The sequence below is a fragment of the Sphingomonas sp. NPDC019816 genome (assembly GCF_050274375.1).
Lineage (GTDB): Bacteria > Pseudomonadota > Alphaproteobacteria > Sphingomonadales > Sphingomonadaceae > Sphingomonas.
The window spans coordinates 1-42,471 of sequence record NZ_JBNNOB010000016.1; the positions used below are offsets into that span (position 1 = coordinate 1).

Annotated in this window: 53 protein-coding genes; 43 read left to right on the forward strand and 10 right to left on the reverse strand. The window is 53.6% G+C overall.

Annotated features, from left to right (window positions below; genetic code table 11):
- Positions 1–338 (reverse strand): helix-turn-helix domain-containing protein (locus tag ACQKJZ_RS03895; RefSeq protein WP_427730054.1); only part of this gene is annotated, 338 nt, incomplete at its 3' end.
- 108 nt (positions 339–446) lie between these two features.
- On the opposite strand from ACQKJZ_RS03895, the gene ACQKJZ_RS03900 reads away from it, so the two are divergent.
- From ACQKJZ_RS03900 to ACQKJZ_RS04110, 43 genes are all read left to right on the forward strand, one after another.
- Complete coding sequence (locus ACQKJZ_RS03900; RefSeq protein ID WP_356808637.1) at positions 447–674, forward strand: helix-turn-helix transcriptional regulator; 228 nt, start codon at positions 447–449, stop codon at positions 672–674.
- A 54-nt stretch (positions 675–728) separates the two neighbouring features.
- The gene (locus tag ACQKJZ_RS03905) at positions 729–1,196 is read left to right on the forward strand and encodes a toxin YdaT family protein (RefSeq protein ID WP_356808635.1); all 468 of its coding nucleotides are present in this window, start codon (positions 729–731) and stop codon (positions 1,194–1,196) included.
- A gap of 15 nt (positions 1,197–1,211) precedes the next feature.
- The gene (locus ACQKJZ_RS03910; protein WP_403017541.1) at positions 1,212–1,454 is read left to right on the forward strand and encodes a cell envelope biogenesis protein OmpA; all 243 of its coding nucleotides are present in this window, start codon (positions 1,212–1,214) and stop codon (positions 1,452–1,454) included.
- Positions 1,455–1,493: 39 nt separating this feature from the next.
- Positions 1,494–2,384, forward strand: coding sequence for a DnaT-like ssDNA-binding domain-containing protein (locus ACQKJZ_RS03915; protein WP_356808633.1), 891 nt, complete (start codon positions 1,494–1,496; stop codon positions 2,382–2,384).
- A gap of 15 nt (positions 2,385–2,399) precedes the next feature.
- Positions 2,400–3,140 carry an ATP-binding protein gene (locus tag ACQKJZ_RS03920; protein ID WP_197798313.1) on the forward strand — a complete coding sequence of 247 codons (741 nt, stop codon included), beginning with the start codon at positions 2,400–2,402 and terminating at the stop codon, positions 3,138–3,140.
- Positions 3,141–3,155: 15 nt separating this feature from the next.
- Complete coding sequence (locus ACQKJZ_RS03925; protein ID WP_356808631.1) at positions 3,156–3,560, forward strand: hypothetical protein; 405 nt, start codon at positions 3,156–3,158, stop codon at positions 3,558–3,560.
- Positions 3,561–3,692: 132 nt separating this feature from the next.
- A complete protein-coding gene (locus ACQKJZ_RS03930) occupies positions 3,693–3,929 on the forward strand; it encodes a hypothetical protein (protein ID WP_049194167.1) in 237 nt (78 codons plus the stop codon).
- On the forward strand, positions 3,919–4,557 hold the full coding sequence (locus ACQKJZ_RS03935; protein ID WP_201965162.1) for an HNH endonuclease signature motif containing protein: 639 nt from the start codon (positions 3,919–3,921) through the stop codon (positions 4,555–4,557). The genes ACQKJZ_RS03930 and ACQKJZ_RS03935 overlap by 11 nt, the downstream gene beginning before the upstream one ends.
- A gap of 154 nt (positions 4,558–4,711) precedes the next feature.
- Positions 4,712–4,948: a DinI-like family protein gene (locus tag ACQKJZ_RS03940; protein ID WP_351714005.1), complete on the forward strand. Its 237-nt coding sequence runs from the start codon at positions 4,712–4,714 to the stop codon at positions 4,946–4,948.
- Between the two features lie 42 nt (positions 4,949–4,990).
- Positions 4,991–5,230, forward strand: a complete 240-nt coding sequence (locus tag ACQKJZ_RS03945; RefSeq protein WP_162838241.1) for a hypothetical protein — start codon at positions 4,991–4,993, stop codon at positions 5,228–5,230.
- Positions 5,231–5,272: 42 nt separating this feature from the next.
- Entirely contained in the window at positions 5,273–5,869 is a 597-nt protein-coding gene (locus ACQKJZ_RS03950; protein ID WP_047730601.1) for a DUF1367 family protein, read from the forward strand.
- 4 nt (positions 5,870–5,873) lie between these two features.
- On the forward strand, positions 5,874–6,155 hold the full coding sequence (locus ACQKJZ_RS03955) for a DUF1364 family protein (RefSeq protein WP_049194162.1): 282 nt from the start codon (positions 5,874–5,876) through the stop codon (positions 6,153–6,155).
- A complete protein-coding gene (locus ACQKJZ_RS03960; protein ID WP_359573316.1) occupies positions 6,152–6,841 on the forward strand; it encodes a bacteriophage antitermination protein Q in 690 nt (229 codons plus the stop codon). Before ACQKJZ_RS03955 ends, ACQKJZ_RS03960 begins: the two co-directional genes overlap by 4 nt.
- A gap of 116 nt (positions 6,842–6,957) precedes the next feature.
- Positions 6,958–8,340 carry an AAA family ATPase gene (locus ACQKJZ_RS03965; RefSeq protein WP_273865948.1) on the forward strand — a complete coding sequence of 461 codons (1,383 nt, stop codon included), beginning with the start codon at positions 6,958–6,960 and terminating at the stop codon, positions 8,338–8,340.
- A gap of 203 nt (positions 8,341–8,543) precedes the next feature.
- On the forward strand, positions 8,544–9,263 hold the full coding sequence (locus ACQKJZ_RS03970) for a hypothetical protein (protein WP_049194161.1): 720 nt from the start codon (positions 8,544–8,546) through the stop codon (positions 9,261–9,263).
- Between the two features lie 78 nt (positions 9,264–9,341).
- Positions 9,342–9,596 (forward strand): phage holin, encoded by a 255-nt coding sequence (locus ACQKJZ_RS03975; RefSeq protein WP_197798316.1) that lies wholly within the window; start codon positions 9,342–9,344, stop codon positions 9,594–9,596.
- A gap of 32 nt (positions 9,597–9,628) precedes the next feature.
- Positions 9,629–10,126 (forward strand): lysozyme, encoded by a 498-nt coding sequence (locus ACQKJZ_RS03980; protein ID WP_180554888.1) that lies wholly within the window; start codon positions 9,629–9,631, stop codon positions 10,124–10,126.
- The gene (locus ACQKJZ_RS03985) at positions 10,123–10,509 is read left to right on the forward strand and encodes a hypothetical protein (protein WP_359573334.1); all 387 of its coding nucleotides are present in this window, start codon (positions 10,123–10,125) and stop codon (positions 10,507–10,509) included. The genes ACQKJZ_RS03980 and ACQKJZ_RS03985 overlap by 4 nt, the downstream gene beginning before the upstream one ends.
- Positions 10,409–10,663, forward strand: coding sequence for an Rz1-like lysis system protein LysC (gene lysC / locus ACQKJZ_RS03990; protein ID WP_427570245.1), 255 nt, complete (start codon positions 10,409–10,411; stop codon positions 10,661–10,663). The genes ACQKJZ_RS03985 and lysC overlap by 101 nt, the downstream gene beginning before the upstream one ends.
- Positions 10,664–10,947: 284 nt before the next feature.
- The gene (locus tag ACQKJZ_RS03995) at positions 10,948–11,976 is read left to right on the forward strand and encodes a terminase small subunit (RefSeq protein WP_427730055.1); all 1,029 of its coding nucleotides are present in this window, start codon (positions 10,948–10,950) and stop codon (positions 11,974–11,976) included.
- Positions 11,966–13,237: a hypothetical protein gene (locus ACQKJZ_RS04000; RefSeq protein ID WP_048321445.1), complete on the forward strand. Its 1,272-nt coding sequence runs from the start codon at positions 11,966–11,968 to the stop codon at positions 13,235–13,237. The genes ACQKJZ_RS03995 and ACQKJZ_RS04000 overlap by 11 nt, the downstream gene beginning before the upstream one ends.
- Positions 13,238–13,248: 11 nt before the next feature.
- A complete protein-coding gene (locus ACQKJZ_RS04005) occupies positions 13,249–14,670 on the forward strand; it encodes an anti-CBASS protein Acb1 family protein (RefSeq protein ID WP_403017558.1) in 1,422 nt (473 codons plus the stop codon).
- The gene (locus ACQKJZ_RS04010) at positions 14,667–15,488 is read left to right on the forward strand and encodes a hypothetical protein (RefSeq protein ID WP_403017561.1); all 822 of its coding nucleotides are present in this window, start codon (positions 14,667–14,669) and stop codon (positions 15,486–15,488) included. The genes ACQKJZ_RS04005 and ACQKJZ_RS04010 overlap by 4 nt, the downstream gene beginning before the upstream one ends.
- 12 nt (positions 15,489–15,500) lie before the next feature.
- A complete protein-coding gene (locus ACQKJZ_RS04015) occupies positions 15,501–17,120 on the forward strand; it encodes an NUDIX domain-containing protein (RefSeq protein ID WP_048321448.1) in 1,620 nt (539 codons plus the stop codon).
- A 15-nt stretch (positions 17,121–17,135) separates the two neighbouring features.
- Complete coding sequence (locus ACQKJZ_RS04020; protein ID WP_048321449.1) at positions 17,136–17,996, forward strand: hypothetical protein; 861 nt, start codon at positions 17,136–17,138, stop codon at positions 17,994–17,996.
- 16 nt (positions 17,997–18,012) lie between these two features.
- Positions 18,013–19,044 carry a hypothetical protein gene (locus ACQKJZ_RS04025; RefSeq protein ID WP_048321450.1) on the forward strand — a complete coding sequence of 344 codons (1,032 nt, stop codon included), beginning with the start codon at positions 18,013–18,015 and terminating at the stop codon, positions 19,042–19,044.
- Positions 19,045–19,110: 66 nt separating this feature from the next.
- Complete coding sequence (locus ACQKJZ_RS04030) at positions 19,111–19,593, forward strand: hypothetical protein (RefSeq protein ID WP_048321451.1); 483 nt, start codon at positions 19,111–19,113, stop codon at positions 19,591–19,593.
- Positions 19,590–20,018: a hypothetical protein gene (locus ACQKJZ_RS04035; RefSeq protein ID WP_048321452.1), complete on the forward strand. Its 429-nt coding sequence runs from the start codon at positions 19,590–19,592 to the stop codon at positions 20,016–20,018. The genes ACQKJZ_RS04030 and ACQKJZ_RS04035 overlap by 4 nt, the downstream gene beginning before the upstream one ends.
- Positions 20,015–20,449: a hypothetical protein gene (locus ACQKJZ_RS04040; protein ID WP_048321453.1), complete on the forward strand. Its 435-nt coding sequence runs from the start codon at positions 20,015–20,017 to the stop codon at positions 20,447–20,449. Before ACQKJZ_RS04035 ends, ACQKJZ_RS04040 begins: the two co-directional genes overlap by 4 nt.
- A complete protein-coding gene (locus ACQKJZ_RS04045; protein ID WP_048321454.1) occupies positions 20,433–21,371 on the forward strand; it encodes a hypothetical protein in 939 nt (312 codons plus the stop codon). The genes ACQKJZ_RS04040 and ACQKJZ_RS04045 overlap by 17 nt, the downstream gene beginning before the upstream one ends.
- 4 nt (positions 21,372–21,375) lie before the next feature.
- Positions 21,376–22,770 carry a hypothetical protein gene (locus tag ACQKJZ_RS04050; protein ID WP_117187993.1) on the forward strand — a complete coding sequence of 465 codons (1,395 nt, stop codon included), beginning with the start codon at positions 21,376–21,378 and terminating at the stop codon, positions 22,768–22,770.
- Between the two features lie 54 nt (positions 22,771–22,824).
- On the forward strand, positions 22,825–23,211 hold the full coding sequence (locus tag ACQKJZ_RS04055) for a hypothetical protein (protein ID WP_356808676.1): 387 nt from the start codon (positions 22,825–22,827) through the stop codon (positions 23,209–23,211).
- Complete coding sequence (locus ACQKJZ_RS04060) at positions 23,211–23,798, forward strand: hypothetical protein (RefSeq protein ID WP_273865935.1); 588 nt, start codon at positions 23,211–23,213, stop codon at positions 23,796–23,798. Before ACQKJZ_RS04055 ends, ACQKJZ_RS04060 begins: the two co-directional genes overlap by 1 nt.
- Positions 23,799–23,921: 123 nt before the next feature.
- The gene (locus ACQKJZ_RS04065; protein WP_403017571.1) at positions 23,922–25,931 is read left to right on the forward strand and encodes a hypothetical protein; all 2,010 of its coding nucleotides are present in this window, start codon (positions 23,922–23,924) and stop codon (positions 25,929–25,931) included.
- Positions 25,931–26,647 carry a hypothetical protein gene (locus ACQKJZ_RS04070; protein ID WP_049235275.1) on the forward strand — a complete coding sequence of 239 codons (717 nt, stop codon included), beginning with the start codon at positions 25,931–25,933 and terminating at the stop codon, positions 26,645–26,647. Before ACQKJZ_RS04065 ends, ACQKJZ_RS04070 begins: the two co-directional genes overlap by 1 nt.
- A complete protein-coding gene (locus ACQKJZ_RS04075) occupies positions 26,644–26,919 on the forward strand; it encodes a hypothetical protein (protein WP_048321459.1) in 276 nt (91 codons plus the stop codon). The genes ACQKJZ_RS04070 and ACQKJZ_RS04075 overlap by 4 nt, the downstream gene beginning before the upstream one ends.
- Positions 26,880–27,962 (forward strand): hypothetical protein, encoded by a 1,083-nt coding sequence (locus ACQKJZ_RS04080; protein ID WP_427730056.1) that lies wholly within the window; start codon positions 26,880–26,882, stop codon positions 27,960–27,962. Before ACQKJZ_RS04075 ends, ACQKJZ_RS04080 begins: the two co-directional genes overlap by 40 nt.
- On the forward strand, positions 27,959–28,675 hold the full coding sequence (locus tag ACQKJZ_RS04085; RefSeq protein ID WP_351714041.1) for a hypothetical protein: 717 nt from the start codon (positions 27,959–27,961) through the stop codon (positions 28,673–28,675). Before ACQKJZ_RS04080 ends, ACQKJZ_RS04085 begins: the two co-directional genes overlap by 4 nt.
- Positions 28,672–29,004 carry a hypothetical protein gene (locus ACQKJZ_RS04090; RefSeq protein ID WP_359573345.1) on the forward strand — a complete coding sequence of 111 codons (333 nt, stop codon included), beginning with the start codon at positions 28,672–28,674 and terminating at the stop codon, positions 29,002–29,004. Before ACQKJZ_RS04085 ends, ACQKJZ_RS04090 begins: the two co-directional genes overlap by 4 nt.
- Positions 29,001–30,227, forward strand: a complete 1,227-nt coding sequence (locus ACQKJZ_RS04095) for a baseplate J/gp47 family protein (RefSeq protein ID WP_403017576.1) — start codon at positions 29,001–29,003, stop codon at positions 30,225–30,227. Before ACQKJZ_RS04090 ends, ACQKJZ_RS04095 begins: the two co-directional genes overlap by 4 nt.
- Positions 30,211–30,837: a hypothetical protein gene (locus ACQKJZ_RS04100; protein WP_048321463.1), complete on the forward strand. Its 627-nt coding sequence runs from the start codon at positions 30,211–30,213 to the stop codon at positions 30,835–30,837. Before ACQKJZ_RS04095 ends, ACQKJZ_RS04100 begins: the two co-directional genes overlap by 17 nt.
- The gene (locus tag ACQKJZ_RS04105) at positions 30,834–32,831 is read left to right on the forward strand and encodes a hypothetical protein (protein ID WP_356808615.1); all 1,998 of its coding nucleotides are present in this window, start codon (positions 30,834–30,836) and stop codon (positions 32,829–32,831) included. The genes ACQKJZ_RS04100 and ACQKJZ_RS04105 overlap by 4 nt, the downstream gene beginning before the upstream one ends.
- 2 nt (positions 32,832–32,833) lie before the next feature.
- Positions 32,834–33,385, forward strand: a complete 552-nt coding sequence (locus tag ACQKJZ_RS04110) for a tail fiber assembly protein (RefSeq protein ID WP_356808613.1) — start codon at positions 32,834–32,836, stop codon at positions 33,383–33,385.
- Positions 33,386–33,415: 30 nt separating this feature from the next.
- Here the strand turns inward: ACQKJZ_RS04110 and ACQKJZ_RS04115 are convergent, their stop codons facing one another.
- The 9 genes from ACQKJZ_RS04115 to ACQKJZ_RS04155 form a co-directional block, all read right to left on the reverse strand.
- Positions 33,416–34,336 carry a GNAT family N-acetyltransferase gene (locus ACQKJZ_RS04115; protein WP_047730626.1) on the reverse strand — a complete coding sequence of 307 codons (921 nt, stop codon included), beginning with the start codon at positions 34,334–34,336 and terminating at the stop codon, positions 33,416–33,418.
- A gap of 388 nt (positions 34,337–34,724) precedes the next feature.
- The gene (locus ACQKJZ_RS04120; RefSeq protein WP_351714021.1) at positions 34,725–35,981 is read right to left on the reverse strand and encodes an Arm DNA-binding domain-containing protein; all 1,257 of its coding nucleotides are present in this window, start codon (positions 35,979–35,981) and stop codon (positions 34,725–34,727) included.
- Positions 35,981–36,193: an excisionase family protein gene (gene xisR / locus ACQKJZ_RS04125; RefSeq protein WP_047730590.1), complete on the reverse strand. Its 213-nt coding sequence runs from the start codon at positions 36,191–36,193 to the stop codon at positions 35,981–35,983. The genes ACQKJZ_RS04120 and xisR overlap by 1 nt, the downstream gene beginning before the upstream one ends.
- Positions 36,194–36,256: 63 nt before the next feature.
- Positions 36,257–36,442 (reverse strand): hypothetical protein, encoded by a 186-nt coding sequence (locus tag ACQKJZ_RS04130; protein WP_047730591.1) that lies wholly within the window; start codon positions 36,440–36,442, stop codon positions 36,257–36,259.
- A complete protein-coding gene (locus tag ACQKJZ_RS04135) occupies positions 36,436–37,554 on the reverse strand; it encodes a recombinase RecT (protein WP_356808668.1) in 1,119 nt (372 codons plus the stop codon). Before ACQKJZ_RS04135 ends, ACQKJZ_RS04130 begins: the two co-directional genes overlap by 7 nt.
- Positions 37,555–37,565: 11 nt before the next feature.
- On the reverse strand, positions 37,566–40,796 hold the full coding sequence (locus ACQKJZ_RS04140; protein WP_403017535.1) for a PD-(D/E)XK nuclease-like domain-containing protein: 3,231 nt from the start codon (positions 40,794–40,796) through the stop codon (positions 37,566–37,568).
- A gap of 518 nt (positions 40,797–41,314) precedes the next feature.
- Entirely contained in the window at positions 41,315–41,620 is a 306-nt protein-coding gene (locus ACQKJZ_RS04145) for a hypothetical protein (RefSeq protein ID WP_060419475.1), read from the reverse strand.
- Positions 41,621–41,695: 75 nt separating this feature from the next.
- Positions 41,696–41,890, reverse strand: coding sequence for a hypothetical protein (locus ACQKJZ_RS04150; RefSeq protein WP_356808643.1), 195 nt, complete (start codon positions 41,888–41,890; stop codon positions 41,696–41,698).
- 18 nt (positions 41,891–41,908) lie between these two features.
- Positions 41,909–42,070: a DUF1391 family protein gene (locus ACQKJZ_RS04155; RefSeq protein ID WP_356808641.1), complete on the reverse strand. Its 162-nt coding sequence runs from the start codon at positions 42,068–42,070 to the stop codon at positions 41,909–41,911.
- Positions 42,071–42,471 lie beyond the last annotated feature (401 nt).

Here is a 42,471-nt window from a genome sequence, read left to right on the forward strand (position 1 = left end):
TAATCATCAAGTTCTTTCAGGCGTAATTGGAAGAGGTCGATCATTCGCTCTTGCTCTGCTTCTGGCAACTGATTGAAGAGATCCAGCATCTTTTTCTGGTTTTCATTCATCCAATTTTCAGGGGAATCTTCATCACCAAAAACCAGTTCTGCAGGACGTAGGCCCAATACCCGAGAGAGTGTTATCGCATCATCGATCCCTATGTTACGGGAGCCTGATTCATAGTTTCCAATACGCGATTGAGCCCACCCGCACCATTCGGCGAGTGTCTTTTGGGAAATCCCTCGTTTCTCCCTGGCCAGCTTGAGGCGGGCTGCGATCTTCTCATTCGTATTCATGAAACCTTTTTACCACGCTCCGTGTTATTACTCAAAACCCGTATAGTGTTGACATCGAAACACGATATGTGTTTAATTTGCTTCAGCAACACATAACATGAGGTGAAAATGAACAACATTGCAAAAGAGAGGATTGCTCTTGGCTTAACGCAGGAGCAGTTAGCAACGATCTTCGGATGGCGACAGTCTCGTATTTCAAATTATGAAAATGGAACCCGTCAGCCCGGTCTTCCCGAATGCCGGTTGATTGTTGAGACGCTTAACAAGCTCGGCCGTGATTGCACTTTAGACAGCTTATTTCCTCCACAAGAAGAGGCTGGAAAAACAGAAGCATAACAGTGTCATTTTCATTTCATGAGAGTAGCACTGATGCCGCTTAAGGACTGATTTATGGAAATCAACATCAAACACGAGCAGATCCGCGAAGCGCTGCGCGGATGGGCCATCGAAACAACCCAGCGCACGGTAGCCGCTGAGATCACCCGCGCTTATTTTGACCTGCAGTTACAGGCGCCACTGCTGGCGCAGATCGAACGTGCCGACGGCAGCGTTGACGATGCAGCATGGCATAACAACAAACAGCAGATATTTCGCTGGCTCGACGGCGATAGTGTGGCCGCGCGCAGCAAGATTCAACAGCTGCAACCGGCGATCCTCGCCGCGCTGCCAGCAGAGTTACGCGCCCGGCTGATTGCCGGAAACAGCATTGAATATCTGGCAATCCGCGCGCTGAAAGAACACCAAGGGGCGATCGCCGCGGCGCTGCTGAACGCGTTGCCGACCGACTTTGAACGGGAGTGCGAAAAAGCTGAGCGAAGCCTCAACGAGTTGCGGCGCGCATATTCAACCCTGCATTAACCGGAGCATAAACCAATGGCCAATTTTTCAAGAGCACAGATCGAAACGCAGATCCGCGCCCAACTGGTGCGCGAGGGAATTCCAGACGACGTGGCGCGCTCGGCTGCAGGCCGTGGCGCCGATCATTACCTGTCCAGCACGAACGCGACGATCGCCAGCAGTATCGCTATCGCAAAGACGTACGCAAAGCCGCTAAAGCGGGTAAAGGGCAAGCCGGATCGCCCGCATGTACCTGGGCGCCGTATGGGGCGTCGGTGAGCGCAGTAACAAAGCATAGGCAAAAAACAGGTAGTTCAGATGGCTAATTCATGGTTGCGGCTTTGGCACGACATGCCAAACGACCCGAAATGGCGAACGATAGCCAGAAAATCGAAGCAGGGGATCGGCGATGTTATCGCTGTGTACCTGCACGTTCTTGTTAACGCATCAAGTGCCAGTGAAACGACTGGTAACGCAGGTGTAACGCAAGGAAGCGCAACCGAACGCGGGAGGATAAAAAATCTGTGCGCAGACGACATCGCCAGCTCTTTGGATCTCGACATTGAGCAGGTAGAGCAAATTCTTGCAGCAATGCAGGGGAAAGTTCTTGACGGTGATTTTGTTACCGGATGGGCAAAGCGACAACCCAAACGGGAAGACGACTCCGCCGCGCGTGTAAAGGCTTTTCGCGAGAAGAAGCGGGCAGAGAAAGCAACGGCAGAAGGGAAAGAAAGCAGCAAAGAAACGACCGGTAACGCAGGTGTAACGCAGGGTAACGTACCAGATAAAGATCCAGATACAGATCTAAAAGATAAAACCCCACACATAAAACGCGCGGGCGCGATTGCTTCGCCGACGGGGGAATCGGCACCGCCGGAGTTCGTGGATGAATCCTGGCCTGATGATCCTGCTTTGAAGTTTCCGATGACTGCCGGCTGGCAGCCGTCGTCGGATTTCCGTCAGCGTGCCGCATTGTGGGGAAAAGCTCTAAGCGGTCCCGAGCTGGGGTACACGCCGGCCGAGCTGGCGAGCTTCGTTGCCTACTGGCAGCCAGAGGGAAAAGCGTTCCATCAGGCACAGTGGGAACTGAAATTTGCTGACCACCTGAGAAAACAGCCAGCCGCGGCGCCAGCAGGCGGCGGAAGCCGGAGGCGGGGCAGTTTCGAACCGTCGGGCAACTACGACGAAAAACCAGCGGGATTTTCCTGAACCACGAGGTGAACCATGAAAACACCAGAGTCACTGATCAGCAGGCTGCAGCGCATCATGCCGCCAGGCGTCAAGCCGAAGTTCAGCACCGCTGAAGAGTTGCTCGCCTGGCATCGCACCGAAGGGGAAAAGCGCAGTGCCGAGCTGGATAAAGCGAACCAACGCACCCGCGCAGAAAGGATTTTCGGACGCTCGGGGATCTGCGACTTGCACCGCAACTGCACGTTCGCGAATTACCAGGTGAACAACGACGGGCAGCGCCACGCCCTGAGCAAGGCCAAAAGCTATGCGCAAAATTTCGGTATGGGGTTCGGCTGCTTCGTGTTCAGCGGCGGCTGCGGTACCGGCAAAAACCATTTGGCGGCAGCTATCGGCAACCACCTACTGGCGAAAAATAACACGGTACTGGTGGTTACTATTCCAGATCTGATGCTTCGCGTTCGACGCTGCTACGACGGCGGAGAGTCCGAGGCTTCGTTGCTCGACGACTTGTGCAAGGTCGATCTGCTCGTTCTCGACGAAGTGGGCGTACAGCGTGAAACGCGGGGTGAGTGGGTGATTTTGAATCAGGTTATCGATCGCCGGTTGTCGTCGCTAAAACCGGTGGGAGTTTTAACCAATTTGAATGCGAGGGAATTAACCGATGTTTTAGGCGCAAGAGTCATGGACAGATTAACGATGGATGGCGGGATCTGGGTGGACTTCACCTGGGGAAGCTATCGAAAAAATGTAAGCCACCTGCGGGTGATCAAGTAATCGGAGCATAAACCAATGACCAACAGAGTAACCGAAAAGCACAGAGTAACCGCAAAGCAGCTCGTGGATATCATCCTCGGCAAAGAAATGAGCACCACTGAAATTTGGGAGGCGGTCAAAGCCGCGCACCCGGCAAACACGATGACGCGGCAGGAGCTGGCGCTCAGGCTGCGGTCGATGATCAGATCGCCAGACGTAAAAATCACAAAGAAGGGCTGCGGGCCGAGGGCGCTCTACAAGCTGACAAGCGTGTCCGACAAATTTGTTGAGCGCGCCGAGGTTAATTATCGCGCTAATCCCCGTACCGGAACGCCGGATAAAACGCTGTGGCACTTCCACCCCAAAGAGCTGCAGTTCTGCAACGTCCACAAGATGTTTGATCGGGCGCTGGCCAACCTGCGCGGGAGGACATCGGCATGAAAGGAATGAGCAAGCCGCGCCTGGTACGCGGGGTAGAAATCACCACAGAACGCGACATGTGGCAGCAGAGCAAACATTATCGTTTTCGCTCAGGTATGTACTACGGGCGGATCAGATATGCGGAGGTAAATCGTGAAAAATAGCATTCAGGACCTGGTCAATCACCAGTTTGCCATGCTTGAAACAATCAACGATCCCGGTCTGACTGGCGAACGCCTGAAAGAGGAACTCGATCGTGCTGAGGCTGTTGTCGATTTATCGCAAGCACTGGTTTCCACGTATCGGGTGGTGATCGATGCTCAACGCAATATGAACGGTGGGACGTTGCATACTCTCCCTGCTATTTTGGGGGTCACCGATGAGTCGTAAATTATTCACTGATGAACAGTTACTTTTTCTGAAAAATAACGCTGAAGGAATGACAAGCCATGAGCTGACCGCCGCATATAATTTGCAGTTTGGTGAAAATAGGTCGCGCCACACGATTCGTTCAACTCTTTCGCATAACGGGTGGATCGGCAAACTCAGACCAGCAGGGGAGTATACTGATGCCCAGCTCAGCTACCTGTATGCAAATCGAGATAAACCCTATACGCAGCTGGTGGAGTCCTTCAATCATCGTTTCGGCGATAACAGAACTGCCAACGGAATCAAGAACGCTCTGGAGCGGCGCGGATGGCGTTTTAACCATGCAGGCGGAAAAACGCCAAAGAAAAACAAGGCGCAGGTGATCGTGGTTGCTGGAAAGCACGTCCGCCTCGATGTGTACGTGTGGGAGTGCGTGAATGGGCCAGTCCCGTCGGGATATGGGGTGATCCACCTCGACAACGATATGCGCAACAATGCGATCAGCAATTTGGCTGTTGCTCCGCTGATTGTTCGCTCAATGTTTGTGAAAGCCGGCTTCGACAGCGTGCCGGCGGCCTTCTCGCCGGCGCTTTATGCATCGTTGATTCTAAAAACGGCGGTAAAAACCCGGAGACGGAGGGTTTACTGAATATCCTTACACGCAACCCACTAAAATTTAAAGAGATTGGTTGATTATCGACCTGTAGCACACAAAAGCCCCGATAGGGGCTTTTCTTTTCTTGCAAACTCAAATTATTCTAACCATAATTATACTGTATAAATAACCAGTACTACGGAGGCGCATGATGAAAGTTGAATTAGTAATCCAGAAAAACAAAGAGTTACCGGCAGGCGCAGTTGCGGCGATTGAACAGGAGTTTCAGAAACGACTGCTGAAATCGTACCCCGATTGCCGCGTCGCCGTGCGGCTCGGCGCCCAGGATAATCTGTCGGTGCTCGGGGCTGAAAAAGGCGCAAAAGAACGAATAGAGAACATCCTTCAGGAGACCTGGGAAAGCGCGGACGACTGGTTTTATTGATGGCACTCTTTGCCGACAAATCACACAGCAAAGGAGGTTGAGGTGACCGGATTACAAGACACGCCCCCAGGAGGGTACAAAGTCGTGCGCTGCATGGATGATGCGGTGGTTGCCAGATTCAAAAATTTCCCCGTCTGCGAGCGGGCGTTGATGTACCGACGGGGCGATCAGCTCTCCTTCATGCCGCTACAGCCAGAAGACATCGTCGGCACGCCAAAGCTGATAACGCAAATTTTAGAGCGGGCCGGTCTTCGCAAGATAAATTCTGATAGACTCACTTAACGGGCCTGAACACCCCGTGCCTGCTGCGCCACAGGAGAGAACATGGCGCAGTTACAACTCATCAAGCAATCACCAGGAATACTGATCCCGGCCACGCCGGAGACCAGCGAATTTCTGCAATCGAAATGCAAGCTCGGCGCCGTGCTGGTGGCCGATTTCAAACAGGTGCGCAACCCGGCGTTTCACCGTCGGTTTTTCGCGCTTCTCAATCTGGGGTTCGAATACTGGGAACCCACCGGCGGCGCTATCTCCACGAACGAGCGCAAACTGGTTACCGGCTACGCCAGATTCCTGGCTACGTTCGGCGGCAATGAGCCGGCGCTTCTGAATGCGGCAGAGCAGTATCTCGAGCGCATCGCTGATCGGCGTGCCGGCAGCATCAGCGCGTGCAAATCCTTTGACGCCTATCGCGCGTGGGTGACGGTCGAGGCTGGCCACTATGACGCGATCCAACTCCCCGACGGCACTCTACGCAAACATCCCCGCAGCATCGCGTTCGCCAACATGGACGAAACAGAGTTCCATCAGCTGTATCAGGCCGCACTCGATGTTTTATGGCGCTGGATCCTGCACAAGCCGTTTCGCTCCCATGAGGAGGCCGAGAACGCCGCGGCGCAGCTGATGAATTTTGCGGGGTGAGACGATGAAAATTTACCGCAGCAAAAAATGGTTGGCGGCCGTCGGGCAAATCGAACAATGCGTGTTGTGTGGAAACTGGGGAACCCAGGTCGCGCACCGGAACGAGGGGAAGGGTATGGGGCTGAAAACTGACGACTGCGCCACCGCGGCGCTCTGCGTTTGTTGCCACACCGCGATCGATAACGGCAAAGATCTATCACGCGAAGAGCGGCGCCAGATGATGGACCGCGCGATCGTTCTGACGATTATTCAAATAGCCCGCCGCGGGCTGGTGGTGCCACAATGATGAATGCACAGCAATTGGAATATATACGCATCAATCTACGTACTGCCCTAGTGGATTCATCGGGCGGAACGAAGGGGCAGTTAGAGGCATTTGCTGAACATCCGCCAGCAGATAAAGATCGAAATCCACGGAAACCAGTACATGTTGTTCTACTAGATGATGGTCGGGGAGGGATTAGGCAAGTTAGAGCCGAAAATTCAGCTTTGCATGTGCTGGAAACTCGAAGCAGGCGTCGGCCATTCCCACTGATAAACGAGAATGAATTTTCTGCGGCACCTTGGCGCAGGGCTGTAAATTTATTGTCTGAACATGAGCAGGCATGGATACGGTACTGTTATGGGTTGGAGCTGGATTTTGAATATCAAGTAATAGTTTGCGAAAAAATTTGGAATGATTACAAGAGCCGTTTACCTATCGGCCTTTTAAAAAAAACAAAAAAAAGGCTTGTTTCATTAGTTTGGCTGGCCGTCCAGGAAGTTGCAGCTACTCGCCATAACAAAACATATAAGGAATATGCAGGCGCTGCACTTGCGCGGATGATGGATATAAATCGCTCTACTTGGATTCGAGTTTATGCCTATCATTGGTTGGAGCTAAAATTATCCATCCAGCAGCTAGATGAACGGGCACTGCATGGTGTTTTAGATGTAAAACAAGACTTTCAGAAAGGCAAGGAGATGAAATAGGGCGAGTTGTTAGTCGATCTTTCTGCTTCTTACAGGGTGCTGGATTATGTTCTTTACACTTCCCATGCGTAGGGTGATCGATTCATAATGGTGGAAAACAATTAGGGAGTAAGGTCATGCCTTTGTCAGCACTGAGTCGAGATGAGTTTTATGATAGGTTGTATAAAGTTGTAAGGCCATCTCAACCTATTGATACTTCGGAGTTTTTATTTGGTAGGGACAGGCAGTATGAGGCAATGAGGGCCGCGCTTTATGCTCCCGGAAGACATAGTTTCATTTTCGGTAACCGAGGGGTTGGCAAGTCATCTCTTGCTCATTCACTAGCTTACGACCTACAGGTGCAGGCAGAGCCCATCCTGTTGAGCTGCGATGAAGACACAACTATGGAATCAATAGTTGCGGATGCTTTGCGTGAAGCTGGCATGTCTGGGATGAATAAAAGCGAGTGGACTGTATCAGTCACTTTAGCTGTGGGCGGAACCGGCGTTAAATTTGAGAAAAAAGATAGTAGTAACAGCCAAGATATCAAAATTGTTGATACATCTTCAGCCGTGTTTGCATTGGACTACTTGCAAAAAATTCATTCTGACAAACCATTTATTATAATAGATGAATTCGATAGAATTAAATCACAAAAAGAAAGAGAGAAGTTTGGAACGTTACTGAAACAGTTGGGCGATAAACGTTCTGAGGTAAAATTTATATTCACTGGTATAGCCGAAGCATATGAAGAGTTGTTAATGGGGCATGCTTCTAGCTCTCGACAAATCCATGAGCTAAAACTTGAACCATTACATTACTCAGGATGCTTTGCTATTATAGATAGGGCATTTAGTGAGTTTGGGTTGTCTGTACCCGAAGATTTAAGAATTAGAATTGCAGGTATAAGTGATGGCTATCCTCATTACGTTCATCTTATATGTGAAAAAATGCTTGTGTTGGCATATGAGAAAGATTTAGATAGAGTCACTGACTATTTATATTATGATGGTTTAAATGAGGCGGTTTCGTCTGTTGCACAGTCTTTGCGCGGGCCATATGAGAAGGCAACTTATGCAAGAGATTATAATTATTCCTATCTATTATGGGCTATAGCGGATTCTAGAGATTTGCTGAGGACTATTGGAGGAATTCGCCATTCATATCAGGATGTAATGGATCAGGTGTCTCGGAGGAAAAAAGAAACGGTAGAATTATTAACTGAGGCAGGAATTTCTAGGATCATTAGAAAATTTCGATCACCTGATTTCGGTCAAGTGGTTATTCCTGCGTTTAATGGTAAAAGGAAAGGGTGGTATACGTTCAAAGAAAATATGCTTCGTGGTTACATCAGAATGTGTGCCGAGGCTAACAGGATAAAACTTGATTTTGATGTACATTTTTCAACTGAACCAACCGCTCAGGCGAGAGCTACTCCTAGGGTTGGAAAATCAATTTCACAAATTGAAGCAGAAATTGAATATGAGCAACGTACACAAAGTGGCGAAAAAGACGTTTAGTCTTGAACTCGCTCTTGCAAAATGCAACAAAATAGGGCATATTCGACGCTAATTTGATAAATTGCCTAAATTATGTTAACCCGCCCGCGCGCGGGTTTTTTATTTCCCGCTCCAGATGGGCGCCCCGGAAAGTTGCCGCTCTCCGGGGCTGTATGCCCGCGTCAACAGTCACGAGCACACCCGTCTATTGGAGTGCCGAGGCCTTGAAAAATCACGTTAATGCAGTTGTATCACGCGCCAGCGGAAAGCCGGCGCCGATCGTCTATGCTGGCGAAACCGTCGGTTTTGGATGCGACGATCTCCACGTTGCAACGATCCCGGTTTGGCTTGCCCGTCTGGTGATCAGCCATTTTCACTACAGCAAGCGCGTAGTGAACAACTCCTATTTGCACCTGGGTATTTTTGACGGCCGCGAGCTGGTGGGCGTCATGCAGTGGGGCTACGCGATGAACCCGAGCAGCGGGGCGCGCGTCGTGACCGGCACCGGCAACCGCGAATACATGGAGTTAAACCGGCTCTGGGTGCATGACCGGATGCCGCGCAACACCGAATCGCGCGCAATCAGCTATGCGCTGAAAACTATCAAGTTGCTCTATCCCGCTGTGGATTGGGTGCAGACGTTTGCAGACGAGCGGTGCGGCCGGTTCGGCGTCGTGTATCAGGCGAGCAATTTCGATTACGTCGGCAGCCATCAAACGACGTTCTACGAGCTCGACGGAGAGTGGTATCACAAGATCGCCATGACGACGAAAGGGCGCAAGGCTGGCGCCCGTGGAAATTTCTTGCAGGCGAACGCACACCGCGCCACCGCCCACACATTTAATCAGTTCAGGTATATCCGCTTTCTGAACAAGCGGGCGCGCCGGCGGCTAAACACGAAGCTGTTCAGCCCGAAGCCATATCCCAAACCTGAATCACCATAGCGACCGCCTCCCGGCGGTTTTTCGCTTTTATCACCCGATGAACGGGGCATGCCCCGGCGAGGGGGAAGGATGAGATCCATGCCGGAAAAAATCGCAGATAGCGCCACGCATGGCGGCTGGTTGGTTGGCCTGCTGCTCGGGGCAATAAATTATTTTTCGCCCAGTGAGTGGATGGTGATCGGCATTTTTGTCGGCATCCTCAGTTCCGTTATTGGGTGCATCGTGGGTATTTGGTTCAGGTGCCGGCGAGAAAGGTTACTGAAAATGTACCTCATTGACCGCTCAAACAAGAACATTAACGCGCAAGACGTTGATCTGATAGGGGGCGAGTAGTGGCTTCGATAAAGACCAAACTTAGCGCCGCTATGCTGGCGTTGATTGCTGCCGGCGCATCGGCCCCAGTCATGATGTCGCAGTTTCAGGAAGAAAAAGAAGGACAGCGCCTGACTGCATACCAGGACGGAGTCGGCATCTGGACAATTTGCGGCGGCGTGACGATGGTCAACGGCCAGAAGGTTGTGAAGGGTCAGCGCCTGACCGCCGAGCAGTGCAAGCAGATTGACGCAGCAGAGCAGAAAAAGGCGCTCGACTGGGTAGACCGCAACGTCAAGGTAACGCTGACCGAACCGCAAAAAGTCGGGATCGCCTCGTTCTGTCCGTGGAACATCGGCCCCGGAAAGTGCTTCACTTCCACCTTTTACAAAAAGTTGAACGCCGGCGACCGCATTGGCGCCTGCCGCGAAATCCGCCGCTGGATTTACGATGGCGGCCGAGATTGTCGCATCCGCTCGAATAACTGCTACGGGCAGATCGTACGGCGCGATCAGGAAGCCGAACTGGCTTGCTGGGGATTGGACAAATGAGCGGCTGGATCTCAAAACTGGCCGGCGGGGGAATGTTGCTCCTGCTGGTGACGACCATATGCCTGGGTGGTTACAGCTCGCTGTTGTCGCACCGGTTGGAGCTGGCACGCCAGCAGGTTGCAGAGCAGAAAAAGACGCTGGCGCAGCAGGCAGGACTGATCACCACACTGCGCGCGGATGACGCCCGTAATCGCGCAATGATGGCCGAACAGCAACGGAGAGAGCAGCAGCTGCGCCAGCAGGGCGAAAACTACCAGAGGAAGTATCGTGAAGCAATCCAGAATGACGAGTGCGCCCGCCGCACTGCTCCTGGTGCTGTTCTTGGCCTCCTGCGCGGAACGGACACCACCGCCACCGCCGCCGCTCGTGCTGTTTCCCCCTGAATCGGTGTTCACCCCCTGCGAACAACCAAAATTGCAGGGTGATACCTGGGGCGACATTGGCAGTCATGCGCTGGCACTGCAAACAGCGTTATCAATCTGCGCCGGCCAAGTGGCCACGCTGAACCAATGGCGGGAAGCCGCCGGGAGAAAATGAATGAAAGTCGGACAAGGAAATTCATCATGGGAAACAGGAAGTTTTGAGGACGCCGCCAGACCACTCATCAGATGGTTGGCTGAAAACGTACACCCTCATCACACCGCCATTGTTACTAGCACTCGTGCTGAATTGCTAATGGGGGAGTCGGTGGTTAACACCGAAGATTATCTGAAAGATTAGCATTACAGGTGGCATTCACTGAGTGCCATCGATAATGCGCAAGCAAAATAACCAAAGTCGTCTACCTGCACCCACCGCGCACCCAGCGCACCGGCAGGCTGATGGCTTTTTTTATGGAGAATGCTATGTCACAACCGGAAGAAAGCGGCCTCGAGCGCGATTACTGTGCCGGTCAACTTTCTCTCCGCGACTTGGCAGAGATATACGGCATCAGTGAGGGGGCAATCAGGAAGCGCGCCAAAAAGCATGGCTGGATACGCAAGGGAAAGGGCGGTACGCAGAAAGGTACGCAGGTACGCAAAAGCGGTACGCAAAAATCAAAGGTGCGTACCAAGACGGATCCCAAAGTCAGCGCAGAAGAGCTGATATCGGAATCAGGCTTATCACCACAGCAAAGCCTTTTCGTAGCGGAATACCTGATTGATCAGAATGCCACTGCCGCTGCTGAGCGTGCAGGTTACAGCGACCCAAACTACGGCCGTCAGCTTCTGGCGAATCCTAACGTTAAACGTGCCATCGATAGTCAACTGGTTGCGTCGGTATCGCGCACCCTGGCAAACGCTGATGAAGTGCTCGAAAAAATGTGGCAGCTGGCCACGTTCGATGCAAACGAGATTTCGCAGTATCGCCGCGGCGCCTGCCGGCATTGTTGGGGATTTGGCCACCACTACCAGTGGCGGGATTCAATCGAGCATGATGAAAAATGCGAAGAGGCCAAGGCCAGGAACAAGCCGGAACCACCAGACAAGGGCGGCTATGGCTACGACCACAACAGGGAGCCTAACCCAGCTTGCCCGCGGTGCAACGGTGATGGTATTGGGCGGGCGCACTTCCCGGATACACGAACATTATCCGGTGCTGCGCGACTGGCTTACTCCGGCACGAAGGTTGTCAAAGGTGGCATCGAGATCTCTGCGATAAGCCGGGAAAAAATGTTCGAGGCGATCATGCGTCGCATGGGGCTTACCGAATCAGAACTGGCGCAGCGTCTGCTTGAGCTGGAAATCCGAAAACGCACCGCCGAGGCCGACCGCCTGGAGCAAGAGGTTGAACTGAACCGCAAGGGGAAAGGGAAAAACGACGAGCCGACGGTGGTGATCAAATTGGTGAACTCTCCTGATGGCGACTGAACACACGATCACGTTCCTGCCGTTCCACGACGGGCAGAAGAAAATTTATCGCTCGCCGGCCAAAAGGAAAGTGATCCGCGCCGGGCGCCGCTTTGGTAAAACCACCATGCTGGAACAGGCTGGCGGCAATTGGGCGGCAAAACAGATGCGCGTGGGCTGGTTTGCGCCGTCCTATAAAATCCTGCTGCCCTCGTTTAAGGCCATTCGTGATCTGCTCAAGCCGATCACAACCAGTTCCAGCAAGACGGATTCGATAATTGAGACGATCGGCGGTGGTCAGGTTGAATTCTGGACGCTGGACAACCCGGACGCTGGCCGTTCCCGTAAATATCACAAAGTCATCATCGACGAAGGCAGCCTGGTTAAAAAGGGCATGCGTGATATTTGGGAACAGGCGATAGAGCCGACGCTGCTCGATTATGACGGCGACGCTGTGATGGCCGGTACGCCGAAGGGCGTGGACGACGAGAACTTTTTCTATCAGGCCTGCAACGATAAATCGATGGGGTGGGAAGAGCACCACGCACCTACCGCAGCGAACCCGACCATTAACCCTGAGGCGTTGGCACGAATAATCGCCGGCCGTCCACCGATGGTGGTTCAGCAGGAATACAACGCTGATTTCGTCGATTGGCGAGGGCAAAACTTCTTCAAGATGGAATGGCTTTTGGAGAACGGCGTTCCGGTCGATTACCCGGCGAGTTGCGATACCGTCTATGGCGTTGTCGATTGCGCCCAGAAAGGCCAGTTACAGAACGATGGTTCAGCCTGCATCTGGTTCGCACTTAGCAACTTCCCAACGCCCTGCCTGGTCATTCTTGACTGGGACATTATCCAGATTGACGGGTATTTCCTGAAAGACATAGTGCCGCAGTGGGTTGGAAAAGCTAAACACCTCAGCGAAATATGTCTGGCACGTATGGGCACGGCTGGGCTGTTTATCGAGGACAAGGCCACCGGTATCACGCTATTGCAGCAGGGGGCTAACGAGGGATGGAATGTTCACCCAATCGATAGCGAGCTCACATCGCTGCCCAAAGAGTCCCGCGCCATCAATATCTCCGGGTATGTAGCGTCGGGGAAAGTACGCATCTCGAAATACGCCTATGACAAGCTGGTGGAATACAAGCAGTCGAAGAAAAACCACCTTCTGACGCAAGTGCTCCAGTTCATCATTGGCGAAGAAAATCAGGACGATGACCTGTTTGACTGTTTCAACTATGGCGTCGCGCTTGGGTTAGGCAATGGCGACGGCTTCTGACGAGAAAACCAATGAACGAAGATGATTTCGAAATCGGCAGCTGCTCTCATTCAGAGTTGATGGCATTGCTGGACAGCGATGATATTCAGCCAGGATCAACGGCGGGCTATCAGACCTGCAAAACGGTCTACCTCTACCACCCGTTGGGCGGCAAGATGGTGGATCGTCCCATTAAGATGGCGATGAATGAACCGCGCACCGTGCATGTTGCTCAGTCTTATGGCCTTGAGCAGCGCCTGCGCGATGCGTTCGAGCGCGAATGGAAAGCTATGGGAGCTAATCAGCACATTGCCAACGCTGCGCGAATTGCCCGAATTTACGGTGTGTCGGCGGTGGCAATGCTGGTGGATAACCAGGAACCGAATGAATCGCTCGATTACCGCACGCTGTATAAACACAACGTCAGCTTTAATATCCTCGACCCGCTGAACACCGCGGGCAGCATCGTGTTGAATCAGGATCCGAATGCGCAGGACTTTCAGAAAGTCGATGGCATTCGGGTTGCCGGAAAGTTATATCACAAATCGCGCTGTGTCGTCGTGCAAAACGAAGACCCGATCTATTTGGCTTACAACCCGGCGGCATTCGGATTCACCGGGCGTAGCGTCTACCAACGTGCGCTTTATCCGCTGAAATCCTTCATCCAGACCATGCGCACTGATGACATGGTGGCCGTGAAGGGCGGGTTGCTGGTAACAAAAATTCAGGGGCCAAGCTCCGTCGTCAACAACATGATGCAGAAGCTGAGCGGCATTAAGCGCATGATGTTGAAAAGAGGGAAAACGGGAGAAGTTCTGCAAATCGGTGACAAAGATAATATCGAGTCAATCGACCTCAGCAACCTGGAAAAACCTCTCGACTCTGCCCGTAAGCACATTCTGGAGAACGTGGCCGCCGCCGCTGATATGCCGGCGATCATTCTTAACTCTGAGACGTTCGCCCAGGGCTTCGGGGAAGGCACTGAAGATGCGCGCGCCGTTGCTGTGTACATCGACAACATCCGTGAATGGCTTGATCAGCTTTATGCATTCTTTATTCGTGTATGCCAGTACCGGGCATGGAGCATAGAGTTTTTCCAGTCGCTGCGAGCCGACTTCCCGGAACTGAAAAACACCTACAGCGTGTATTTCTCGATGTGGATAAATAACTTCGAATACCGCTGGCCGTCCTCCCTCAAGGAGCCGGAGAGCGAAAAGGTGAAGGTAGACGAAACGCGCTTTAAGGCCATCGTCAGTATGCTGGAATCGATACTGCCGCAACTCACCGCTGACCCCGAGAACCGCGCAACGCTGATCGAGTGGGCGTGTGAAAACGCCAACGCTAACGAGAACCTCTTCCCTCAACGGCTTAACCTCGATTACGACTCGCTAAAAGATAATCCGCCGCCAGAGCCACCGAAGGCTGAAGATCCGGGCGGTGGGATGATGCTATGAGGACATTTACAAGAACGGTTCGTGAGGCGGTGAAGTTCTTTCTTCGCAATGGCTACACGTCTCGCGAGGAGCTGGAGCGCTGGCAGAGCATCATCCGGCAGGCTGCTGAGAGTGACACGGCGGACGACTACATGGCGATGGTCACGCGGAACCTGACTAAATCGTACGATCTGCAGGTTGGTCGCGCTGGCGCGCTGAAACGGCACCAGGGCATATCCCGCTTTACGCTCAACTACCTCGAACCAAAACTGAGGACTGAACTCGACAGGCGGATCCTGTCCAGCGCTGACCTTATCCAGCTCAACCGCAAAAAAGCTATCGACACAACGTTGTCGCGTTTTAGCGGCTGGGCCAGCAGCATACCTTCTGCTGATAGCATCGCGCTGTCTGGCATTCAGGGGACGATGCGGGCAACAGCGGATCATATACAGAAGGCTGCCGAGAAGGTGGACTATGAAGCGCGCCGCGTGATGATCGACCAGAACCGCAAGCTGATAGCCAACATTGATAATGTGATCGCAACGAGTAATAACGCGATTGCGGCGATTTGGCACAGCCATTGGCGCAGGCCCGGTTATGACTTCCGCGAAGACCACAAGGAGCGCGATCAGTTGTACTACCTGATTCGCGGGAACTGGGCGCAAAAAAACGGGTATGTGAAAGCCGGTCCTGCCGGGTATCTCGATGAAATCACTCAGCCTGGTGAAGAGGTTTTCTGCCAGTGCTATGTGACCTACATCTACAACATCCGCAGTATTCCTGAATACATGCTGACCCAGAAGGGTCACAAGTTCATGGAGTCAATGAAAGCAGCATAGGGGCATTAAAACGTGGCTATTTTTGGCAGCGGGATAATGTTCCGTCAGGGTAAGTTCGTCTTCCTGATCCAGCGCTCTGATGATGGAACGTGGTGTCAACCTGGCGGCACGGTCGAACCGGGCGAGCTCGCTATTGATGCTGCGCGCCGCGAAGTGCTGGAGGAAGTGGGGTATCAGTACGATGGCCCGCTGAATCCGCACAGTGTCTACGGTGATTACCTGACATTTCGCGCAGAGGTGCCGGAGCAGTTTGAAGCGAAGCTTAACGACGAATCGCTGGCCGCCGGGTGGTTCCATATTGACGATCTGCCTAAGCCGCTTCATCAGCCTTTTGCTGAGATGCTGGCGCAGCAGGCGCTCAATGAAACCGAAGTGGCCGCACTCATCGCTGATGGGACATTAAGCAGCCCGCAATACTTTATCAACATGTGGATGTTCGCCATCCGGGTGACCGGAACGGGGGTTACCTGGCGCTCTGCAGATCAACAGATGGCATTCCGTAACCCGGATGACTATCTCACTCCTGAGTTTCTCCAGCGCGTTGCCGGTGTACCGCTAATTTGGCTGCACCCGGAGAAAAACAAGCTCGATAGCGATGAATTTGCGAAGCGTGTTATCGGCACCCTGACGAACAGTTGGGTTGCCGATAATGGGGAGGTCTGGGCTATTGCCCGGGTGTATGACGCCGAAGCCGCCGGAATTATGGCGACCAAGCAGTTAAGCACCTCGCCAACCGTCACGTATAGCGAAATGCAGGACTCAATCATCAAAATCGACGGTCAGCCTCTATTGGTGGAAGGTTCCCCGGTATTGCTCGACCACGTTGCAATTTGTGAACAGGGTGTATGGGACAAGCTCCTTGCCCCTACTGGTGTTAAATCTGATTCCATTCCAAATGAGGCTGAAAAGATGGACGAGGAAAAAATCGTAGCGCTTATCAACAAAGCGATCGATGCCCGCATGGCAAAAGCTGATTCTGAGGCGAAAGAGGCCAAGGAAAAAGCGGATGCCGAAGAGGCAGCCAAAAAAGAACAGGCTGATTCTGAGGCGAAAGAAGCAGAAGAAGCCAAAGCCAAAGCCGACGCGGAAGAAGCGGCCGCCAAGGAAAAAGCCGACGCTGAGGCCAAAGAAAAGGCTGATGCTGAAGAGGCCGAACGCATGGCAAAAGAAAAGGCAGATTCTCAACTGCGTCAGGAAATTGCTGATCTGCGCTCCCGCATTCCAACCGAACTCAGCGACGAAGAACGTAACGAGGTTGCTGACGCGCAGGTGAAGGCTGACAGCGTGTTCTCCTGCTTTGGCAAACGCGCGCCGGTCCCGCTGTCTGGCGAAAAGCCGCTGGCATACCGTCGCCGTCTGATGATCCAGTTGCAGGAACACTCGCCGGACTTTAAGGCCGTCGATCTGTCATCAATCGCTGATTCCGCGCTGCTTGGATTTGCTGAAAAGCAGATTTATGCCGATGCGCAAAAATCGGCAAGTCTGTCTGTCGGCCCTGGCACGCTGCGTGAAATCAAACGCGCTGATGCGACCGGCCGCCAGATAAGCACATTCGAAGGCGATCCTGCGGCTACCTGGGCTCCGTTCCAGTCAGGTAAACGTCAGGTCACCAGTTTCAACAACCAGGCTTAACGGGAGCTCTGAAGCATGGCTAATTTATCTCTTAATCCGATGGCAACCACGAATGCGCTGGGTTCCTTCGGCGTGCAGTCCGACGGTTATGTCCAGGGCATTGCTCTGGATGACCCGGCTAACCGCTTTAATCTGGCCGCGGGCACCGTGGCGGCAACGGAAACTAAACCTCTGTGGGGCGGTCTGCCGGTGGCTGAACTTCTGCCAGGCACGCATTCTAGTCCGCGCGGTTCACAAATCCGCCACGCTGCGTCAGTCGCCGAGTTGGAAGGCTTCACCGTGTTCAATCAGGCGCACAATGGGCTGACCACACCACAGTCACCGGTGCCACTGTACGCATCCGGTATGAGCGTGTCGTACTATCGTCTCGGCTCCAACATGCGTGTTCCCCTGAAAGCGTCTGCGCAGGTTGTTGCGCTGGGCACCAGTGGCGCATCCGTGAAGACGGCTCTGGCCTGGGACTTTGTAAACAACCAGCTAACCACCGCAGCAGCGGCGGGTTTTGCCGGTGCTGATATCGCAACCACCGCTGTGACGTATGCTGCTGGTGTGGCAACAGCCGTTACCGAATCAGCCCACGGCCTGAGCGCTGGCCAGTACGTGAAAATCAGCGGCGTGGCGCCAGCTGCATACAACGGCACCGTTGTTGTGGTTTCCGTTCCAAACTCGACCTCCTTCACTTATGCCCCGGCGACTGCACCAAGTGGCGCAGCAACCACGCAGGGCACTTTGGGCGCAGTAACGCTTTCCGACATCACGCTGCCGGTAAAAGTGATCGCCATCGAATCAGGAAACTCAAAGACTGTCAGCTATGACAGCAAGACGGGTTTCCTGACCTGGAATAACACCGACAGCTGCGCGCTGGTCTTACTTTAATCGGGAGCTGAATTAAATGGCTGCAATTACCCCCAGCTACACCATCGTCAATCCGTCGTATATTGCGCCGGAGATGATCCTCGGTTACCAGCAGGCATCAGGTGCGTTTGAAACCATCGCCAGCGGTAACCCGCAAGTTCGGCTCGGCGTTGGCGACCAGTACGTCTACATGCGCCGACTGGATATCCGTACCCAATCCACCTCCAGCCAGTCTGGAAACGGCAACCAGCTTCCAAGCGTGGCGCTGGATGCGAAGATGATTTCTACCCCAACTTATCTGTTCCGCTGCCGTGGTATCTACGATCACCACGACATGGCAGCGGCCGGTAACTGGAATTTTGCTCTGCCGGAGGCCCAGCGCCTCGGTATGCGCCAAGGCATCTTCCAGCAGCTCCGTTCCGCTCTGCTGTACGGTATGAACCCCGCCGGTGGTGAGGGACTACTGAATACCGCTGGTGCCACCACCGAGTCTCTGCCGCCGGACAGCAACAACAACACCACCGTGCTGACTTATGATCACGGCCAGATGGCTGTGTATCTGCTGGGCCATGTTCAGGCCGCTATGACCCGTACCATGCAGTTGGGTCGTCAGCAGCGTGTCGTTATCCTTGGTCCTCAGCGTATTCTCGGCGCAATGGAGATTCAGCAGATCGTGCAGCTGACTTCTTACCAGCGTCCTGGCGGCGGTACTGATACCGTGGGTAACACGGTAAAAGAAGTGCTGAAAGGGGCAAACGTCCAGGTTGACTGGGTGTATGACGACACCTTAATCGGCGCTGGTGCGGGCGGCACTGATGCGGTGGTAATCACCATCCCGGAGGTTGAGGTGCCAATGGTTAACTCGACCGTTAACACCAACGAATTCGCCAAGTTGACCCCGTCTCTTGCTGCGAACGCCCTGATGTTCTGCGACATGGCCGCGCCGCGTGAAATTCCGACACCGATTGCTGGTGGCGCCATTGATGTTCTGTCCGAAATGCGTTCTACCGCTGGCTGGGCGGTCCGCCCGGAAGCCATCACTATCCTGTCGATGGCCTACAGCGCCTGATCCATTCTTGTAGTGGTTAAGCCTCTGCCGGGGAAACTCTGCAGGGGCTTTTTTATGAGGTAACCCATGAAACTTTTTATCGCTAACACCACCAAACAACGCCAAATTTTTGCTTACCGCAAATTGGAGACCGGTCGGCTTGTCCAGATCCCGATTAACCACGGCGATCAGATGATGGTGCTGGACGGCTCCACTGAAGAGGTGGAATCAGTTATTCAGCATCACCAGATGTATGGGCTGATCGACTCAACGAGAATCGACCAAAGCCAGGCATTTGTTGGCTTGTGCTACAGCCTTAACAAGCCCGTATCTGCGGCGGTAATCGAGAAGACCATTCGTGATAACGACATTCACTTGACCCGTGGTGCGCACGGACGCCGCCAGGCATCCGTGGCGGCGCTTGACAGCGCATTGCGTGATAGCGGTACCGGTTATTCCGGTGAAATGGAGGTCAGCGCAGAGCAGGCGAAAGGCCGCGATGATAACGAAGACGCAGACGTGGTTAACGAAACCATCGTGACTGAAAAATCCGGGAACAAGAAAAAATGACAACGAGCCTGTCGGGATTTATTGAATTCATTCGAACTGACATGAAGGTAACTGCTGAACAGGTTCCCGACGACTCTCCGTCATTTTCCCTGGCTTATGGCGGCGCGGTCGAATGGGTTAACTCGGATATCGCGTGCGTTATGCCGAACCTGTACACCGTTGCTGTGTATAACCTCGGCGCGTCTTTCCTGGTCAACTACGGCACTGAACCCGTGTTTGCTGAATTCAGGAAGATATATGGCCTCAATGATTTCACCGCTGGTGTTATTACCGGGGCCAGTGATAACGCAACAAGTTCTCAGCGTTTGGTGCCAGATTTCTTCAAAAACTTGTCTCTGGCAGATCTCCAGATGCTTAAAGACCCGTATGGCCGGCGCTATCTGATGATTGCTGAGCAGTTTGGCAGCCTGTGGGGGTTGTCATGATCACCTTTCATCTGGGTGTTATCGATATTCCTTATGGGGATGAGAACACCACAACCAGCGACGTTGCAGTATATCTGGAGGAAAAATACCAGATTATGCAGACCTTCTTCGATCGGTATGGCAATGACATTGCCGAGCTGATGAGTAAAGACCTCGCTGCAAATCTTGAAAACATGTTGGCAGGCGCACCGCCATCAAGGGACCCGCTTGCAGAATCCATGTCGCGGATCCACGACTTGTTCGTGGCCTTTCTGGATAACGGCGAGATGAACGGAATGCCGGGAGTTCCCACCCGTCGCGCGCTGCTTGGCATCTCGAAGCGTTTCAAAAATAAGAGGGGCGATCCGCGAGAATCATTTATCGATACAGGAAATTATCAGGCAGCCATGCGCGCCTGGGTAAGCGGGGTGTTAAATGCCTTCCCTGAGTGAACTTCAGCAGAATGCGAAAACCGAGCTTAACGCCACACTGACGCAGGGGCTTGACGACCTGAGCCGCTTTCAGGTGGTCACCTTCACGAAGTACATCAGGAAAGTGCTTCCGCTGGATGGCTTCGTGTTTTGGGTAAAGGCGTCAATTGCCGATGATCCGGGCAGTGAACCGGATACCAAGGACGTAAAAGGCTACCTGCACCTGACAACGGAAAGCATTCAGGATGAGGAGCAGCTCTACGACAAAAACGTGGTGACGTTTACCGCGCAGGCCGATATCGATCCCTTCAATGATATTGGCTCCGAGGTGCTCTACATCGGCGAGTTCTACGGCATCCGGTTTGCATTTTCCCGCCGCTCCGGGTTGAACGAACCGGCCAATATTTATCACTACACCGGGCACGCCATTTACCCGCACATGATGTCGCAGATCATCAACTCGCCGACCGATATCGATCTGGCGGATGTGGTGGTTTCCAGTTCGCTGCCTATCTGGCTGTCATTGAACCAATACATGCCGATGTTTCCGGCCATGCTGTCAATGCAGAACCTGGCGCCACCGTATGCCACGGTGAAATGCAGCGACCCGGTACCAGTCGCCGGCGCTTTTTACCTGGATGAAAAATCCAACCAGTACCAGCTGGTTTCCGAGGATGTGACGATCTCGGTAACTGGTCTGCGCAATGCATCCGTAGAGGACTTTCTCCGCTACGTACAGCAATACACGCTCAGCGATGATGCCGAGATGGGCGTGATGAACATTCCCGTGGTGCAGGATGAGCGCGTGACGCAAAACGAGCTCAACATCATCGCCATGCGGAAGAAGATTAAATTTCGTGTCAATTACTATCAGCAGCGGATGAGGAACGTCGCCCGTCAGCTGATCACGTCCGCCATCCCGTCCATTTATGTGGAGAAATAATTAAATGGCCATAGTGAATATTAATGTATCGGTCACCAACCCACCGAAGCCGAGCCAGCTGCTGAAATCTGGCGCGCTAGTCTCTGTCGGTGGGACGACGCTGGCACCAGGCAGTTACGAGCTGCTGACGTCAAAAGACGACCTGAAAACGATTGTCGCGCCGGCGAAAACGATCACGGCAATCGCCTGGGCAACGAATACCGTCACGGTGACGCTACCCGCAGCGCATGGCTGGGCCAACGGAGAAAAAGTGCCGGTAGTGATCTCCGGTGTGGAGCCGGAGGGATACAACGGCGCGTTTACCGCAACGGTGACCGGCGACAAGGCGTTTACCTATACGTTAAGCAGCAATCCGGGTACCGCAACAAAGATGGGAACCGTACTTTCCGTAGCCGCCGGTGAAATTCAGCAGATGAATACCACCTACTGGGCGCAGGGGAGCAGCCGCGCGGTTTATGTGCTGGAGTTGGGCGAACTTAGCGCCGCAGATGCGATCAAGGCGTTGAGCAAGTTTATCGACGAAGATATTTCGCTGGGCAACACCTATCAAAAATTCTTCTCCTACCTGGTTCCCCGCGAATGGGACGAAGAGGCCACATTCAAGACGCTGGCGAACAACTACACTTCGCCGGGATCGCTGGTGAAGTTTTTTGTCACCACCACCATTGCCACCTATGAAGCGTGGGCGACGGGTAAATACCCGAATGTGTTCGCCGGCGTTGAAGCTCCGGGGATTGGCGCTACCGAGTTTTCGATGGCTGCACCGTTCCAGTCATCGCTGGCCAACGATCCAAGCTCGTCGAATATGGTTCCGCCGATGGCGTTCCGCTTCATGTATGGCGTGACGGATTATCCGCCTGCCGGGAACGGCAAGCTGCTCAAATCCCTGCAGGACAGCAACATCAACTACATCGGCACGGCGGCCGAGGGTGGTTTAAGCAACAAGATGCTGGTCGCCGGCCATATGCTGGACGGCATGCCGTTCAACTACTGGTATGCAGTGGCCTGGTGCGCCATCAATCTGGAGATGGATCTGGCGAATGAGGTGATCAACGGCTCCAACACCACCGTTAACCCGCTTTACTACGAGCAAAACGGCATCGACCGCTTGCAGCGACGTGGGTTAAAAACGCTGCGATCTGGCATCAGCTATGGGCTGATCCTCGGCCAGGTGATCGACACGAAACTCAGCCAGGACGTCTTCAACGAAGAGTACGAGAAAGGCACCTACGCCGGCAGCGCGGTGATCAACGCCGTGCCGTTCGCCAACTACACCAGCCTGAATCCGTCCGATTACGCCGATGGGAAATACAGCGGCCTGAGTGCGGTTGTCACACCGAAGCGTGGTTTCGAGTCCATCACCTTCAACCTCAACGTAACCAATTTTGTGGGGGCGTAATAAATGCCAAATCCATTAGTTCCGCAGGGATTCCTTAACCGCGTCCGGGGCGCGGTGAGCATTACCGACAAGCCGGCGTTAAACGTCACGGCGTCATTCCTGGGCAAAGAGGGGATCAGCATGCGGCCGGATACCGCCGCCACTGACATTATCCCCACGATGACCGGCACCGTGGGCAGCCAGGCACCTTACCAGCAGGTGACCTTGACGGTGCATTTGCTGAAAACGCAGGGGCTGGCCGCCAGCTATCAACGGCAGTTTGCCTCCGACACCGCCCTGGGGGAGGTGGTGGTTACGCCGGATGCAACCACTTTCGGCAACTACACCATTCTGAACTGCTACCTGGTGAATTTTAACGAAATCACCCTCAACGGTACGGATGCCGGCTTTGTTGCGACAATCTCCGGCTACCTGACCACCAACGACAAGATGTGGGATTGATGGGTATGAAAATTGACAGAAAACTGAATTTCGTCAGCACGATCACGCGTGAGGACGGATCGCTGGTGTACCTGCACGTTGTGCCGTTCCCGTATGAAGTGGTGCAGGAGAACTGTGTGTTGTTGGGGAACATGTTCCACAACTTCTTCACGTCAGTAGGGACAACCGCCGCGCCGCGCGTGGCCGCGATGATGCTGAGAAACATCCTGAAAGCACAGCAGGATGCCGGGGATCTTCCTGCGGGTACCCCGACGCTTGTCGATGATATTCAGCGCCTGACCACCGTGATCTTCAACGATAACGGCGTATGGCGCCCTGTGCCGCTGGAGGCGGCATTTAAGCAGGAAATCATCGAGCCGGATGAATACCGCGAGGTCGAGGGCGAAGTGGTGTTTTTTATGGTCTCCTCTGCTATTCAGAAAGCCAACCTGATCGCCCCGACGGTGGGGAAAACGCTCGAAATGTACAGTGGGCAACTCGTCTCATTGAACGCTACGGCGTTTCGCGATTCTTTACCGACGTCGAAGACGGCTACCGATACCCCGACCCAGGAAGCCCCGCAGGAACTGTCGTACATTCCCTCCTGACCTGGGCCTCCTGTGAGGGGTTCCGGGAACTCTGCCGGGAACTGGATTTTGGCGACTACAAAAGCCCGCTCCATTTCCGGCAGCGGTTCATTCTGGAAGAAATAAGACAGAAGGGCTATTTCAATGGCAGCTAAATCCGTTGTTGAAATTGATGTTCAGGACGAGAAATTTCAGGCGTTCCTCGAAAAATTCAATGAATACCAGAAGGCGCTCGAAGAACTGCCGGAGCAATGGCGAGGCGCAGCGCAGGGTATCGGCGATTCAGCCAAGCAGACGGAAAAGGTACTGGGCAGCACGGAGGCCATAGCCCAGGCCTTCAACGAAGGGATCGCCGCCGTTGCGTCCATTAACGAGGGGCTCGACCGCCTGAATGGCAATCTCGAAAAGGCCAATAAAACGCAGTCCGAGTTCAACAAGAAAAGCAGCGGCGCGCGCAAATTCCTGAGTAAGGCCAGCAAGGACGCGAAGAGTCTGGCCGGCCACATGAAGGACGCCACGACGAGCCTGCTTTCATGGGGGGCCGTGCTGGGGCTGTTTTCTGGTCTGGCCGGTGCGGGTGGGCTGTGGGGTATCAACCGCCTGGCGGGTTCTGCTGCTGCGCAGCGGTTCACATCGATGGGACTGGGAACCACTGCTGGCGGCCTCAATGCCAGCGCGGTGAACTACCAGAAGGTGCTCGGTAACCCAGTCGGCACGTTGGGCGCCATTCGGGATAGCCAACTGGACCTGAGCAAGCGCTGGCAGTTTAAGGCGATGGGGATTGATAACCCCAATCAGGATCCGGCGACCCTGTTGCCGCAGATGATAAAAAGCGCGCGCGATATCTTCGTGCGTAACGGCAGCACTCAGCAAGGCGCGGAAGCCTACGGTCTGACCAACTACTTCACCCTCGACGATCTCAATCGCTTCAAAAAAATGAGCGACGCTGAGATCGATGCGATGACCAAGCAGGCGCAGAAGGATACTCAGCGCTTGCAACTGACGGACCAGCAGTTGAAGCAGTGGCAGGATTTCAACATCCAGCTGGATCGAAGCAAGGTCGGCATTGAAAACACTTTCATCCGTGGATTGGCACCACTGACGCCTGAGCTGGGGAAACTCTCCGATGCTTTCTCCGGCGCGGTGGATACCGTCCTTAAATCCCCAGAGTTGGGGAAATGGCTGGATGGGCTGGCAGACGGCATCCGGCGGTTCGGTAATTATCTGGCCTCGCCCGAGTTTAAAAGCGACGTGGAATCGTTCATGACCGGCGTCGAGCGGTTAGGGCGGCTGATCGGCAAGGTGATTGACTGGGTAACGGGAAAAACCGATATCACGCTGGACGATGTGAAGTCTCATTCTTCTATGCTCAGTGACGAAAAGCGGACGGATCCGCAGAGCGGTCAGACGTACACGCCGGGTACTGACGACGATCCGCATGTTTGGGGATGGCTGAAAGGCGTCAAACACTTTTTCTCCAGTGGCAAAGTTGAGCCTGTCGATGCACGTCCGGCGGACGTGAGCGCCAGGGGCAGGACCATTGCCGATCGCTTCAATAACCCGGCCAATCTGCGCGCTGCGGCCGGGTATCAAACGGCGAACACCAAGAGCGGAAAATTCGCAGTGTTCCCCACGCTTGATGAGGGCGTGCTGGCGGCGGCCAAACAGCTCCAAATTTATGGCACCAGAGGCGTCGACAACATCCACGATATTGTCGGCAAATGGGCGCCACCGAAGGAGAACAACACGCGGGCGTATATTGATCATGTCACCAAGGCAACCGGCCGCTCCGAGTTTGAAAAGCTGAACCTCAACGATCCGAAAGTGTTGGCCCAGCTGATTTCTTCAATGTCGGTCAAGGAAGGAATGGGGAATCGCCTCAGTGAGGAAAAAGTCACCCGGATAATCAATAACGCCGGTGGCGCTGTCGGCAGCGTGAAAGAGCAATATGCGGCCGCTTATGGGGCAGAACGCCCCGGAACCCGTCAAAACCTCCCCGCGCCAGCCCCTCAACAGGCATCGGGTAAAACCGATCAGATATTGCAGCAGATCCTGGATAACCAGAGGCGAAACAGCAGCGCCGGCGTGGTGGTATACAACAACACCGGCGGCAGCGCGATTGTCTCGAGCACGCAACTCGGAGGATTCGGTTAATGGCATTTACGCGCGAGCTCTACAAATTGGGGTTTGAAATATCCCCGGTGATCCTTTGCGACGGTGTGGCGCAGAGTATCCCTGGCGGGATGTTGCCGATCGTGGCGCTGACGCAGAGCGCCAGTTATGTCAGCAACCTGCTGGGCGGCGCGGCGAATCTGACAGACCTGGATAAATATTTCTGCCACTGGCGCGCCGCGCAGGGCGCGAGCATGGTGGATTACGATATCGGCCGCTATCCCTTCGCTAACCAGGCGGTCGCAGCGAATGCGCTGCTGGCGCAGCCGCTGCGTATTCCCATGCTGATGGATGCGCCAGTGAATGATAATACTGGCGCGCTGACAAAGCTGGTCACGCTCAGCGCTTTGCAGGCCGTCCTGCAGGCGCACGCCAACCTTGGCGGCACGTTTGTTGTGGCCACGCCGTCGCTGATTTATAGCGGCTGCATCCTGCGCACCGTTCGGGATGTAACTGGCTCCAATGATCCGCTGCCGCAGCGTCAATGGTTGTGGGACTTTGAACAGCCGCTGATCACTGAAACTGGTGCTGAACAGGCGATCAACAGTTATTTGAGCAAGATTGATAACGGCGATAAAACCACGGAAAGCGCCTGGACCAATACGGTTTCCGCACTCGGAAATACCTCCCTGGGTAGCAGTGTTTCGGATGCGGTGACCGGGCTTATCGGTAAATTGAGCGGGGCGTTTAATTTATGAGCACAACACTTTATCCGTTTTCCGGTAATGAGCAGAAAAGCATGATTTTTACGCCGATGCTCGATGGCGAGGTGTATAACTGCCAGACAAAATGGAATATTGCTGCGCAGCGCTGGTATCTCAATATTACTGACAACTCAGGAAATCGCTTGTTAACCACCCCCATGATCGACTCGCCGGTGGGCTATGACATTAATTTGCTTATCGGGGCATTTACGAATACGAAAATGGTATGGCGATCATCATCGGGACAAATAGAGGTAATCAACTGATGCGGTATTACGATATTCAGATTTTTACCCCACCTGATAAAGACGGCAATCCCGGAAAACTCTTTAAGCAATATTCCAGCCTGAAAAATGGGGTTTTTAATCCCGGCAATTTAATGGTTGAATTTGATATTCAGCGATTTGGCGAGTCTACACCCAAAGGGCAAAGCTGCATCACGATTTGGGGGATCGGCCCGAAAGATATGCAGCAGGCCAGACAAAACATGTTTGGCATGACGATAAAAATGTGGGTGGGTATGTCGAAGGGGTTACCGTTGGCCAAACCCGCACAGCAAGGGCTTGTATTGGAGGGGACCGTCTGGCAGGTGCTGGGGAACTGGCAGGGCACCGAGCTACGGACTGACCTGATTGTAACTGCGGGGGCTGTCTCTGCGGTGAATCCCGCGCCGTTGGCACCGATCAATTTAACGCTGCCGTGGAATAAGGGAATAAAACTGTCTGTCGCTTTGACGCAATGTTTCCAGAACATGGGCGGTGATTATCGTTACTCGATAAGTATCAGCGACCGGCTGGTGAATAACTACGACAGCAACATGTTTTGTGGCAGCTTGTCCGAGCTGGCGGCAAAATTAAAATCGCTGAGCAGAAATATCATCAGGGATGATAAATATTCTGGCGTAGAAATAACGGTGGTGAATGGTAAGGAGATCCGCGTCTTCGATAATGATTTTGACAACCATATCGACAAGGATTCGAAAAAAAGCGCCAGTTACCGCAACCAAAATCCAATCCAGATAGCGTTTACCGATTTGGTCGGTCAACCAACGTGGGTGCAATTTGGCACGGTCAGTATTCCCTGCGTCATGCGCAGCGACATTCAGGTGGGGGATTATATTCGGATGCCGGAAAAACTACGGCCGATGATACAAGCCTCCTCCTATTCTCAATTCCGTGATGATGCCGCCTTTACCGGTGACTTTCTGGTTTCTTCTGTGCGGCTCCTTGGCAACAGTCGGCAACCGGACGCTAACAGTTGGGTGACGGTGCTTGAGGCCCACCCGACGGGAGGAATGGCTGCAACATGAGCATTGAAAAAAAACAGAGTTTCGCCGGAAACATGCATCGGTTCGCCGAACAAAAAATCGCGGACGCCATACAGATGGCCGGTAAGGTGCTGCCGGCCTCGGTGGTGAGCCGAGCGGGGAATATGGTCACGGTGTCCTTCCTGCTGCGCGATATTCCTTTCATGTTGCCACAGGTCACCGTCCCGTTGTTTGGGCCGCAGTATATCCGCTATCCCATGCAGCCGGGGGATCGGGGGATCGTCATCCCGGCGGATACGTATCTGGGCGGTGCCAGCGGACAGGGCGGCGGTACTGCCGACCTTACGCCGCCGGCCAATCTCAGCGCGCTGGTGTTCTTGCCGATCAGTCACACGGAATGGGAGAGCGTCGACGGCCAAGTGCTCACGTTGTATGGCCCGGAAGGCGTCACGATACGCGATGCCGGCAGCAAGACGACTTTCCTGCTGACTCCTCAGAGCATCACGATTGCCACGCCTGAGCAGTTCAAGGTCACGGTGGGCAGTACCGTGTTGACGCTGACAAATGGCTCATGGTCGCTGACCGGCCAGAGCGGAACCCTGGCAGATGGGCAGGCCAGCACCAGCCCGGCCATTATGCATGAGGGCTGGCAGCAGTTGCTTACCTGGGTGAATTCCCATCAGCACAGTAACGGCAACGGTGGGCAAAACACCGGCGGCCCGACAACGAGTTTCGACGGGAGCATTACCGAATGAGAACGTATGGGCAAGACGAATCCGGCAAGTGGGTCACGATCGCCACTGATGCGAACGGCTTCAACGATGCCGTCTATCTCACTACGCTGGTGCAAAACCTCAAGCTGGCGCCGCAGGAGTCTCCTTTTTTCGCGAATCACGGCATTCCCGCCAACGGTTCGGTGATCCAGCAGATTATCCCCACCTTTTACGTGAATCGGCTGCAACAGCAATTCAGCGGCCATTTTTCTTCTCTTCAGATTGCATTGACCGAAGTTGATCCCCAGGTGTACGACATTTCGGTTATCACCAACTCGGGCTCGAAAATAGTGGCGAAGGTGTATGTATGAGCGATTTACCCGTTATTTATGATATTACCGGCCCCGTCGCCAAAACGGCGGAAGAGTTGCGCCAGCAGGTTATAGAAACGGCGACGCGGCTTTCACCTGGGATTACGACCGATTTACCGGGTTCATTGATTGAGGACATGACCAGCACCAGCGTCGGCGCGCTGCTGGTTTGCGACCAGGCGCGCGTTGATCTGATCAATTCTTGCAGCCCTTACGGTTCGAACGTTCACCTGCTGAAACAGCTGGGAGCCATCTACGGCGTGCAGCAGGGGGAAGGGACGAACACCTCGGTATATGTCGTATTCTCGGGTCCGCCCGGCTTTGGTATTCAAAAGGGGTTTACCGTTGGGGATGGCACCTATTTGTATACCGTGAGACGGGACACGGTGATCCCGGACAGCGGGCAAACCGAGCCGGTGTATTGTCTGGCCACCACGACGGGAATATGGGCGGTGCCGGCAGGCACGGTTAACCAGGTGAAAACCTCCGTGCCGGAGTCGTACCAGGTAACCTGCACCAACCTGACGGCGGGTCTGCCGGGGACGGACGAACAAAGCCCCGCGTCGTATCGTGCGCAGGTGATGCAGGCAGGGATGTTCGGTGTGCAAGGTACGCCGGACTGCTACCGTTCCGCGCTGAAAAAAGTGAACGGCGTACAGGAAAACCTGATTTCGTTCCGCCAGGCGACGCTCGGAAAATGGGTGGCCGTCGTTGGTGGCGGTGATCCTTATGAAGTCGCCTATGCCATTTATAAAGCCGTGCCGGATATTTCCATTTTGACCAACGATGTATCGAATCCATCGGGGGCGGAGGTGGAAAAGAAAACCATACCGGTAACGGTCTACCCCGACGTCTATCAGGTGCCTTTCGTGGTTCCATCGTCGCAAAACGTGGTGGTGCTGATCACTTGGAACTCAGCGTCGACGACCTACATCGATCCGGCCGGCGTTGCAAAAGCGGTGCAGCAGAATATCGCCGATTACGTTAATGCTATCGCCGTTGGCCAGCCGATAAACATTTTCCAGATACAGGACATTTTTCTGAAATCGGTTGAGGGGCTCGTTGCCGCGTCGCTGCTGTCCATGATCCAGGTGCAAATCGGGATCAACGGCGCAATAAAACCACCGGCACCGGAGTCAAGCCTGGTTTATGGCGACACCTACGCCTATTTCTCCACCTCGGCGGCACAAATACAGGTGAAGCAATATGCAAGCTCTAATTGAGAAAATCATTCCTGCTTACCCGTATACGCAATATAACGCCGATCCCAACATCGTCGCGTTCTTCACCGCCTATAACACGTTGGCGCAGGGATATCTCGACTACCTCAATGCGCTTAATTTGCCGTGCTGGACTTCTCCCTCCATCACGGGGGAGTTGCTGGATTGGATCGCGCTTGGCATTTACGGGGAAGGGCGGCCATTACTGCAAATATCTGAGGATGCGATCGCCCGCGGTGCCTATAACACCATCGAGTACAACGCCATTCCTTATGCCGGCCTTAAAAATTACGTACCGGGTTCGGCGTCATACGTACCCGATGATTATTTTAAACGGATCCTGACCTGGAATTTTTATAAAGGTGACGGCTCGCACTTTTGTATCGACTGGCTCAAGCGCCGCCTTGCGCGATTTATTCATGGCACGAATGGCATCGATCCGCCGTTGCAAAGCACCTTCGATATCAGCGTGACGGTCAATAACGGCGTGTTCACCATCACGATCCCCGATTATGGCGATGGCGTTGGCTATTTCCTGAAAGATGCGATCAGCCAGTCTCTGGTCAAGCTCCCCTTTGTTTATACCTACTCTGTAACGGTGGTTGCACAATGATTATTGGATTTGGAAACAACGTCGTGTCGTCGTTGGCAGCAGATATTACGGCGACCCAGACCACAATACAGGTGATGCCAGGCGCGGGCGCGCTGTTCGCCGGGCTGCTCACTTACGACTACGCCAACGACTCAAACCCCCTCAAGGTCTACGCGAAAATTACGCTCACGGATGCGAAAGAAACCGTGTTCGAAGTTTGCCACCTTACCGCAGTCAACAACGATATGCTGACGGTTGTGCGTGGTCAGGAGGGCACCGCGGCGAAGGGCTGGTCCCTGAACGATGTGATCGCCAACTTTGCGACACGCGGTTCAGAAAATCAGTTCGTCCAGATTGAGCAACTGCAAAGCGGCCATTACACGTCGGCGGTGGCCGGCGGTACGGCGAACGGGTTAACGCTGGCGCTGCCGGCAACATTCTTCCTGAATGGCTCGACGGAATGGGCATTAAAAACGCCGATCCTGATTTACCCCACCCTGAACAATACCGGTGCCAGCACGTTGCAGTTGACGATGGGCGGCCGTGTGATGGGAACCTACCCGTTGGTGAAGGGCAGCAACACGGCATTACGCGCGGGGGATATCGTTGCCAAAAATCCTTTCCTGGCAGTATTCAATGCGGATCAGGGGCGATTCATCGTTCTTAACCCAACAACGGATGTTGGATCCGTCCGGTCAGTCAACGCCATTGGGCCGGATGCTGGGGGGAATGTCGCATTGCCGTTGTATGGACTGGGAATGGGGCCGCAGCATAAGGATGATGCCTACAGCAACATAGCGCAGTTTTATCGTGTGAATGGCACTTCGGTGAGTTCCCCTGGGAACGGCGTGTATGGTGTGGTCAGTTTGCCATGTGACGGCGGACCATCGGGTAGCTACCTGGCGATACAAGCCAATGGTATCGCCTATATTGGTTGGTCGAATACTCCGGCAAATGGGGTATTGTGGACACAAGTCTTTACCGCCAAAAATCCGCCGACCGCAGCCGGCATTAATGCCGCCGATGTGCGTAACAACTTCGCCGCCCGGATGGGCGTTTCCCGTGTTTTGACAGGCAATAATGCGCCTACCTCTGCCGGTGTGTGGAGCGTTGAGAATAGTTCTTGGGCTGGCACGACATGGGGTTCACTCATTTGTACGACGAACAGCAGCGATTTATCGACGACACCAGGCAACCAGAAGTTTCTACATTACCTGCAAATTACGCATGAGGCGGGCGGCAAAGCGGGGCTTCGTACTGCTATTAATGTTAATGGCACCTTTAGTGGTTGGAATCGTGTCTACACAACGGATTATAAACCAACGGCTGCTGATGTGGGGGCTGTTGCTAAGGCTGGCGACACCATGACGGGCCAATTAATTGCCCCCTCTGTTGCCACAACTCCAGGGGCCATACCGTGGGGGGCTGGGCCTTTTTCCGAACAATTGAACAATCAGGCGCCATTCTTTCAGCCTAATTGGCAGTGGCCTGTAACATCAGGCGGTGTTTATGTGCCAATAGTTAAAGGGGTGTCAACTCGACAAGGGCAAGGCTATCCAACTGCAGTGAGTTTTGGATATTTGCTCAGTGGTACGCCAAGCTTTGCACAAGCCTGCATCCATGCAAAGGGCGATAATACAGATGTAAATTGGCGATTTGACGCAAATGGCGGGAACTTTTATTGTCCAGGCGGAGTTTATGCAAATAATGCTATTTTTCATGTCGACGGTAATATTACCGGTAATATCTGGGGTGGGTATCTTAGTAACTGGCTGAATCAAAATATATCAAATGCGCAAAATAACGCTCAAAACTGGGCTTATCAAAATCTTGTCCAAAACGTCAGGCTCACTGGACGAATTAACCAGCCTGATACTGGGGGGCAAGTTAGAGCTCCTGACGGTTGCGTGTTTACTGGTATGTCTGGGGCCAACTATGACCCTTCAATTTGGGCGTCATATTCTTATGTGCAAGTTTTAATTAATGGTTCTTGGCGAAATATAGGAACTTCTTAATCATGGTTAAATTTGAAAATTTCACTATTTACAAACCTGAGTTTAAATCCACCGAAGAGGACGAGCCAGAATATAGGCCTGATATTCTTTACGCCAGAGATGAAAATGGGCGAGACTGGTACGATTGTCAGGATGATTTTAGTTCTGACACGCTGAAGGTCATGTATGACGAGAATGGCGTTATCGTCTGCATATCTAAAGACGTCACAGCAATTTTCCCTCCTGGTTTCTCAGTAGCAGAGGTGGCGATTAGCGAAGCTCCTCCTGAAGCGTGCAACGATATGACATGGGTATATCGTGGCGGAAGGGTGATTAAGCGCATCTACAGCCCTGCTGAAAAGCGCAAGATGGTACAGGGGGAGAAAGAGCGTCGTATTGCGCGTGTTAACCAGGTTACGCAAACCCTCAATAGTAAGTTGCTATTGGGTATGGCTACCGATGAAGAGAAGGCCAAATTGCGTGTATGGATGGACTACGTTAATGAAATCGAGAAGATCAGCGATGACGCAGACCCTGAAAAAATCGTGTGGCCAGCGGAGCCAGAGACACAATGATAAAAGCCGGGGATTACCCGGCTCATTAGTTTAAATCGACAGCGTGCGCCCCAGCGGCGCGCGCTCACACCACCTATCTTTATACGCCTCCGTCGGCTTGCCGAAGGAATAGCGCATCTCCTTTCCTTCCCGTTCGCATAACTCGTATGCGGCCCGAACGTTTAACCAGGTGACAATCGTCCCAGGGCAAAAACCATTATGTTCGCGGTCATATCCACCATTCACATAATCAAAGCAGATCCATTCTGGACTGTCTGCGCGAGTAATTAATTGAAAAGCACATGGTTTGCCGTTATAGAACAGCACAAAACCGAAGATCATTTCACGCAGAGACGTTATCATTTCCATCATTTGACGCTTGTTTCCGGGTTCATGCCCCCAACGCTTGGCATACAGTTCAAAGTAAATATCTACAATTTGAACGGGGGTTAATAACGCCTGGTCTACTACTTCACCACCTGAATTCAGGAATTTTTTTAGCTCGCGGTTTCGACTGTTTTTTGTTGATGATGAATATCCACCCTTGCCGCAGGTTTTAGCCAGGCAAATTTCACGCTGACTATTAAGCGAAAACGTAGAGTTCAATGTTGAACGGCCGTTTAAGGATGACAGGATTTTAGAGCGATAAGGGATCACTGTTTTAACACTGCTGCTAATTGGTAAAATCATTTCGTCTTTGTTAAACGGGAACATATCAATCCCGATTTTTTTCGACTGGCGTCCGACGATAGCGATCTCTTTTCTTCCATTGGTACACATGCCGCCGAGCAGTGAGCCATTGGAATCTCGTTTGATGTAGTATTTATGGCGTAAGTTAAGTTGACGTTGCATAAAGGATAAAACGTCAGGGTGAGTAACAAAACTACCGCCATAAAGGCTATAACATTTTCTATATTCTTCTGCTGTGCCTATGCGCCAACCAGTCGCATAAGAAATAAATTTCCGTATCATAATTTAGTTAGTTTCCTATATTATACTGCGCCATTATATGCTAAATGGCCTTGATTTTTGAAGTGCTATTGTTCGACGTGGCCGCTTGGAAACGACCAATATTACGATGACCGGTCATTTAATTTGAGTAAGGTTGAGGGGCAAATTAGGGGCAAAACATGATAAAAAGGGCAAAAAAAGGGCATTAAATTTGTAGCTTGGGGTACCTCAGTGTGCTTACGTGGGTTTCGCAACTTCTTGTTATAAAAATAAAATATTGCAATTCAGAGAGTTGTGATTATTGATGGCTTACATTCAGGTTGTATTGCAAACGCTTGTTATCTTGTTGATTCTCAGTCATTTTATTTTTTCGATACTCCAGAAAGGGGCATTATAGGGGCAAAGAGCATTAAATAGCCAGCCTGTCATTGAGCATTGCCACCTGATCGCCGTTCATCTGTTCAATCCATTTTCCGTAGATCTCGTAAACCATCTGCGCGTTTTCGTGTCCCATCTGCGCCGCGATAAATGACGGGTTCGCTCCGGCCGTCAAAAGCCAGCAGGCGAACGTGTGGCGCGTCTGGTACGGATTACGTGGTCGAATACCTGCGCGCTTCACAGCGGAATTCCAGCGAGCGCCTATCGACGACAGGCCATAGTGCGGCCGCTGTTCGCCTTTGGATGGGCGCGGGACGAACACAAAGCGCAGGCGTTGGCGTTCGGTGCTGCCGTATTCGCGGTGATGATACGTGATCTCGGTTGGCCGATGCAGACCGGTAAGCAGCCGCTGCGCGCGTAGTGCCTCCACCGCCGGCGCGAGTAGCGTTACCGTGCGAAAACCTGCCTGCGTTTTTGGCGGCCCGAATTCGCCCAGGGACGTTAAATTTCTGCTCACCCGTAATTCACCTTTGTCCAGGTCGATATCCTCCCATGCAAGGGCGGCAAGCTCGCCGTGGCGCAGCCCGGTAAAAATGGCGATTGTCCACATAAAACGGCGCTGGCCATCCAACGCCATTACCAACTGATCGTACTCATCACGGAGAAGCGGATCCGGTTTCGTGTTCGATCGCTTCAATTTTCGAACCTCCTCATAGGGTTTGTCGCGGATAAAGCCCGAACGGTAGGCAAAACGTAAAACGGTACAGAGTGCACCAACATAATCGTTTACCGTGCGCACGGTGCGGCCGTCCTTGTTGCTGCGCAGGCTTTCCTGGTAAAAGGTTCGCCCATGCAGGAGCGCATTTCTAAAACCGAGAATGTCGTTGTGGTTGATGTCAGCCAGCGCCCGATCTGGTCCCACAATGAATTTTATGGTTTTCATTTGTGACTGGGCTTTTTTCATCGTATTACGAGCCAATTCTGGTTCACGGTTTTCCAGCCAGGCATCCACTAACTGGCCGAATGTCTCGACCTTGCGAACTGGCCCGGAAGCGATGGTGGCTTCTGCCGCACGCTTAGACGTTGGGAACCGTGAGGCATAATCAAACTGCCCCAGTTGGATCTCACTCTGGATGACTGCCCGCATCATGGAAGCGCGCTTGATGTTTGCCGGGGTGATTTCCCAAGATCTCAGCAATTCGCGACAGCGTTTCCCGCGATACATGAACCAGATAGCCAAGCGCTTTCCGCGGATCTCGACACCGGTTGGTAGTTTTGCTTTTGCCATCACGCATCCTGAACCATCTTATTAATCTCCGGGTAGTTGTACCAAGTGACTCCGCGTACGGCACGTTGGCCACTGGATGCAACCCGCTTGAAATGCACCCCTTCAATCCAACACCCTTGGCGATATTTTTCTATTTGTCGATCGCTAAGGCCCGTCTTTGCTTTAAGCCTATCTTCAACAACCCACTCTTCATTAAAGATCACTTGCGGCATACTTCACCTCATGATCGGCCAGCAGATTATCGTGCTGGCCGTTACTATTTTGATTTTCGAAAATCATTTTTCAGTGCTGTAAACGCCGTCGCAGTACAGAACGGCGCGCGGGCGGCGCAATTGGATTGCTTCCTTCATTCGTTCGCACTGGTCGAAGCTCGAGTAAATCCGCTCTGATACCGGCAAAGCATCGCAGGCATCGTGGCCGCACGGGCTTACCAAAAGGAGGAAGCCGATAAGTGTCAGCATGCCGCCTCCTGCGCCGGCGACAGGTCATCGATCGCCTGCTGATAGCGCTGAACCTCGTCAGCGCTCAGGAACCGCGCAGAGCGATGCAGAAGGGCGCCTAGCTCTGCCCGTTCCTGGCTTGTGGTGCCGCCGTTCTTGCCGGCCGTATCGATCGACGCACCCAGGCCGGCAATCGCGTTCAGTCGGTGGTGCTGCTTCACGATTTTGTTTTTCAGCTCGGTGTACAGGGTGATCCCCAGCTGCGCTTTCAGTTCTTCAACTGAGGCGCGTAGGTCCGTCGCCTGTGCGGTGGTGGTGATCTTCTCGATGCTGCCGCGAATATCCTCAGCAATCTTTTCAGGCTCTGAATTTTCAGTAACTGGCTCCGGCGCCTTATCAGCCGCCTCGATCAGCTGGCCGGCGCTTACGCGGGTGTCCGGCGTGACGTCTTTCTCTTTATGCCAAACCATCTCTTGCCCGCGCTCGAGCATTTCCATGATCTCGGAGTTATTCGGCAGCCGCCGGCACAGACGGTGCATGACGGATTTTCTGGACATAGACTCGAACCAGTTAACCCACGGGCCGCTGTCGCTGTTCTTGCTCGCCGCGCGAACCTTCTCAATGTCCTGCAGGTTCATCACTTCAAATTGCAGTTCGCCGCTGCGCATCTTGGCGTAAGCGAACGCGCCGATCATATCCCCGCGGTCGAGCAGATTGGGTTCGTAGAAAACATGTTCGCCGTCCTCATCCATCCACACCCGGAATTTATCGTTAGCGTACAGCGCGCGGGCTGCGATGATAGAAACCTCGCCTGACTGACGTGCGCGTTTCATCACGCCATCGATCATCGGCAAATACTGCGCTCGAGGGATCCACTGACCATCGGCGTTTTTCGATTTGTAAACGACAAGGGCCGCCTCGCGCCCATCAGGGATCAGCCCGTCTTTAGCACAAGATGACAGGGCGTTAATCACGCTCTGGCGGTCGGCGCCATACAGGTCTTTGTTATTGGCCAGCGCCACGGCGGCGGCGCTGGTAAATTTTTCAAAGCTGACGTGGCTCGGCAAAATCTCCTTTGCCGGTGCCAGCTGTTCTGCCAGGTCTTTCTGGATCAGTGCAAGTTGGTTGCTCATTGGTATGCTCCTTAGGCTACGCGCAGCGCTTCCATGCGGCGCTGGTCAAAGTCGTTAATGTCGTCCACGATTTCTTCGGTGATCGGTTCTGGCCACACGCCGGTATCCTGTGCCTGTTTGATATCCCGCAGGGTTTTGCGGTACTCAAGGCGGCCGAGTTCGAGCAAGTCAGCGGAGGCCTCCACGATGGCGACCCAGTGGTAGTGCTCATCCTTGTTGACGAAAATCCAGAAGAACTGATCCAGCGCCGCAACATCGCAATACATGCCCGCGCTCAGGTGGTAATCGCGCTCGATGATTTCACGGTGCAGGCGGGCGCGCAGGGCGCTTTGCTTGACGTTACCCATGCTGACGGTTTTCAGGTCAAAGCCGGTACGCAGTCCGCCGGCCTCAATCTCAAGATCGGGACGTACGCGCAGTTCGAGGCCGGTTTCTTCATCGATGCCGAAATAGCTCACCTCAACCGCGCGTTGTGGGTGCTGCAACAACTGTCCGGCCGATGGGTGGGTGAACAGGGCGCGCTGAATTGCCTTGGCGTGTTTCATCTGCGCCTGCGTGATCGGCTGGCGCTGGTCGTTGCTATTTTTCCAGGCGCTGATCACTTCGTCGGCGAATACCGCAGTTGGCAAAATCGTTTTGATACGCGCGGCCATATCCTCTTTGCTGCCGCTGACCGGCAACGGCGCCGGAATCGCGCGCTCTTTCTCGACAAACTCCGGATCGATGGTCGCCAACTGTTCCAGCAGTGCGTCGCGGCTGCCGGTGGTTTTCAACGGCGCCGGCAGGGTGGCGTTGTACTCTTTGATGCAGGCTTTCATCGCCGTGGCGGTGATTTTTGCCTCCTCTGGGATGCTCTGAAATTTCGGCGGCAGCAGCATGTAGAACTGGCCGATTTCGTCAGCGTTTCCGCCTAGCGCATACGGCGTCGGCAGGGTGGCGTTATGCTTCTCGATCACGGCGCGCAGCGTATCGGCGTCGGTCTGTTTCGGCAGGGTGGCGTTGTGCTGTTCGATAAATGCGCGCATCGATGCTGTATCTGTGAATGCCCCCTCGGGGATCACAGGCTCAACGCTGAATTCCTCGTCCAGCTTTTCAGGTTCTAGCGCCAGCGCGTGAACCAACGAGCCGAACGTCATCGGATCGGTGCGCTCGCGCTGGATGGTTTTGATAACGTGGCGGCCGTGGTAATACATCAGGCTGATCCGCGCGTCCTTTGCCATCGTGCTGCTGATGCCGTTGGCGCTGTGGTAGACCTCGTTCGGAATATCCAGATAGCGCCCTGGCTCGAAGTATGCCGGGGCTGCCGGTTCTTCCCGGCGCGGTGCGTCGACGATTGCCGCGGCAGCCTCGTTCTGTACTTCGACTGGCGCTGCGGTATCGGCGTTCTCACCTGACAATTCCGCCGTTTCGCCTGACACTCCGGCCATTTCCGTTGACGAATCTAGGAATTCGCGAACATCGTCGCCGGTTGTGGCGCCCGCGGCGTCGACCTTGGCCAGTGGTGACTCATTAAACAATGTGGAAACGTCGAAGAAGCCACCACCCATGCTGCGGAGCTCTCCGGGTTGCTGCTGCGCGACTTCCGTTTTTACGCCCTCATTTGAGGCGTCAACCTGCGCGGGCTCTGGGTTTTCCTGCTGCTGCGCGCCGCTGGCTGCGGCCATTTCCTGACATTTTTGCTCTGCTGCCCGGCGTGCTTCCTGCAAATAAAACTCAACACGGGAATCGATAAATGCGACACGCGGCTCCTTTTTATCCTGCCAGTTTTCCAACACATCGCAGGTAAGGTGGTGAACCTCATCCGCGATCAGCTGTTTGAATGGGTCGCATGTCTCGATCTCTTTGGCCAGCAGCCGAGCGATGTAGCTGTGTGATATGCCTTCGCCGACGGCCGCGGTCAACTCGGCAACGTCGCTTTCATCCATAACACCAGTCGTTCCGGCCAGCGCCGCACGTATTTCAGCCCGCAGCCATGCGCAGCGTTCTGTCTCGAACTCTGCGACCACTTCATCTTTTTCACCCGCATTTGAGGCCGCTTGTTGCGCTTCGGCGCCAGTTTGTTGCACGGTCTCTGTGTTTTGTTGCGCCGGTTTAGCGTCGACCTCGATCAGATTGGCGTTGATATAGCTGCGCAGCGCACCGGGGGTAACGTGCAGGTTTTCTTCGGCCCCGCGGATTAGTGCAACAATCGCCTGTCGGGAGAACTGCAAAACGCCTGGCGTGGCGCTGAGCTGCTCATTCCAGGCTTTCAGCGCCGCATCGTTGCGCTTTTTCATCTCAGTGACCGCGCGGATAATGGCGCCGGGCGGGTTGGAAATGTCGAAATCAGACGGATACAGCGCGCAGCCGATTACGGTTTCCAGCATCTGCAGGGAGTCGATCGGCGTGCCGGTTGCCGGCTCGGCGCCGTTTGTGAGGATCGCTCCGGATTCGGTGCGCAATGGCCCCTCAGGCGCGGTTTCGGCTGGTTTGGTGCCGCCAGCCGCTGAGGTTTGCCACTTCGAGATAACGCCCGCGCGCTGTTCTACCGTAGCGTCGAGGTATTCGGTGGCGAATTGGCACAGCTTTCCCAGCTCCGGCACTTTGCCGAACGGTGGCCAGATGGCTTTCATGCCCGAGATCGCGGTGATCGGCATTTCCGGGTAAAGGGTTGCGTATTGCTTGAGGCTGGTCAGCGCCAGAATGACGTTTTGCGGGTAGCGCTGCGCATCGTCCATCACGAGCGCCTTGGCCGCGGCTAATTGCTCATCGTTCAGCTTCAGGCAGTTATTGCCGTACAGCCATGCCGCGGCGATTACGGTGTGCTTGTCGAGGCTCGACGCGAAGTATTCACCTGCAGGTTTCTGCTGCTCCTGCACCACCTGCGTTTTTTCGGTGCTCCTGCCGTTTTCTGCTGCTCCTGCACCACCTGCAGGTTTTGTCATGTAGGGGTACAGCTTCGGGAATGCCACGGATGGATCGAGCGTGTCGCGCGGCACACAGGTTTTGCTGGCGTCGCTGTCCAGCGCCCAGGTAAGCCAGAATGTTTCGCTGAACTCGCCCTCTGCGGGCAGCTCGTCAACGACTGGAAAATCGATGCGCACCGGCGCGAAGTAGTCGGCCTTTGAGTGGCCAGCTTCCATGAAGAGAAAATCACGCTTTGTCTCCGCGTGATCGTCAGACTTCGCCTCAAAGTACGTAAAAAGATGGTTTTTCCCAGATTTCTGTTTTGCCCTGTAAAGATAGGCTGCAACATTTTGCATTGTGAAGTTCTCCTAGGTTTAGGTACAATGCCAGCCGATCAGTGATCTGCCTCGGTTGGTCATTGGTTATGCTCCGGTTATTGGGGGTGGTTCCCCGGTAACCCGTCACCGGGACGTAAAGCCGGTAGACTGGCCCGCCTTGTGCGGGCCTTTTTACTTTCTAATCGCAGTAACTGCGGTTGCAGTGTGGGCAGTAAATAACATGAGTGTTTTTTGCTTCGTCGAGCGAAATACCGGTTTCATACCCACGCAATCCGTGTTGCTGGTAAATATCTTTTTTGCAGCGAAAACAGATCCCATCGTTTGGCGCGAAATGTGGAACGTGTTTATTGTTGCAATATTCCACCTGTGCCTTTCGTGCCGCGACAGGGGAAAATAACTTTTCCATAAATAACCTCTCGTGGTGATTGATATTGAAATGCGCCCTGCGAGTTGACGCCCCGGAAGGGAAACGCTTGACGCATTTCAATATTCTAAAAAGCCCCGCCAGCAACGGCGGGGAAGGCTACACACAGTAATCAATCATCGCTTGCGAGCATGGCCAGCAGGGCAAGCAGTAGCAGCTTTTTAGGCGATGGACGCCCCTTTATTTCGAACTCAGAAGGCACATCATCACTCACTCCAAGATGAAGGCGTGCTGCGGCATCAATGGCACATTTAGGGCAATCATAATCACCTACGTTGGCACCTTTTGAATTCACGAGAGAGTGCGGCTTTTCTTTATTATCGGTATTGACGATATAACCGATGGTTTCGCCGTTAGTCATAATTTCCACTACGGTTTTGTGCAGCAGGTTTAATTTGATTTCGATTGATTTGATCATGGCTATGCTCCGTTTTTAGGTAATGAGATCCCGCGACTGATTAATTCAGCCGATAGGGTGTTGCTAATTTAAATATCAGTTCGTGCCAGCTGGCTCGAATTCCGGCGGGATCCGCAGGGATTCAAAAGGGCGCTTGATGGCCCGAAGGTTGCCGACAGGTTCGAACCGGTAGCGGCCGCGGATGTAATCGAATGATGCTACCCACGGCGCCCCGGTGCGCGAGTTACGGAGGCTGACAGCCTTACCGCTGTTTGGGACGATCTTGCTCATTGCCTTGCCCCTCTGCTGTTAGTCGGCCATCTGACGAGCTAACCAGCGTTGCGCGCCTGATGCGGTTTTAAAATCCCGGCTCTTTGTGAACGTCATCGCGGTAAAAGTGCCGTTGCAGTTAGGGAAAACACCAGTTTTTACTGTCTCGTTGTTGCCCTGATCGATAGTTTTGTTTTCCATCGTGTTCTTCCTGCTCTGTGGTTGGTCATTGGTTATGCTCGCCGTCTTTCCGGCTGTCAGAACGTTGTACCTGCTGCGCGCATGTCTCGATGACTGTTGCTGCGTTGTGTTTAGATTAAACTCTATTCGTGTTTTTGTGTCAACACGAAATGTGTTTGTTGTTTTTCAGAGGGAGCTTTTTTGCGGATTGAGGGTGAGATGGGCGTAAAAAAACCGGCTCAATGGCCGGTTATGAGGAGCTGGGTGGGGCAATGCTGCCGTTACTCGTTGATAGGTTTATATCTACCGCGCAAGTATTTCTCTACATAATCATCAAGTTCTTTCAGGCGTAATTGGAAGAGGTCGATCATTCGCTCTTGCTCTGCTTCTGGCAACTGATTGAAGAGATCCAGCATCTTTTT

What these genes read in the sequence shown, in the direction of transcription:
- ACQKJZ_RS03925 (WP_356808631.1), top strand. Translation starts at nt 3,156, where the DNA reads ATGACCAACAGAGTAACCGAAAAGCACAGAGTAACCGCAAAGCAGCTC.
- ACQKJZ_RS04130 (WP_047730591.1), bottom strand. Translation starts at nt 36,442, where the DNA reads ATGCTGACACTTATCGGCTTCCTCCTTTTGGTAAGCCCGTGCGGCCAC.
- ACQKJZ_RS03910 (WP_403017541.1), top strand. Translation starts at nt 1,212, where the DNA reads ATGGCCAATTTTTCAAGAGCACAGATCGAAACGCAGATCCGCGCCCAA.
- ACQKJZ_RS04115 (WP_047730626.1), bottom strand. Translation starts at nt 34,336, where the DNA reads ATGATACGGAAATTTATTTCTTATGCGACTGGTTGGCGCATAGGCACA.
- ACQKJZ_RS04110 (WP_356808613.1), top strand. Translation starts at nt 32,834, where the DNA reads ATGGTTAAATTTGAAAATTTCACTATTTACAAACCTGAGTTTAAATCC.
- ACQKJZ_RS04075 (WP_048321459.1), top strand. Translation starts at nt 26,644, where the DNA reads ATGAGCACAACACTTTATCCGTTTTCCGGTAATGAGCAGAAAAGCATG.
- ACQKJZ_RS04035 (WP_048321452.1), top strand. Translation starts at nt 19,590, where the DNA reads ATGACAACGAGCCTGTCGGGATTTATTGAATTCATTCGAACTGACATG.
- ACQKJZ_RS04085 (WP_351714041.1), top strand. Translation starts at nt 27,959, where the DNA reads ATGAGCATTGAAAAAAAACAGAGTTTCGCCGGAAACATGCATCGGTTC.
- ACQKJZ_RS04020 (WP_048321449.1), top strand. Translation starts at nt 17,136, where the DNA reads ATGGCTAATTTATCTCTTAATCCGATGGCAACCACGAATGCGCTGGGT.
- ACQKJZ_RS04090 (WP_359573345.1), top strand. Translation starts at nt 28,672, where the DNA reads ATGAGAACGTATGGGCAAGACGAATCCGGCAAGTGGGTCACGATCGCC.
- ACQKJZ_RS04105 (WP_356808615.1), top strand. Translation starts at nt 30,834, where the DNA reads ATGATTATTGGATTTGGAAACAACGTCGTGTCGTCGTTGGCAGCAGAT.
- ACQKJZ_RS04100 (WP_048321463.1), top strand. Translation starts at nt 30,211, where the DNA reads ATGCAAGCTCTAATTGAGAAAATCATTCCTGCTTACCCGTATACGCAA.
- ACQKJZ_RS04150 (WP_356808643.1), bottom strand. Translation starts at nt 41,890, where the DNA reads ATGAGCAAGATCGTCCCAAACAGCGGTAAGGCTGTCAGCCTCCGTAAC.
- ACQKJZ_RS03955 (WP_049194162.1), top strand. Translation starts at nt 5,874, where the DNA reads ATGAAAATTTACCGCAGCAAAAAATGGTTGGCGGCCGTCGGGCAAATC.
- ACQKJZ_RS03985 (WP_359573334.1), top strand. Translation starts at nt 10,123, where the DNA reads ATGAGCGGCTGGATCTCAAAACTGGCCGGCGGGGGAATGTTGCTCCTG.
- ACQKJZ_RS04120 (WP_351714021.1), bottom strand. Translation starts at nt 35,981, where the DNA reads ATGGCAAAAGCAAAACTACCAACCGGTGTCGAGATCCGCGGAAAGCGC.
- ACQKJZ_RS04155 (WP_356808641.1), bottom strand. Translation starts at nt 42,070, where the DNA reads ATGGAAAACAAAACTATCGATCAGGGCAACAACGAGACAGTAAAAACT.
- ACQKJZ_RS04070 (WP_049235275.1), top strand. Translation starts at nt 25,931, where the DNA reads ATGGCATTTACGCGCGAGCTCTACAAATTGGGGTTTGAAATATCCCCG.
- ACQKJZ_RS03950 (WP_047730601.1), top strand. Translation starts at nt 5,273, where the DNA reads ATGGCGCAGTTACAACTCATCAAGCAATCACCAGGAATACTGATCCCG.
- ACQKJZ_RS04050 (WP_117187993.1), top strand. Translation starts at nt 21,376, where the DNA reads ATGGCCATAGTGAATATTAATGTATCGGTCACCAACCCACCGAAGCCG.
- ACQKJZ_RS03915 (WP_356808633.1), top strand. Translation starts at nt 1,494, where the DNA reads ATGGCTAATTCATGGTTGCGGCTTTGGCACGACATGCCAAACGACCCG.
- ACQKJZ_RS03900 (WP_356808637.1), top strand. Translation starts at nt 447, where the DNA reads ATGAACAACATTGCAAAAGAGAGGATTGCTCTTGGCTTAACGCAGGAG.
- ACQKJZ_RS04095 (WP_403017576.1), top strand. Translation starts at nt 29,001, where the DNA reads ATGAGCGATTTACCCGTTATTTATGATATTACCGGCCCCGTCGCCAAA.
- ACQKJZ_RS04140 (WP_403017535.1), bottom strand. Translation starts at nt 40,796, where the DNA reads ATGCAAAATGTTGCAGCCTATCTTTACAGGGCAAAACAGAAATCTGGG.
- ACQKJZ_RS04065 (WP_403017571.1), top strand. Translation starts at nt 23,922, where the DNA reads ATGGCAGCTAAATCCGTTGTTGAAATTGATGTTCAGGACGAGAAATTT.
- ACQKJZ_RS04000 (WP_048321445.1), top strand. Translation starts at nt 11,966, where the DNA reads ATGGCGACTGAACACACGATCACGTTCCTGCCGTTCCACGACGGGCAG.
- ACQKJZ_RS03995 (WP_427730055.1), top strand. Translation starts at nt 10,948, where the DNA reads ATGGCTTTTTTTATGGAGAATGCTATGTCACAACCGGAAGAAAGCGGC.
- ACQKJZ_RS04135 (WP_356808668.1), bottom strand. Translation starts at nt 37,554, where the DNA reads ATGAGCAACCAACTTGCACTGATCCAGAAAGACCTGGCAGAACAGCTG.
- ACQKJZ_RS04060 (WP_273865935.1), top strand. Translation starts at nt 23,211, where the DNA reads ATGGGTATGAAAATTGACAGAAAACTGAATTTCGTCAGCACGATCACG.
- ACQKJZ_RS03935 (WP_201965162.1), top strand. Translation starts at nt 3,919, where the DNA reads ATGAGTCGTAAATTATTCACTGATGAACAGTTACTTTTTCTGAAAAAT.
- ACQKJZ_RS03965 (WP_273865948.1), top strand. Translation starts at nt 6,958, where the DNA reads ATGCCTTTGTCAGCACTGAGTCGAGATGAGTTTTATGATAGGTTGTAT.
- ACQKJZ_RS03940 (WP_351714005.1), top strand. Translation starts at nt 4,712, where the DNA reads ATGATGAAAGTTGAATTAGTAATCCAGAAAAACAAAGAGTTACCGGCA.
- ACQKJZ_RS03920 (WP_197798313.1), top strand. Translation starts at nt 2,400, where the DNA reads ATGAAAACACCAGAGTCACTGATCAGCAGGCTGCAGCGCATCATGCCG.
- ACQKJZ_RS04040 (WP_048321453.1), top strand. Translation starts at nt 20,015, where the DNA reads ATGATCACCTTTCATCTGGGTGTTATCGATATTCCTTATGGGGATGAG.
- ACQKJZ_RS04145 (WP_060419475.1), bottom strand. Translation starts at nt 41,620, where the DNA reads ATGATCAAATCAATCGAAATCAAATTAAACCTGCTGCACAAAACCGTA.
- lysC (WP_427570245.1), top strand. Translation starts at nt 10,409, where the DNA reads ATGACGAGTGCGCCCGCCGCACTGCTCCTGGTGCTGTTCTTGGCCTCC.
- ACQKJZ_RS04045 (WP_048321454.1), top strand. Translation starts at nt 20,433, where the DNA reads ATGCCTTCCCTGAGTGAACTTCAGCAGAATGCGAAAACCGAGCTTAAC.
- ACQKJZ_RS04005 (WP_403017558.1), top strand. Translation starts at nt 13,249, where the DNA reads ATGAACGAAGATGATTTCGAAATCGGCAGCTGCTCTCATTCAGAGTTG.
- ACQKJZ_RS04025 (WP_048321450.1), top strand. Translation starts at nt 18,013, where the DNA reads ATGGCTGCAATTACCCCCAGCTACACCATCGTCAATCCGTCGTATATT.
- ACQKJZ_RS03975 (WP_197798316.1), top strand. Translation starts at nt 9,342, where the DNA reads ATGCCGGAAAAAATCGCAGATAGCGCCACGCATGGCGGCTGGTTGGTT.
- ACQKJZ_RS03905 (WP_356808635.1), top strand. Translation starts at nt 729, where the DNA reads ATGGAAATCAACATCAAACACGAGCAGATCCGCGAAGCGCTGCGCGGA.
- xisR (WP_047730590.1), bottom strand. Translation starts at nt 36,193, where the DNA reads ATGCCGCAAGTGATCTTTAATGAAGAGTGGGTTGTTGAAGATAGGCTT.
- ACQKJZ_RS03980 (WP_180554888.1), top strand. Translation starts at nt 9,629, where the DNA reads ATGCTGGCGTTGATTGCTGCCGGCGCATCGGCCCCAGTCATGATGTCG.
- ACQKJZ_RS04080 (WP_427730056.1), top strand. Translation starts at nt 26,880, where the DNA reads ATGGCGATCATCATCGGGACAAATAGAGGTAATCAACTGATGCGGTAT.
- ACQKJZ_RS04030 (WP_048321451.1), top strand. Translation starts at nt 19,111, where the DNA reads ATGAAACTTTTTATCGCTAACACCACCAAACAACGCCAAATTTTTGCT.
- ACQKJZ_RS04010 (WP_403017561.1), top strand. Translation starts at nt 14,667, where the DNA reads ATGAGGACATTTACAAGAACGGTTCGTGAGGCGGTGAAGTTCTTTCTT.
- ACQKJZ_RS03960 (WP_359573316.1), top strand. Translation starts at nt 6,152, where the DNA reads ATGATGAATGCACAGCAATTGGAATATATACGCATCAATCTACGTACT.